Genomic DNA, 57,671 nt, shown 5'->3' with positions numbered 1-57,671 from the left:
TGCCTGCACCATTGGGGCCGAGAAGCCCGACAACTTCCTTGGGGTTGAGCTCAAGATTGATGCCACGCACGACCTCTTTGTGGCCGTAACGCTTGGAAAGATTTGCCGCCCGGAGTCCGTCGGCCATTTACTTCACCTTCAGGTTGTCAGGGGTCATGAATATCGCCTTGACGCGTTTCTCGCTGCCGCCGATGACCTCAGATCGGTTGTCCTTGATGTGAAAATTGATCACTTCTCCGGTCAGGCTGTTGGGCCCGTCCACCAAGAGAGGGCTTTGCTCCATCTTGAGGGTCTGCGTAACCACGAAATACGTCAGCTTTCCGCAAGACCCTTCGGTGGTGCCTTTTTTGGCCCGGACATTGCCCTGGGCGATAACGCGATCCACACTGTCAGCGGAAAATTTCTTATTCTCCTTGGAGGACAGGTAGGCAGAAATGTTGTCTGCCCACAGGGTCAACTCTCCATGCACCGCCACCACATTCCCCACAAAGGCAACGACTTTTCCGGACTCGTCATAGGTCATACGGTCAGAAGTTATCTTCACCGGTATGCGGCTGGGGTCGATCCCGACCTTGATGGGATCGGCGGGCGGCGTCGCTGCAACAGGGGCCTTGACCTCGCCTTCACCGCTGTCGGCGACAACGACTTTCGCTTCAGGAACCGCTGCGGATTCAACATTTGCTTCCGGTTCGGGCGTATTCGCCACGGCATCAGGAACAATTTTCAGGAACCGGGCATTGGCATAGCCGACAGCCTTGGTCAGATCTTGTTGGGTTTCATTGAGATTGAACACGGCAACCCAGCCGTCTTTGAGAAAATCCGCTTTGACGCGCTGCCCCTTGGCCAAGGTCAGAACGTGTTCGCCATCCTTGTTGGGCTGCGAACGCACGTTGAGATTCTGGGTGGCCTCTCGAATCTCGCCCCAATCCTGCGCCAAGCCAACTGCTGGAACCAGCAATAAGGTCAAAACGAGCAGACACACTGTTCTAGGAAAGTTCATCACAACGCCTTATTCCTTGTCATTTATAGAGGACTCCGCTCCAACCCTTCAGGGGCCAGCAAGGCCTCCACTCCGCCCGCAGCCACAAGCTGTCGTGTGATCAGGTCGATCTCCAAAGCCGTTGCCGTGATGGTCATGTCGGGACGACGAACGGTCACCCCTCCCTTGAGATACACCTTATCAATTGCACCGACATAATCAAGCTGTTGCGCGTCCAGGGCCAAATCACCGAATCGACCGCTCACCCCGTCCGACAGGGTAAGGTTGTCGTTGGCCTGATCGACTTCTCCCCGGTCCGCACGGACATAGACCTCCTGACGATCATCGCCGAAATAGGCCGTCAACTGCGGGTAGTCAACGCCGATAAGCCCTTTCTCCTGATTGTACTTGGCTGTTTTGGCAAGCAGTTTCCATGTCATGCTGCCCTGTTTCCCCTGCACGAGTTCAATATCCTCGGCAGACACGTCAGCTTCATCAAACAGCCTTTGACGCGATTTCGTCAATTCCTTTGAGGTTGATTCAGGGTCGACGATGGGATCGGAAAAGAAAATCGCTTTGATCCCTATGCCGAGCATGAGTCCAAAGACAAAAATCAAAACCAGTGTCAGAGCCGGGCGCCCTTTCATCTAGTCCACCCATTGCTTCAAGGCTTGTTTCTTGAGTCCGCGGGCCTCCAAGATAAAGACAATGGCCTCACGGACAGCACCATGCCCTCCACTTCGAGAGGAAACCCAGTCGGACACTTCCAGAACCTCGGGCACTGCATTGGGTACGCACATGGCAAGACCCGCGCGTTTCAATACGTCGAGATCAATCCAGTCGTCACCCATGAAGGCAGCCTCCGACGGATCGACGCCTACCTTGGAGCAGATATCCTCAAACAGAGGCCCCTTGTGGTGCTGGCCCGAATGATAATGAGTGATGCCCAGTTCCCTGACCCGGGTTTCCACCGGCTTCTGATCAAGCCCGGTGATCACCCCGATTTCAAGGCCCACAGCCTGGGCCATTTTGATGCCGAGGCCGTCCTGGACATGAAAACGCTTCATGGCGATACCGTTGTCGTCATAATACAGACCGCCGTCCGTCAGGACGCCGTCCACGTCAAGCACCAGCAGCTTGATGTTTTTCGCCAGCTCGGAGGCGTCAGCCACGATTGATCTCCCACAGTGCTTTCAAACGGATGAGCAAGGATTCGACCTTGTCGAGGGGCAAACTGTTCGGCCCGTCGCACAATGCGTTATCCGGGTCGGGGTGAACCTCCATAAAGACTCCGTCCGCTCCGGCGGCCACTGCGGCCGAGGCCAGAACAGGCACATATTCACGTTGTCCACCGGAAGCACCGCCGAGTCCGCCCGGCAACTGAACCGAATGGGTGGCATCCATGACCACGGGAACGCCAAAGGCTTGCATCTGGGGAATGGAACGCATGTCCACCACCAGATTATTGTATCCGTAGGTGGAACCTCGTTCGGTCAGCCACACCTGGTCATTGCCGGAGGCACGCACCTTATCCACGACGTTCTTCATATCCCACGGGGCCAGAAACTGGCCCTTCTTTACATTGACGATCCGCCCTGTCCCGGCGGCTGCCACAAGCAGGTCGGTCTGACGGCACAGGAAGGCGGGTATCTGCAGCACATCCGCCACCTCTGCGACCACTACGGCCTGTTCCGGGTGATGGATGTCCGTGATCACGGGAAGCCCGGTGGCTTTCTTGACCTCGCTCAGGATTTTCAGCCCTTCTTCCATGCCAGGGCCACGGAAACTGGTTACCGATGTCCGATTGGCCTTGTCGAAAGAACTTTTGTAAATAATGGGAATATTGAGCTTGGCGGACAGCCGCGCCAAAAACTCGGCTGTTTCGAGAGCTATTTCCCGACTTTCAATGGCACAGGGTCCAGCCAGAATGAACGGACCGGACTTACTGACTTCATACAGGTTTGCCATACCTACTTCTTGCCCTTTTCGTCCTTGGCAGCCTTGATAAAGTCCCTGAACAGCGGATGCGGGTTCATGGGATTGGACTTGAACTCCGGATGGAACTGACATCCCAGAAACCAGGGATGAACCTGATGCGGCAATTCCACAATCTCGACAAGAGAGTCGTCGGGAGCGGTGCCGGACAGAATCATGCCGTTTTCCTCGAATTGTGCAATATACTCGTTGTTGTATTCAAAGCGATGGCGATGGCGCTCATCAATGTTCACGGCCTTATAGGCAGCGTAGGCGATGGAATCTTTCTTGAGCTTACACGGATAAGCTCCAAGACGCATGGTGCCGCCCTTTTCTGATTCCTCACAGCGGGTTTCCGTCTTCTTGGTGCGGAAGTCGAACCATTCTTTCATCAGATATATGATGTTGTGGGGAGTGGTCTTGTCGAATTCCTCGGAATTGGCACCCTCCAGGCCGATCACATTGCGGGCAAATTCGATGCAGGCGCACTGCATGCCAAGGCAGATGCCGAAGAACGGCACCTTGTTTTCGCGGGCATACTTGATGGCCAGAATCTTACCCTCGACACCGCGGGAACCGAATCCTCCGGGAACAAGGATACCGTCCAGGCTCTTGAGCTTCTTCTCCACGTTGGCCGGAGTCACTTTCTCGGAATTCACGTATTCAAGCTCGACCTTGACTTCATTGGCCACGCCACCGTGCACCAACGCTTCGTGAAGACTCTTGTAAGCCTCGGTCAGATCAACATATTTGCCGATAACACCGATTTTGACGGACCCTTTGGGGTTCTTGAGCCTGTAATTGAGCTTTTCCCAGGGTTCGAGTTCGGCGTTCTTAGCGGGCAGTTTCAGGAGAATGGCGATCTTCTGGTCGACGCCTTCCTCATAAAATTTCAGGGGAACTTCGTAAATGGATTCGACATCCACACCGGTAAAAACGGCATCCTGGTCAACATCGCAGAAGAGCGCGATCTTCTGTTTGAGATCATTCGGCAGTTCCACCTCGGAACGGGCAATAATGATGTCGGGCTGAATGCCCACACTGCGAAGCTCCTTGACCGAGTGCTGGGTGGGCTTGGTCTTCAATTCGCCTGCGGCTTTGATGTAGGGAACCAGGGTCAGGTGGATGAACAGGACGTTCTCCTTGCCCAGGTCGTTCTTGAGCTGACGAATGGCTTCCAGGAAGGGCTGGCCTTCGATGTCACCAACGGTGCCGCCGATTTCGATCAGGGCCACATCCTCGCCGTTGGGCAGATTGATGACCGCTTCCTTGATGGCGTCCGTGATATGCGGGATTACCTGCACCGTACCGCCCAGGTAATCGCCACGGCGTTCTTTTTGAATAACCGAGTTGTAGATGGAGCCGGAGGTGTAGTTGTTTTGCTGGCTCAACGCAGTGCCGAGATACCGTTCATAGTGCCCCAGGTCGAGATCGGTTTCAGCACCGTCGTTGGTGACATACACTTCACCGTGCTGAAAGGGATTCATGGTGCCGGGGTCGACATTTATATAGGGATCAAGCTTCTGAATGGTCGCCTTGAGGCCGCGGGCCTGGAGAAGTGCCCCGATGGATGCCGCGGCCAGGCCTTTGCCCAGAGAAGAGAGAACACCACCGGTAATAAATATGAATTTGGTTTTCATATGCTCGAAAGCCCCTTAGTTATACTTAAATTACAATACGATATCATGATCGACATCATCTGTCGGCCATGTTGACTGTCATGCGTCGGGCACGTATGTTCCTGCCCAGCACGCGCTGCTCAGCAAATTTTGCAGGGTAATGCGACAAAGTCAATACGAAGAGGAGAATTTCATGGCCCGCGTCAACGCCCTTGTCATCACCGGATACGGCACCAACTGCGAAAAGGAATCAGCTTACGCCCTTGAGCAGGCAGGTGCGGATCACGCCGATATCATATATTTTTCCGATCTTGCAGCAGGCCATGTACGCATGGACGACTATAACTATCTGCTCTGTCCAGGCGGTTTTCTTGACGGCGACGATCTCGGAGCAGCCCAGGCAGCCGCGCTCCGTTGGCGCTGGTCCAACGATGCTGACGGCAAACCCGTGCTCGACCAGCTCAAGGGATTCTTCGACAAAGGCGGCATCATCCTGGGTATCTGCAACGGCTTTCAACTGCTATGCAAACTCGGCCTGCTCCCTGCCATCGGCGGCAAATATTTTGAACGCCAGGTCTCCTTATCCTACAATGACTCCGGCCGGTTCGAAGACCGCTGGGTCCGCCTGAAAACAAACCCGGCCTCTCCCTGCGTGTTCACCAAGGGCATCGATTGCCTGGATGTTCCCATCCGGCACGGCGAAGGCAAGATAATTCCCATGGATGCCGCCACATTTCAGGCACTTCAGGACGACAACCTGATCGCGGTCCAATACGTCGATCCAAAGTCCAATGAGCCGACCTTGGAATATCCTTACAATCCCAACGGTTCTCCTCTGGGCATCGCCGGATTGACCGATCCCTCGGGCCGCATCCTGGGCCTCATGCCCCACCCAGAGGCCTACAATCATCGCACCAATCATCCGTCCTGGACTCGCGGCACCGATCCGAACATCCCGCTCGGCCTGACCATGCTCGAAGCCGGGGTGCGCTATCTGAAGGCCCAATAGCCCCGTATCCATGGCTGCCCCAACTCCTCCGAAACCGCCTGCCGGAACCAGTTGGCGCTCCCTCATGGATGTGGCCTTTGAAGAGGCGTGCAAGGCGGCCAGGACAGACGAGGCACCCATAGGGGCAGCCTTGTTTGCCCCGGACGGATCGCTTATGGCTTCGGCCCACAACCGGCCCATCGCCCTGAACGATCCCACCGGACATGCCGAGATCTTATGCCTACGCAAAGCGGCCGAGATCACAGGGAATTACCGCCTGACCGGGAGCATCTTGGCGGTCACGCTCGAACCCTGCCTCATGTGTACCGGCGCGCTCATTCACGCTCGGATCGCAGGAGTGGTCTTTGCTGCCAGGGATGAACGGGCCGGAGCGTTGGTCACCAACCTTCAGGGGTGTTCCCTGCCCTTCACCAACCACCATATGTGGACGGTCGAGGGCGTTATGGCCGAAGAATGCCGAGGTCTGCTCAAGCGTTTTTTCCTTGAACGCAGAAAGTAGCGCCCTATCCCTTTACAAGCGGACAAACCGCCTTACCTTCTCGTTTCAACAAATATTTACATACTCAGGAGCTCTGATATGAAAATTGCTATTCCCACCCGCGACGGCAACATCGACGACCATTTCGGCCATTGCGACCACTACACCATCATGACCCTGGACGACGACAGGAACATCGTCGGCAAGGAACGGATGGATTCACCCGAAGGATGCGGCTGCAAATCCGACATCGCCCCGGTCCTGGCCGAAAAGGGCATTAAAGTCATGCTCGCCGGCAACATGGGCCAGGGCGCGCTGAACATCCTGAAAGGCGTGGGCATCGAAGTGGTCAGGGGCTGCTCCGGTCCCATCGACGAAGTTGCCGCCAAATGGCTTGCCGGTGAGCTTCAGGACAATCTCATCACTTGCGACCACCATGATTGCGACAATCACGACCACGACCACAGCCAACTGAAGCCGCTGTAAGAACACTTTCAAGGCAAGATAAAACGCATTCCGGCCCGCTGTCGGAAGGCGTTTTCATTCTATTGCCCATTAGTCAGAAGCACACCAGGGCCAAAAGGTGCTTGCCAGTTGCGCTCAGTCTGTTTATAAACCCTTTCCACATCGGCACTAGCCGCAAGCGGAGAGGTAGCGAAGTCCGGCCGTAACGCGCTCGACTCGAAATCGAGTTATGGGTTCATAGCCCATACGTGGGTTCGAATCCCACCCTCTCCGCCACGAATTGAAAAGCCCTGAGTATTTCTACTCAGGGCTTTTTGTGTTTATTCGAAATGGGTATTGTGCCCCCCCCAGATATGAAGAACTTATTCTTCCCCGTTGAGTTGTGGGAACACAACAGGCAACCGGCCAATACCGCGTCTTGGTCGGCGACAAGTGGCACATCGCGACACCGAGGTCGTGATTATTTCTACTGTTCCTCGGTCAGTTCAATAAGGCCAGGTTCAAGCTTATGCAGGAAACGGGTTGTGATGAATTCCTCACTTTCACGAATCAGACGCGCACGGCAAATGTATCTCAGTGTAAGCTTGACGCCGAACATTCCTACGGAAATATAGACCTTTGGAGTCAGCGTGTTAAAGTAGATCTTGTTTTTTTCGAATGTTCTCTTCACTTTTTCAAGATCAATGGAATTTGCTCTCGAGTATTCGTTGGCCACTTCCAGTAAAAGAATCTTTCCCTTTTCCCAATCACTCTTTCTGGTGACTGAAAAAGTCATCTCGTTCCATATGAAACCGGCACCACGAGTGGCATTGATTATTGGGAGCGTGTGGACAAGGGAATTGGGAATCTTAATCATCCTGCCGGTGCTGTGACCTGTAGACTGGTCTTGTCCTAGTTCAAGAAGGGTGAAATACAGAAGCCCTTTGTCAATGACATCACCGGCATGATCTCCCACTTGAACCCTGTCGCCAATTGCGAAAAGTTCACGCCAGAAAATCACGAAAGAACCCAGAAAATTCAAAATGATTTCCTTGGCTACGATGGTCAATGCGGCTGCAACGATAGTCAGGGCTGTCAACATCGGGCCGATTCCATCCAGCCATATGACGACCATGGCAATGCCAAAGAAAAAAACAGCCGTGTATTTGATGACATACTGGGATTCAGAGATCCGTTCTTTGTTCTTCTGTGAAATCGAAATGGCGATCTTTGCAAACACGGTTATGACAATTGCCAGGATCAGACTTGACAACACTTTGATTCCAAAAGGATTATTGAAGATATCTTCCATGCAAACTCCATGTACTCTTAAATTCACATACAGTATCGGTGCATATGGATGAGGAAACAAGTCTCATCCAGCACACGTTTGTCAGTACACAAACGGGAATAGCACCCCGCCAACTCTATTAAGCTACTCACTCATTTTCAACAGATACATAGTCATGTATTACTACAATTCTTGCCCATGAAGCAGATTGAACTGCAAAGACAAAGCAAAACGCCATTGCCTCCCGACGTCAACCGGATTATCAAACCGTCATGGACTCCTCTCCTTTCACGCAAAAAGTCATCCATGCCATCCGTTCCATACCCAGGGGCAAAGTAACGACTTATGGCACTATTGCAACCATGGCCGGCAATCGTCGCGCAGCACGCCAGGTTGCACGCATCCTGCACTCCTGCTCGCGCAAGGAAGAGCTTCCATGGCATAGGGTTGTCAACAGGGAAGGGAAAATATCCCTGGGACAACTCCAGGGATACGATCTGCAAAAATCGCTGCTCCTGGCAGAAGGAATTGAGTTTGATCATGCGGATCGATCCTCATGGACCGATTCCAATGGCCAATCTGACAAAGCCATTTCCGTCAACAAGAAAGCCGTTGCCAATACCTATTCGCTGTTTTATCAACGCCCATGCTCAGTAACAGGCCATTAGGCTTACTTTACGCCCTCCTGGCGGTGACCATCTGGTCCGGCAACTTCATCATTGCCAGCGGGTTTGTGGGCATCGTGCCACCGATCACTCTGGCCGCATTGCGCTGGACTACGGCGAGCTTGTTTTTGTTTCCTTTTGCGGCAAAATCCATGCGTCGGGACATGGCCGCCCTGCTCGAACACAAGTACTCCCTGCTTGCCGCTGCCTTCACGGGCGTCACAGTGTTCAATACGCTGGTTTACATCAGCGCCTGGACAACGGACACGGTGAATCTGGCCCTGCTGGCATCGATCACGCCAGTCTTTGTTGTCATCCTCGCCCGTATCTTTCTCAAGGAAACGATTTCCCCGCTTCGCACGGTCGGCCTATTGGTGGCCATCTGCGGCATGATGATAATCGCAACTAGAGGCAACATGGATGTCCTGCTCGGCTTGACTTTCCGTGCAGGCGATCTCTGGATGCTTTTTGCCGGATTCCTCTGGGCCATATATTCGATTCTGGTCAAGCGAAAGCCCGATACGATCAGCCGAAAATCCTATCTTGGCGCCATTTTCTTCCTGGGAGTCATTCCGCTCATACCGGCCGCTTTGATCGAACAACATTTTTATCCGGCCTGGTCCGTGACCCCGGCCATTGTCGGGGTTATGCTCTACATCGGAATCGGGGCATCCCTTATAGCCTTCATCCTCTGGAACTCCGCCATCATGCTCATCGGTCCCGGCACGTCCGCCCTGTTTCAGTATTTCATTCCGGTTTTCAGCGGCATAGGCGCCTACTTCCTGCTGGGACAGCCCATCACATGGGCTCATGCGGCTGGCTTTGTCCTCATTTTTTCAGGCGTGGCCATGGCCACCCGATCCAGGTGACAGTTCGTCGAAAACCATGGAGAGGGGTTGCTTTTTTACAACGTTTTACAATAGATTGAGCACCATGAAACAGATACTTTACTCCTTATGCATCATTGTTGTCCTGACTTCCCTTTCCGGTTGTTCCACCAAAATCCCTGTGATGGGAATGAAGGACGGCCGTTTTGCAGCCTGTACTGTGGACGATTGCGTCTCCTCCCAAACCGATGACGTGAAGTATAAAATCGATCCGATCAAGGCCACGGGCAGCCCCGAGATAGTCATGGTGGACCTCGCCAACTCAGTGGAGTCCATTTTTGGCGGCAAGGTCCTTGAGGCCGACGGCAACTACTTGCGGGCCGAATTCAAAAGCACCATCCTGAGAACCATGGACGACGCCGAATTTTTCTATGATGAACAGGCGGGAGTGATTCACGTTCTTTCCATGTCCCGTGGCGATACTTTCGATTTTGACAGTAACCGCGAGCGCATCGAAAAGTTGCGTACCTTTTTTGAGAAAAAGAACTGATCGACGACAAAAAAAAGACCGCACCCTGGTGCGGTCTTTTTTTTGTTCATGCCATGCACTGCCTATTTGGAAATCGCCTCGTTGGGGCAGGTTTCAATAGCTTCGTCAACACAAGCAGCATCCGAGTCAGGAGCAATAACCACAGCCTTCTCCCCGTCTGCATCCATTTCAAAAACATCCGGGCATATTTCGACGCATGATTCACAGCCGATGCATTCATCCGGATCAATGACAATACTCATAAGCTCAACCTCCTGAGATACTGCAATTTGTTAAAAAAAACGCCAATTCGTTTTTATCTATAACCTGTGAGCCATTTTAGTTGCAACTGTTTTTCCATCTTTATTTTCCGACATGGATTCTTCATTGAGATACTGGGATAAATACAGTACTCCACGGCAATGCTTGAATTAGTCGCCATTATTTCAATAGTACTAGTCGCCGCATTTCTCCAGGGACTGACCGGATTTGGCTTCGGACTCATCGCCCTGCCGCTTCTAGGACTTTTTCTGAACATCAAGACCTGCGTACCGCTCATGGTGCTGCTGGCTGTTCTCATCAGCCTGTACCTGAGCATACGCCTGCGCGACAGCATCCATCTGAAAAGCATCTTCACCCTGATGCTGGCCACCCTGCCCGGCATTCCCTTGGGAGTTTACGTGCTCAAGCATGTTTCAACCCAAACACTGTCCATAGGACTCGGCATCCTGATGATCCTGTTCACAAGCCACCAACTCTTATATAAACCAAAATCCCGACAACTCAAGCCCATCTTCACAGTCCTTGCCGGTCTCTTGTCCGGTTTTCTTGGAGGAAGCATCGGCGCAGGAGGGCCGCCGGTCATTATTTACACAGCCTTGCAACCCTGGTCCAAAGATCAGGTCAAAGCGACACTGGCCTGCTACTTCGCCATTTCGGGTCTCATCATCATCGCATCACACGCCATTTCCGGGATGATCACACATGAAGTCCTGCGTCTTTACTCCATGTCGCTTCCGGCGCTTGTTGCGGGCATTTATCTTGGCACCCTAGCCTACAAGCACATCTCAGACCATGGATACCGGAAACTCGCATTCATCCTCGTATTTTTGCTGGGCCTGATGATGATTTTCAAGAACATCTGACGGCCCGCTGTAACATCATGGGGCAAACCACGGGAACAAGCTGCCGCGTCCTTACGCCCCTCCTGTCTGGGTTTTAATAAAAACTACTGCAAATCAATATAGTTGCAATCTCTCGGTGAGTTTTCAAGGGGAAAGGATCTGAAAATTATCCGGTGCAATGTGAGTTTCTCTTTATATTCTATCTATCATCTGTAATAAATGGAGGGTCATACAACCTCTTTCCAACACAGACATATGTTTGAACTGCTAAAAAAAATATTCAAGAAAGATCAGTTGATACTCCTTGGCACCGGCGTCTCGGTCACCCTGATCATGATCTTTTTCTTCATCAGCAAACCTCAATTCCTTTATTTATTGGAATTGAAAATTTACGACCACTACCTGAAAGAATACCATCATCCGGCAGCCACACAAATCCCGGTGATCATCGATCTCGACGAAAAGAGCTTGGCCGAACTGGGGCAATGGCCCTGGCCGCGATACCGGGTCGCCATGCTTCTCAAATTTCTCACCGCTTACGGTGCCATAGCCGTGGCTTCGGATATCATCTTTGTCGAACCGGACAGAACGTCACCCAATATAATGGTAAAGGATCTGAAAAATGAGCTTCAGATCGATATCGGCTTTCAGGGACTGCCCAACGACTTGATGGACTATGACAAGCTCCTGGCCTTCAACCTCAAGGACGGCCCGTATGTTCTCGGCATCGACTTCCTCAATAACAGGAAAGGACATACAACCGCCATCGAGCGAGATGCCAGTTTCATAAAACCGGCCAAGGTAGCCATTCTCTCTCCCCCAGGCGCCATGTCACCCCATGACGCTCTTCCCAAAGCCGACCAGATGATTTGCCCCATTCCGATCCTGTCCAAGGCGGCACCGCAAACCGGTTTCATCACCATCTCGCCGGACCTGGATTCCGTATACCGCAGAGTCCCGCTGCTCTACAGCTACAATAATCAAATATATCCAAATCTTGCCCTTGCCACACTGATGCAGGCATCAGGCATGAGCAACATGGTCCTCAAGATGTCTTCCATCGGCGTGGAGTCACTCAAATTTAACGGCGTCGTCATTCCCACGGATGCCAACGGTCAGATGCTCATCAACTACAGGGGCGGAATGAAGACCTTTGAGTACATCAGTGCTTCCGACGTCCTGCGCCGAAAACTCCCAGCCGGCCATCTCGATGGGCGCATCGCCATCATCGGCACGTCTGCCTCGGGTCTGAAGGATATCCGAGCCACTCCGCTCGATCCGGGCTTCCCTGGAGTGGAAGCCCACGCCACCATAATCGACAACATTTTATCACAGCAACTGCTCTCTGTCCCGGACTGGGCCCCGGGCTTTGAATTCGTTTCCATGCTGATCTGCGGAATTCTCACCACGTTCCTGATAATGTGGGCCAGGGCCTCCTGGATCATTCTCCCCCTGATCGGGTGTGGATATGTCATGTGGCACGGCTCGGTCCTGCTCTTCGAAGAACAGAACTATTTCATTTCGCCTATGTACGCCTACCTCACGCTGGCTTTGACATTCACCACCCTGACCATCATCAAATTCTGGCGCGAGGAAATTGCAAAACGGTTCATCCACGGTGCATTCGCCCATTACCTGGCCCCGTCCGTCATCTCTCAGATCATGGAAAACCCTGACGCTCTTTCCCTGGAAGGCCAGGAAAAGGATATCACCATTCAGTTCTCGGACGTACGCAGCTTCACCTCCTTGTCCGAAAAACTGACACCGACACAGGTTACCGACCTGCTCCACGACTATTTGACGCCCATGACGCGAATCATCACCGAGCATGAAGGCACTCTGGACAAATTCATCGGCGATGCGGTCATGGCCTTCTGGAACGCTCCACTTGACGTTGAAGACCACCAGGAGAAATCACTTCAGGCCGCCCTTGCCCAGCAGGAGAAGCTCAAGGAACTCAATGTGGAATTCCTCGAAAAATACGGCTTCACCATTGCCGTGGGAATCGGCATTCACTCCGGTTCCGTTCGCGTCGGCAACATGGGATCGGCCGACCTCTTCGACTACACCCTGATCGGCGACAACGTGAATCTCGCTTCCCGTCTGGAGAGTCTGACCAAATATTACGGTCAGAAACTGATCGTGAGTCAAAACATCGTAGACGCCTGCGGCGACAAATACTATTTCCGCATCCTGGACAACGTCCGGGTCAAGGGCAAAGAACAACCGGTGAAAATTTACACAGCCTATACCCTTGAAGAAGCGGAATCGCGCAAGGATGAACTTGCGCTGTACGAAAAAGCCCATGACACCTACACGGAAATGGACTTCAAGGAAGCCAAAAAACTGTTCACGGAACTCAAGGAAGCCGACGTTGAACCGCTCCTCTATGATCTCTACATCGAACGGTGCGAACTCCTGAAAGACAATCCGCCCGAGTGTGGATGGGACTGTGTATTCACTCACAAAACAAAATAAAAAAAAGAGCCGCAACAATGCGGCTCTTCTCTCGACATACTGCGGAAATACGATTCAAGGATTGTTCATCATGGCTTCGATGAAGCTGTCCGGCCACAAGGCAGGGGAAGGATCTCCCTCCATGAGCTGTTCCTTGGCCTTGGCGTCCAATTCAAAACCGTTCTTGATGAAGCTTGTATAAAAGCCTGCCACATCAATATCGCCGATGAGGATGCACCCGGCCAGCACATTGTCCTTGAAAATGAGTTTCCGGTATACTGAATTCTCCCGATCAAGATGGACGGCGGTTTCGTATTCGTCGTCATCGGCCAGATTGGTCTCGCCCACGGAGATGGTCGGCAATCCGTAATATGTAATGGAGTTCATGGACATGCCACCCGTATAGGGGGTGTTCGCACCGGCCATGTTTAGCCCGGCATAACGGCCTTGGGTATAGGCATTGGGCCAGATGGGACGAACGGTATATTCTCCGGTGAGCAGGTCCTTGGCTTCGGCCACATCGCCTGCGGCAAAGATATCGTTATCACTGGTGACCATGTAGTCGTTCACACGAATGCCCTGTTCGGTGACCAGGCCTGCCTGTGCAGCCAGTCCCATGTTGGGGCGAACGCCGGCGGCCACAATGACAACATCAGCAGCCACCATGCCTTTATCCGTTTCCACACCTTTGATGGTGCCGTCCTCGTAACGGACTATCTGCTTGGTGGCGGTGCCCTGAAGAAACCTGATGCCGTTCTTTTCCAGATGATTGACAATCAGTTCTCCGGCTGTTTCATCGAAATAGGTACGCATGATACGCGAGCGAACCACGATAGTGGTGTCCACGCCTTTTTCGGCAAACCCTTCAGCGGCTTTGAGCGCGATAAGCCCCGCGCCGATGACCACTACCTTCTTGACTTTATCCACCAACTCCTTGAGGATTTCCGCATGAGCCACGGTGGTGAAATTATGCACGCCGGGTCCGTCGATGCCTGCCAGGTTGGGCTTGACCGGGGTTCCTCCTGTGGCCAGAAGCAACCTGTCGTAACTCACGGTGTCGCCACAATCCAGAGTCAGGATTTTCGCCTTGGTGTCAATGGACAACACCCTGGAACCCAAGCGTATTTCAACCTTGTTTTTCTCGTAGAATTCCTTGGGACGAAACGGAAGCGTATCGAATTTGATCTTGTCCGACAGATAGTAGGAAATAAGCGGACGGCCGTAGGTCGGCACAGCTTCATCGCTGATTACCATGATGTTTCCGTTCTTGTCGTGTTGGCGAATGCCTTCAATGGCTCCTATGGCCGAAACGCCATTTCCCACAATAACGTAATTCATGCAAAGCTCCTCTTCATCCAAATCAATTTGCATTGACAATAATGACAATTGCGAACAGTCAAAACCTGGCGGACAAATTTTTTACACATTTTTTAGTAAATAATCCATCAGAATAAATTCAAACACTCGTTTCAGACTAACACTGTGTAAAAATTGTAAAAGTGACTTTTTAAAAAATTTGCAAGATACGTGAAGAAGCGCTATTTAAGGCACCTCCAAAACACACCTGTAAACGAGATAATCCAATAGTGAACATAGACGGAAACAAAATACTGATAGCCAACAGAGGCGAAATTGCCGTTAGGATCATGGAAGCCTGCTCCGATCTGGGACTGTCTTTTGTCGCACTCTATACCGATGAAGATTCCCAGTCCGGTCACCTAGACGTCGCTCGCAGACTCGGAGGCGAGCAGTCTCTTTACCGGATCCACAATTACCTTGACGCCGGCGACATCCTGTCCGTGGCGGACGAGGCCGGCGCCACTGCCATTCACCCCGGATACGGCTTCTTTTCCGAGAACTATCGTTTTGCGAGACGAGTAGTTCAGAGGGACAGACCCATGACCTTCATCGGTCCATCCTGGGAAGTCATCCGCGACCTTGGCGACAAGATCAACACAAAACGAATTGCCAGATCACTCGGGGTTCCGACCGTTCCCGGTTCCGACCGGGCTATATATGATGAATTGGAAGCCGAAGCCATTGCCGAAAGCCTGTTCGAATTCCAGGCAAAGATGGGAGTCAAAAAACCCGTTGTCCTGGTCAAGGCTTCCGCTGGCGGCGGCGGAATGGGCATCGACGAATGCGAGGACATGGCCCGTTTCAGGCAGACCTATCGCCGCATTCGAAACTATTCACTGCGGACCTTCAATGACGAAGGCGTCCTCATTGAACAGCGCATGTTCGATTTCAACCACCTGGAAGTCCAGATCGCTTCTGACCGGTCGGGAACCAATCCGGTCCACTTCGGCACCCGGAACTGCTCTGTGCAGAGTCCCGGCCTGCAAAAACGAATCGAAGTGGCCCCCGGATTCTGGCCGGACGGCTTATCCTACGCCTTTGACGCACAGAAACTGATCGACGACATCACCGAATACTCCCTGTCCATAGCCAAGGAGATCAAGTACGACAATGTCGGCACCTGGGAATGGATCGTGGCTCCCAACGGCGATCCTTACCTGATGGAAGTCAACACCAGAATCCAAGTTGAAAACGGTGTTTCAGCCTGTATCGCCTCGGTAAAAGGCGACAGGAATGTCAACCTCGTTCGGGAACAGATCCGCATCGGCCTCGGAGAGCCGCTCGGCTACACGCAAAGCGATGTCTCCTTCGACGGTGTCAGCATCGAATACCGTCTCATAGCCGAGGACACGACAAACGGTTTTGCCCCCTGGGTTGGGAAAATCCAGGAACTCGGCTGGCCTGGCCGCGACTGGCTGACCCTGCACACCCATGTCCCGCTGGATCGAACGTACCAGATTCCCACTGAATACGACCCCAACCTGGCTTTGGCCATCATTTGGGGAAAGAACCTTGAAGAGGCCAAACAACGCGGCCTGGAATTCCTCAGGGATCTCACTCTCAACGGCGTCGACTCCAGCGGATCAGACATGAAGTCCAACATCCCCTTCCTCATCGCAAAAACTGAAAATCTGCTCGAATTTTAAGCATATGAATATCGAAAAAACATTGCAGACACTTCTGGCGCGGGTGAATTACGCCCGCGAAATCCTGGGCAACAAGTCCCGTCCCGAACTGGACGCTTTCGCCAAGGAAATCAATGAATTCCAGGAAATGAATGCAGATCTTTCAGAAGATCTGGCCATTCGAGCCCTAGAATCTCTCAACCACAGATTGACAACCATGGAAGCGGCCATAGACGCACAGCTCACCGCCATGGACAAAGTCCGCATTGTTCGCCACCCGCAACGGGCCAGCCTCAAGGACATTCTGGAAAACGTCTACGACAACTATACCGAGATCGGCGGTCAGGACGAACACTCCATCGATCCCGGGATGCTCATTGCCAGGGCCTACATCACCCGTCGCCGAGGCAAAAAGATCATCAACCAACCGGTCATGGTGGTCGGCCAGGAAAAGGGCCACGGCGAAGAGTTCCGCAACGGCGGTTCCATCAAGCCCTGGGGAAACAGCAAGGCGCTGAAATACATGAAAGTTGCTGCCCTTGAGCAGATCCCCATCCATGCCTATGTGAACACGCCCGGCTCCTATCCGGTCGAAGATTTCCCCGGTGCTGCCCAGCAGATTGCGGAAAACATCTATGAAATGGCCGGATTGACGGTTCCTATCATCGCAATCTTCTCCGAAGGCGGCTCGGGTGGAGCCGAGGCCATCGGCATGGCCGACAAGCGCCTCATGCTGTCCCATGGCTATTATTCAGTCATTTCTCCCGAAGGGGCCGCTGCCATCGAAGGCCGCATCCGGGGTTCTGAACGCGCCCCTGTCGAACTGATCGAATCCTGTGCCATTTCCCAGCGCATCACTGCTCAGGACAACCTGGCCAATGGGTATATCGATGAAATCATCGAGGAACCACCCCTTGGTGCACGTGCCGAGCATTTCGATTTTTATAAACGCGTCCGGGAACAGGTCATACGAGCCACGGACGAAGTCTCCCTTGGTGTGCGCGGAGTCCGTTTGTTCCGTGCCGTGGCTATGCGCCATTTCAAGAAAAACACCGACATCATCGTCCGGTGGTCCCTCAACGAAAAAGCCCGTGAACGATTGATCGCCAAGCGGTTCAAGAAATACCGCAAGATGGCGCAACATGCATATCAGGACAACCGGTCGTTGCTGGACAAACTCAGTGCAACCAGTTCCGGCATCGTCTCAAACAGCGCGAGCTTGATCCTTTACGGCCTGCTCAAACCGTTCAAGCAGCGGATTGAGCGGTTGGCAGAAGAAATGGCCGATGAAGTCCATGTCATCACTGCCAAAATCGATGCCTTTTTCCGGTCCTTCCTCAGAAAGATCGGCATACGGCCTCAGGGTGACAAGCAAAAGGAAATGGAACTGACAGGTCTTTCCCAAGCCGAACCAATCGCCCCCCCTACGCTCACGGACAGTGTTTATACAAGCCCCCAAGCATTCATTGACCGGGAGGTAACCTGCCCTCATGCCAGCAAGCGCGGCTGCCTGGATATATGGGCACGCGACCTGTTCACGGATTTCGCCGGGGTTTGTCCCAATTGCGGATACAACTTTCCCATGGAATACCAATGGTATCTCCACAATGTCTTTGATCAGAATTCCATCCGTGAATTCAATCGGGACATAGCTTCCGGCAATCCAACGAAATTCCCTAATTTCGACGAGCGCATTCAGGCCGCAAAAAAGAAAACCGGCCTGCAATCCAGTTGCCTGACCTTCAACGCCAGCCTGGAAGGATTGCGCGTCACCTGCGCCACGCTGGTGGCCAATTTTCGTGGAGGTTCAGTGGGCGCGGCCGAAGGCGAAAAATTCATTCGCGCCCTGGAACTGGCTCAGACAAAGCACCAGCCGTTTCTGGCCTATATCCATGGCACTGCCGGCATCCGCATTCAGGAGGGCGTCAACGGCCTCATCCAGATGCCCAGAGTCACCTTGGCCGTGCGCAAATACATCGAGGAAGGCGGTCTCTACATCGTTCTGTACGACACCAACTCTTATGCCGGTCCCGTTGCCTCCTTCCTCGGCTGCTCCCCCTATCAGTACGCCGTGCGTTCATCCAGACTCGGCTTTGCCGGTCCGGGTGTCATCAAGGAAACCACCGGCATCGAGATACCTCCGAACTACCACAACTCCTTCAAGGCCCTGTCCCGAGGCCATATTCAGGGAGTGTGGAGCCGCAAGGACATCCGCAAGAACCTGCATCAGGCTTTTCTCACTATCGGCGGTCGGAATCTCTATTACCGCTAACGGCCGGTTCTTATAGATACTCCATAAGGCAGCCCATGAGGGCTGCCTTTTTTTATCTGAAACATAAAATCTTAGACGATGTGACATCCTGGTAACAATTGTTTTGTACAGGCATGTACACACTCTTTAACTGTTTCCAGCAACGGTGAACAACATATGCTCCCGTATGCAAATCAGGTTCGACCATACCATGGCCAGCACTTGAAAGACCCCAACAGCATGTAAATGACAGGGGAATATCATGTACCTCGAACAACCGAACGACTTATTGCCCGCGTTTCGCGTCAAAACGATTGTCATCCAGGCGTTGATACTCATAACCATACGAGATTATGACAAACTCAAGGAAATGTACGGGCAAAGCTTCGTCGACCTCCTGGCAAAGGAACTCAAGGAATCCCTGACTTCAACTGCCGGATCGAACAACTCGCGCACTCCATGTCTTCTCTGCGTCGATCCAGGCAGGATCGCCATACTGGTTCCTCAGGACAGCAACCCCGCAGACATTGCCTATGGATACAAAATCCAAGGACAAAAAGACCTGGAAAGCACCATGCTACGCCATACTGGTCTGGGCATAGACCTCGGCATGGGTTTCGCCTCGATATCCACCCAGCAAGACGACGAAAACTGGGACAAAAACCTGAACAGAGCCTTCGAGGAGGCCAGGAGAATGGAAACCCGACCTCTGAATATGAACGAATTATCCATTACCGGCCGGTTCAACACCATTCTACTTGCTAATATGGTCACGGCACATTATCAGCCTATCCTCGATTTTCGCACAGACACCATTCTGGGTTGGGAAGCTCTGGCAAGGGGGCCCGAAGGTTCCGCGTTTCGTTCCCCGGTCATGCTTTTTCAAACAGCGGAACAACTGGGAAGGCTGTTCGCCCTGGAAAAACTGTGTCGAGAAGCCGCCATACGAAACGTGGGAGAACTCAAGAACGGTCAGAAACTCTTTCTCAACATCCATCCGAAGACCATGGCCGACCCGGCATTCTCACCGGGCCAAACCCTTGAACTCATGGAACAGTGCAACCTCACGCCCGACAATATAGTCTTTGAAATCACGGAACAGCACAGCGTCCAGGATTTCGACTTGTTCTACCGAACCCTGGCCCATTACCGCAGCCAGGGGTTTCAGATCGCCGTCGACGATGCCGGAGCTGGATATGCAGGGCTGACGCTCATCGCCGAGTTGCGGCCCGACTACATCAAGATCGACAAATCTCTTATCGTCGATATCCACAAAGATCCGGTGAAACGGGCACTGGTGGAGACCACGGCCACATTCGCTGACAAGATCGGCTCCAGAATCATCGGCGAAGGCATAGAGAGCAAGGAACAGGCTATCTGCCTGAAAGATATCGGCGTTCACTGTGGCCAGGGATTCTTCCTGGCACAGCCGGCCTGCCCGAAGCCCCTTGTCAGCGAAGCCTGCAGGGGACTCAAGACGGTGGGAGACATTTCCAACAATATTATTTGTTCACCGCCCGTTGGGGATCTGGCCCGGGCACCGCATGCCGTGGACATGTCCTGCCTGGTCTCCACGGCCCACGAGTTCTTCCGAAAAAACGACAAGTTCACCAATATCGTGGTGGTGAATGACAATGTTCCCGCAGGGCTTGTCATGGAATACCACCTCAACCGCCAGCTCTCCTCGCAATACGGCATAGCCCTGTACCACAAACGGTCCATCGTGACGACCATGGACGCCAGCCCGCTGATAGTGGATGTGGACATGCCCGTGGAACAGGCGGCCCGGACCGCCATGAAACGTGAGCATCTCAAGGCCTACGACGACATCATCGTAACGAAAAAAGGGCTGCTCTACGGCGTGGTCACGGTTCAGGACCTCCTCAACGTGCTGGCACACATCCAAGTGGAGATGGCCAAAGGCACCAACCCCCTGACCGGGCTGCCCGGCAACGTGGCCATCGAGCAGGAAGTGGAAACGCGCATCAAACAGAAAAGGACCTTCAGCATCATCTACGGCGACCTGGACCACTTCAAGGTGTACAACGACACCTATGGTTTCAAGAACGGCGACCGTATCATCAAGCTGGCAGCGGACATCATGTCCTGGGCCACAAAAAAGCACGCCCCTCAAGATGCCCGGCTATGCCACATCGGAGGCGACGACTTCGTGCTCATCACCCCGCCGGAGGCAGTCAACAGGATTTGCACATCCATCACCCGCTGCTTCGGGCGACTGGTCAAGCAGTGTTATTGTGACGATGACCGGCAACGGGGCTGGATAAAAGCCAAAGGCAGGGACGACAAGGAACGTGAATACCCATTGGTAACCATCTCCCTGGGCGTCATCGAAGTCTTTGGGTCGTGCTCGCTCATGGAAATCGGCGAAAGGGCCGCACACATCAAGAAATATGCGAAATCTATTCCCGGAAATTCCGTTGCCATAGACCGTAGACCGGCTATCGGCATGGATGAAGCCGATGGTTGTTAAAAGAAAAAGGCCGGAATTCCGGCCTTTTTCTTTTATCTGGTCAGCTTCCGGAACTTGAGCCGGTGCGGTCGGTCGGCTTCAGAGCCGAGCCGCTTCTTTCTGTCAACATCGTAATCACTGTAGTTGCCTTCAACCATGACGACCTTGGAGTCGCCCTCAAAGGCAATGATATGCGTTGCGACACGGTCCAGGAACCACCGATCATGGCTGATGACCAGAACGCAACCGGCAAAGTTCTCCAGTCCGTCTTCCAGGGCGCGCATGGTGTTCACGTCCAGATCGTTGGTCGGTTCGTCAAGCAGGAGCACGTTGGCACCGGATTTGAGCATCTGGGCCATATGTACCCGGTTGCGTTCACCGCCTGACAGGACATCAACCTTTTTCTGCTGGTCCTGCCCTGCGAAGTTGAATCGAGAGCAATATGCGCGGGCATTGATCTCACGATCGCCCAGCTTGATGAACTCCGCTCCGCCGCTGATGATTTCGTATACGGTCTTGCCGGGAGTCAGGGAACCGCGGTTCTGGTCTGCGTAAGCGAATTCAACCGTGGAACCGAGGGTCAGTGTTCCTGCATCCGGTTTTTCCTCACCCACGATCATTTTGCACAGGGTGGATTTACCGGCGCCGTTGGGACCGATGATGCCCACAATGGCGTTGGGCGGAATGATAAAATCAACATTCTCCATGAGCAACTTGTCTCCCATGGCCTTGGACACCCCTTCGGCAACGATGACCTGTTTGCCGAGATGCGGTCCCGGTGGGATGTAGATTTGCAGATCGTCGGCAAGACGCGCAGACTCGTGGCTGACCATGGATTCATAGGCGTTGATACGCGCCTTTGACTTGGCCCTCCGTCCCTTGGGAGACATGCGAATCCACTCCAACTCCCGTTGAAGGGTTTTCTGGCGTTCTTCCTCCTGCTTGCCCTCCTGGGCCAGCCGATTCTGCTTCTGATCGAGCCATGAGGAGTAATTGCCCTTCCAGGGAATGCCGCGGCCGCGGTCCAGTTCGAGAATCCAGCCGGCCACGTTGTCCAGGAAGTAGCGATCATGGGTGACGGCGATGACCGTGCCCGGAAAACTACCCAGGAACTGCTCCAGCCAGGCCACGGAATCCGCGTCCAGGTGGTTGGTGGGCTCATCAAGAAGGAGGATGTCCGGCGACTGGAGCAACAGTCGGCATAGGGCCACGCGACGCCGCTCACCACCGGAAATGACAGAAACCGGGGTGTCACCTGGGGGGCAACGCAGGGAATCCATGGCCATTTCGAGCTTGGAATCGATATCCCAGGCCCCTTTGGAATCCATGAGTTCCTGAACCTTGCCCTGTTTTTCGATGAGCGCGTCCATTTCGTCGGCTTCCATGGGTTCGGCGAATTTTTCGTTGATCGCATTGTATTCATTAATGATATCCATGATCTCGCCGACGCCCTCTTCGACAACCTCTCGAACGGTACGCTCGTCGTTCACCAGGGGTTCCTGTTCAAGGTACCCGATGGTGTATCCGTCCTTGACGTGAATCTCGCCTTCGAACGTGGTATCTTCACCCGCCAAAATCCTCAGAAGAGATGACTTGCCCGAGCCGTTCAGACCGAGGACGCCGATCTTGGCGCCGTAAAAATAGGATAGGGAAATGTTCTTCAACACCTCCCGCTGACCATGACGTTTGGTCACCTTATACATGGAATAGATAATCTTTTCCGATTCGTTGCTCATTGGTACCTCATTAAAAGTAATAACAGTGGACGCCGCCCTAGGTATACGACTGCAACACTGCTTTCAAGTCGTTTTTAGCGTATTCATGATCAGCCAGCCTGTTCCCGGTTTCAAAAACCGGGCGGTCATTGCGATACAGAACGCCCAAGGGGATACGCTCCCCGAATTCGTCGCTTCTGACCATGGCGGCCTCCCAATTCATGGGATCATGGTCCTCCAGGAAATAGGACCGCTCTTTATACCATGCGAACGTGTTGAGCTTGTTGAAGGAAACGCATGGCTGGAGGATGTCCACCAGGGAAAAACCCTTGTGGCCCATCGCCTCCTTTATCATTGTGACAAGATGTTCGGGTTCGCCGGAAAAAGCGCGCGCCACAAACCCGGCCTTCATGGCCACTGCCGTACTCACCGGGTTGAACCCTTCCGATTTCGAGCCGCCGGGCTGTGCCTTGGTCACATGACCTCTCGCGGTGGTCGGGCTGGCCTGGCCTTTGGTCAGGCCGTAAATCTGGTTGTTGTGAACCAGCAAGGTGATATCCAGATTGCGCCTGATAGCGGCCATAAAGTGGTTGCCGCCTTCACCATAGCTGCATCCGTCGCCCGAGACGCACAGCACCTTCATTTTCGGATTCGCCATTTTCATGCCCTGCGCCACGGGCAGGGAGCGTCCATGCAGCCCGTTGAACATGTTGCAGTGCATGTAATGCGGCAGCTTGGCTGCCTGCCCGATGCCGGAGGACACCAGAAGTTCATAGGGCTGTATATCCAGCTCGGAAAGCGCCTCCTTAAGACTTTTCAGAATGGAGAAATTGCCGCAACCAGGGCACCAGGACGTTTCAAAATCGCCGTATTCTTCAATGGAAATCATGGTCGTTCTCCCTGATGTCAGATGATGTCTTCCAGACCCTTGAGGACGTATTCAGCCGTCATGGGACGGCCATCGTAGCGCAGGATGCGATCCTGAACCAAAAAACCGGTCTCCCTGGCAATCAATTGGGCAAACTGTGCCGTGGCATTGCCTTCGACGCTGATCACCCTGTCCGCCCCCTCCAGGTGCTCCAGGAACTGTTCTTCCCGCAACGGGTATACCTGCTTGAAATGGAGGACAGCCAGACTCTTGGTCGTTTCAGCCAATTCCATGGCCTCAAGACAGGAACCAAGGGTCGTCCCCCAGCACAGCAGCACGACATCCGCGCCTTCTTCGCCGTAATAGTCCGGCCCTATAACCTCCTCGAACAGCCCGCTTTCCTTGCGCAATCGCTTGGAATTCTGCACCACCCGGTTTTGACCGTCCTCGGTGATTTTCCCTTTCTCGTCGTGCTCATGGGAATCCGCCCGAACCAATGCCTTGGAGAATCCGGGGACCAGTCGCGGCGAAATACCGTCTTCGGTCAGGGCATAACGCATGTAACCATCATCGGCATCAAGCAACGGACGGGCGGTTTCGGGCAAGCTGTCCAGATCAAAGACCTCCACGTCGCGATAGGAATCCGCCAGATACTGATCGGAAAGCACGAACATGGGCGTCTGAAAAGTCTCAGCCAGGTCGAACGCACGATGCGTGAGGTAAAAACAATCCTCGGGATCGGACGGAGCGAACACTGCACGGGGAAATTCACCATGCCCGGCATAGACCACGAGATTAAGGTCTGACTGCTCGGTCCTGGTAGCCATGCCCGTGGCCGGGCCGGGCCTCTGGACAACCACACAGACCAACGGAGTTTCCGACACCCCGGCCAGGCTCACCCCCTCCTCCATAAGGGCAAACCCGCCCCCGGAAGTGGTTACCATGGCCCTGGCCCCGGCATAGGATGCGCCCAGTGCCATATTCACGGCCGCGATCTCGTCCTCCACCTGCTCGTATTGCAAACCAAGCGAAGCACCTTTGGCTATGAGGCTCAAAGCCACCGAAGTGGCGGGCGACATGGGATAAAAGGAAACGAAATTGCAGCCTGCCGCCAGTGCGCCCAGGGCCACGGCTTCATTGCCGCTAAGCATCATTCTGCCATGACGATTCTCGGGCGCTGCCATGCAAGTGATATCGTATTTTTGGTCCGCAACCCAATTGAAGGATTTTCGCAGCACCTCAAGATTGCCCTGAAGGACTTCCTCGCCCTTTTTGGCAAAGGTTTCTTTCAACAGGGATTCCAGAATGGCCAGATCAAGACAAATAGCCCCGCCAAGCACGCCGAGAACAACGATGTTATAGAAAAGTGGTTTGGAGGCCAGGGCCTTGAAGGGAATGCGCAGGGCATTGAGGCCGGCGGAATCGAGATCATCGCCTGCCACCACAAGCCCTCCCGGTGCAAGCGCCCCGCTATGTTTTTTCAACGTCTCCTCATTGAGAGCCGCCAGGATATTGACGGGTTCACAAGGCCCTGAAATCGGTTTCGTGCCCACTCTGATGGCAAAGGTGTTGTGTCCGCCGCGCACGCGGGACATGTATTTCTGCGTCACCAGCATGTGATAGCCTGCCCTGGTGATTCCCTTGGAGAGTAACCGGCCGATGGTTGCCAGCCCCTGCCCGGCCGCACCGCCTATGACGATATTGATGCTCATGTCTGTCATGCCGTCCCCTGGTCGTTGTTACGTAAAAGGCCGGAAGAGAAATCCTCCTCCGGCCTGTTCAATGCGATTCTATGCGTTTGTCGGGGGCGTGAACACCCGAGTGCCGAGATCCCGGTCGAGCATGAACAGTCCGCCGCCGTCGCCGACGAGCTTCAGCTTGCCCACGGCGTCATTGACGGAATCCTCTTCCTCGACCTGCTCGGATATGAACCACTGGAGGAAAATACCCACAGCGTGGTTGCGTTCGTCCATGGCCAGATTGGCTATGTCGTTGATACGCGCGGTCACGCCCTTTTCGTGCTCCAGGGCCTCTTCAAAGGCTGCCAGCGGCGTTTCCCATCTATGCTCGGGAGCCTCGATGGTTCCCAGTTTGGCGTGGCCTCCGGCCTCGTTGATATAATTGAAGAACCTCATGGCGTGAAACATCTCTTCCTGGTACTGCGCGTACATCCAGGCTGAAAATCCGGCCAGCCCCACCTGAGAGAAATGAGAGGCCATGGAAAGGTAGATATGAGCGGAATAGATTTCCCAATTCATTTGAGCGTTGAGCGCATCTTCCAATTTTGCACTGAGCATGGTTGTCTCCTTGACGTTTGTGTTTCGTATGTATTCAGGCGGAGCTTCCTCGCACCCGAGGGTGTCGCAAGAGTAAATGATAATCATTAGAAACAAAAATACCAGTGGATAATCCACCATTTTTTCCATTGTTTTGCAACCGGAGACAGGTGACATCCAAGCCGGACGGTTCGATTATACGGGAAAAGCCCGCTAATGGAGCCGGTTTTCCGCGAAGATGGCGCGCAGGCGATGGGCCAGGTGGGTATGGCGATTGCCGGAAGTGGCATTGTTCAGACCGATCTGAAAAGCCCGGTCCGAACCGATGAGTACGGCCAGTTCACGGGCGCGGGTCAGGCCGGTATAGAGCAGGTTGCGCTGCAACAACATGAAGTGCTGGGTCACGATGGGCATGACCACGGCCGGATATTCGCTGCCCTGAGATTTGTGCACACTTACGGCATAGGCCAGCCCCAGTTCGTCCAATTCGCTTGATTCGAAATGGACATAATTACCGTCGAACTCGATGAAAAGCTCGTGATCCTCCGGGTCCACCTCAACTATCCAGCCAAGGTCGCCGTTGAACACTTCCTTGTCATAATTGTTCTTGAGCTGAATGACACGGTCACCCTCGCGAAAGGTGGCAAACTTGCGCTTGAGTTCGCGCACACCGGGTCTGGCCGGATTGAGCCTTTCCTGCAAGGCCACGTTCAGGGCCTGGGTGCCGACATCCCCCTTGTGCATGGGAGTGAGCACCTGAATATCCCGCATGGGATCATACCCATATCGTTGGGGAATGCGTTCGCAGACCGAATCCAGGATGAGCTTCTGCACCTTGGCCGAATCCTCCTGCGGTATCCAGAAGAAGTCGGCTTCGGGAGCCTGGCACGGATGCTGACGAGGAAACTGCCCGGAATTGATGCGGTGGGCATTGACCACGATAAAGCTTTCCTGGGCCTGACGAAAAATATGGGTCAGCACGGCGCACGGCACCCGTTCCGAATTGATCAAATCTCCCAGTACGTTGCCCGGTCCCACACTCGGAAGCTGGTTGACGTCACCCACAAGAATCAAACGGCAGGTATGCGGCAATGCTCGCAGAATGGCCACGAACAGTTGCGCGTCCACCATGGATGCCTCGTCCACCACCAGCACGTCGGCCTTGAGCTTCTGGTCCTCACAGTAATGAAAGCCACCGTCGGGCTGAAACTGGAGCATGCGGTGCACAGTCTTGGCCTGATGTCCGGTGGCCTCGGACATGCGCTTGGCCGCCCGGCCTGTCGGAGCGGCCTGAAGGATCTTCAAGCCCAACTCCTTGAGGGTCATCATGATCGCCTTGGTAATGGTGGTCTTACCAGTACCGGGGCCGCCGGTGATGATGAACACCTTGTTCGAGCAGGATTCAAACACTGCCTCGCGCTGTTCCGCCGAAAGCGTGAATCCGAGCTTCTCTTCCACCAGAGGCAGGGTCTTGTCGATCTTCTTGCGACTGACCGGGGTGGGATGATTGATGAGCTGGTAAAGCCGCTGGGTGATCTCGTTTTCAAAATGAAAGAAATACATGAGGTAAACGGCTTCGGAAATGCCCTGTTCCGACAAATCCTCTATACGGATGCGTTTTTTCTCCTCCAGCGAATACAGAGCGAGTTCAAGCTTGTCGAAATCCCCGGTATCGAGCATACGGGCCACATCTTCCAGCAATTTGGGCTTGGGCAGGAACAAGTGCCCATTGCGTTCGCAACCGGTCAGCATGGTATAGGCGATGGCCGCCTCCAACCGCTGGGCGCAGTCCGGTGCAAAGCCCAGCTTCATGGCCATCTGGTCAGCCGTCTTGAAACCCACCCCTCGTATCTCATAGGCGAGATCATAGGGGTTTTCCCGCAGCTTGCGTTCAGCCTGGGCACCGTAAAGATGGAATATCTTCCCGGCAAAGGTGGTGGGGACATGATGGGTCTGCAGAAAGACCAACAGATTCTTGATCTCCCTCTGGCGACTCCAGGACTCGATGATATCCGTGAGTTTTTTCTTGGAAATGCCCCGGATCTTCAGGAGCCGTTCCGGGTCGTCGTCAAGAATGTCCAGCACCTGAACACCGAATTCCTCCACCAGCAACGTGGCGGTTTTCTCGCCCACACCCTTGATGGAGGATTGCAGAAACCGGATGACTCCGTTCTCTGAAGCAGGACGGGCCTGCTCAAAGGTCTGGACCTCGAACTGACGGCCGAACTTGGGGTGCGTGATCCACTTGCCGTGCAGGTCCAGGGTCGCCCCTCCGGCCAGCTCCCCCAAAGTCCCCACAATGGTGGTCTGACCCGGCTCGTCCCTTATCCTGACCCTGGCGATGGTGTAGCCGTTTTCCTTGTTGTAATAGACAACGCCCTGGACTTCGACTCCGGACAGATACGCGAGCTTATCATCACTCATGAGCACTCTTCATGGTTACACTTTTTGCCGGTGAACCAGAGACTGCTTCAACGTCTCCTTGTCCATGAATTTGACTTCGCCCCCGATGGGGATGCCTTGAGCGAGGCGGCTTACACACACTCCGGGCAGCTCGGATTCCACAAGGTTCTTCACATAGGAAGCCGTGGCTTCAGCGTCCAGAGTGGCACCAAGGGCCAGTATCAGCTCGGAGATTTCACCCGAGGCCAATCTGCGCCGCAACCTGTCGATTTCCAGGTGTCCGGGGTCCACCCCGTCCAGGGGAGACAGCAATCCACCAAGGACAAGATATTTTCCCCGGTAGATGCCCATCTCCTCCATGGCCAGGAGCGCGTCCCATTCCGGCACCAGGCAGAGCTGATCGGAATCGCGCGACGGGTCTGAACAGATGGCGCACGGACTTGATTCAGCCAGACAGGCACAGTCGTCGCACAGGCAGAGTCGTTCACGAAGATCAATGATTGCCTGCCCGACCCCCCCCGCCTTTTCCCTCGGCATCTTGAGGAGCGTCAAGGCGATGCGAAGAGCGGACTTGGGCCCGATGCCGGGCAACCCGGAGAGCTGGTCGACCACTTCCTTGAGCGGTCCGGGAAGATTCTGCACAAAGGCTCCTAAAACATACCGGGAATGCTCATGCCCCCGGTAACGCCCTTCATGGCATCTTCCATCATCTCCTTGGACTTCTTGATGGCCTCGTTGGCAGCGGTCATGACCAGATCCTGGAGCATCTCCACATCACCCGCTTCCATGACGGACGGTTCGATGACCACTTCGGTCACTTCCTGACCGCCGGTGATCTTGATGGTGACCATGCCGCCGCCGCTGGACGCCTCGACCACCTGCGTCTTGAGGGCGTCCTGGGCCTCGGTCATTTTGCGCTGCATGATTTGGGCTTGCCGCATCATTTCGTTCATGCCTTTCATGACATACTCCTCGAATTATACTCTTCTTAATGTTTTCTGGGACTTACCGAAACCAATTGGGCACTGAAAGCATCCATGATCTTGTTCACGCCCGGATGGTTTTCAGCCTCTTCCATGAGTTGTCTGTCCGTTTTGGGAACGGCAATATCGCCTGTTTCCACACGAACCTCAACCGTTGGACCAAAAAATTCTTTTGTCAAAGAATCAAGAGCGGTTAGGGTCTGCTTTTCCGTCAATTGCGAACACAATGTCCTGGATTTGCAGGTGACCACCAACTCCTCGTCCTTTTGCTTGCCCTCGGCCAGATGCAGCATGGCCACCTTGACGCCCGACCGCCCGTTACGCTCCTCCACGAATGCGAGGAAACCGTCCCAGGTACGGGGCCCCGGAATGGACGCCTCGACTCTGGGCTGTGCAGGGGGCTCGGACATGGGCGGCGCGTCCGAAGGCGTTACTGGGTCAGGCTCCGGCTCCGGTTCAGACCGGGTCTGGACCGGGGTTTCCGGGCGTTGCGCCTGGGGAGACTGCACGGGCTGCCGGGGTGCCGGCCTGTTCATTTCCTGTCGCGGAGGCTGCGGCGCAGTCTGTGGTGATGAGAATTGCTGCCCGCTGCGGGGCATTCCCCCGGACACGGAACCTGGACCGCCCTGCATTGCCCCACCCGGTCCGGCCATGGGGGGCTTGGGCATGGAACCGGGCGACCTCGGGGTCATGGATTCCAGGTTGATCAGGTCCGGCAGACTGGTCAGGTTGAGCAACAACAGCTCCAGGGCCAGGGCCGGTTCCAGGCTGGTCATGACCTTGCGCTGGCCGTCCAGAGTCATCTGCCAGCAGGCATGGATATGCGCAGGCTCGAACCGCCCCGCCCAATCCATCCAGGTGACGGCCTCTTCGCCGGAAAAACCGAGCAGGGGCAAAGCCTCTTCACCCGCCTGCCTGAGCAGGAACATGTTTCGCCAGCAGTTGGTCAGCTCGCGCAGGAAAAATCCGAGATCAAGACCCTGGTCAAGGACCTGGCGAAGCACATGACCGACGGCCACGAGATTGCGCGCGTGCATGGCCTCCATGAGACCGAAAAAGACATCCTGACCTGCCAGGCCGAGAAAACCGCGGACATCCGCTTCCTTGAGCACATCCTCACCCATGGCCAGGGCCTGGCCGAGCAGGGACATGGAATCGCGCACACTGCCCGCACCGCGCTTGGCAATGATCTGAAGCGCACCCGCTTCATAGCGCAAGTTTTCAAGATTCATTATCTTTTCAAGGTGCGTCACCAGTTCCGCCTGAGGCAGCATCTTGAAGGTGTAATGCTGGCACCGGCTGACGATGGTGGCCGGGAATTTGTGATGCTCGGTGGTCGCCATGATAAAGGTAGCCCGAGGCGGCGGCTCTTCCAGGGTCTTGAGAAGCGCGTTGAACGCTTCCTTGGTGAGCATGTGCGCCTCGTCAATGATAAAGACCTTGTAACGGCACTCGAGCGGTGCGTAACCGATATCCTCCTTCAACCTGCGGGCATCGTCGATGCCGCGGTTGGATGCACCGTCTATCTCGATGACATCCACGGCCACGCCTGCGGTGATCTGCTTGCAGTTGGAGCACTGGTTGCAGGGTTCCCCCGTAGGCGCGTTGACGCAGTTGAGCGCCTTGGCAAAGATGCGGGCAATGGTGGTCTTGCCCACGCCACGGGTACCTGAAAAAAGATAGGCGGGCGCAATCTTGTCCTGAGCGGCTGCCCGCGAAAGGATGGATTTGACGGCCTGTTGCCCAGCTACTTCTTCAAAAGTCTGGGGACGATACTTGGCAGTGAGATTGGATGTACTCATTTGTGTGCCTGGAGCTATGGCGCGGAAATAATAATCGCCTGAAAAAACAAAGTAAAAAAAGGGAAAGCCGACATTCCGCGCCGGATTTCCCCTTACTTACCAGATGATGAACCGGTTTTCTAGACTTTCTATCAAACCTGATAGCGATGGAGCCAATGTTCGTAGTCCGGATTTTCGCCCTTGACGATCTTGAAGTATTCGGTCTGGAGCATCTTGGCCACGGGCCCGGCCTTGCCGTCGCCGATCTCGCGACGGTCTATGGAACTGACAGGGGTCAGTTCCGCGGCGGTGCCGGTAAAGAACACTTCGTCGGCAACGTAGAGCATGTCGCGGGTGAGCGGCTCCTCACGCACCTCGTAGCCAAGGTCATTGGCCAGGGTAATGATGGAGTTACGGGTCAGACCACCGAGAACGCCGTCGGCATGAGGAGTATAGATGACATCGTCCACAACCATGAAGATGTTCTCGCCCGAACCTTCCGACACGTGGCCCGTGGTGTCGAGCAGGACTGCTTCGTGATACCCGTCGGACACGGCTTCCATTTTGGCGAGCACTGAATTGACGTAGTTGCCGCACGCCTTGGACTTGGTCATCATGACATTGACATGGTGGCGATTGAAAGAGCTGGTCTTGATGGCAATGCCTTTTTCCAATGCCTCATCGCCGAGATACGCACCCCAGGGCCAGGTGGCGATAATGGTCCGGATCGGATTGTCGCCCGGATGGACGCCCATGACGCCTTCACCGATGAAGACCAGGGGACGGACATAGGCACCGGCCAGCTTGTTGCGCTTGAGGGTCTCTACAGCGGCCTCGGTCAATTCCTGAGCGGTATACGGCACCTTTATTCCCAGAATCTTGGCGGAGTTGACCAGACGGATCATGTGCTCTTCCAGGCGGAAAACCTCGGAGGAGCCATCTGCGCATTCATAAGCGCGAATGCCTTCGAACACGCCTGCTCCGTAATGCAGCGTATGCGTCAGGACGTGGACATTGGCCTCGTCCCAGGGAACCTGCTCGCCATCAAACCATATGGTTTCTGATTTCTGGACCATGAACTGTCTCCTTAGAAAAATATTACGGCATTGAACCGTGTTTATTATCAATGAAAAAAAGAACGCTAAGAAAAACTGACAGTCAGGTCAAGACGGAACCGATACTTTACCCGCCGACATCAATGTGTGGCATACAAGTCCGCTTATTTTCATTTTGACAGTGAAGACGGTGCAGAGTAAGAAATTTTGCTTGTACCACTATATTTATTGAGGAGTTTTACCGCCATGTCCAAGTTTGCGAGAGTCGATCGTTTGCCTCCCTACGTATTCGCCCAAGTCAACGAACTCAAGATGAAGCTGCGCCACGCGGGTGCGGACATCATCGACCTGGGCATGGGCAACCCTGATGTGCCCACCCCGAAGTGCATTCTCGACAAGCTGACCGAAGCGGCATACAAGCCCGGCAACTCCAAATATTCGGCATCCAAGGGGATCAAGGGCCTGCGTCACGCCATTCGCAACTGGTACTCCCGCCGTTACAATGTCTCGCTTGACCACGACAAGGAGATCTGCGTAACCATGGGCGCCAAGGAAGGGCTTGCCCATCTGGGACTGGCCATGCTCTCCCCCGGCGACGTGGTTCTGGCACCGGACCCGGCCTACCCCATCCACCCCTACGCCTCCATCATCGCAGGGGCGGACGTGCGCCGGGTTCCCATCGGACCGGGACAGGATTTCTTCGAAAACCTGGAAACTGCGGTCAAGCACACCTGGCCCAAACCCAAGCTCCTGATCATCAACTTTCCGCACAACCCGACCACCCAGTGCGTGGATCTGAACTTTTTCCAGCGTATCGTGGATTTCGCCAAGGAAAACGAACTGTACGTCATTCACGATCTCGCCTATGCGGATTTCGTATTCGACGGATATGTAGCCCCGAGCTTCCTGCAGGCCGAAGGAGCCAAGGATGTGGGCGTGGAATTCTTCTCCATGACCAAGAGTTATTCCATGGCCGGGATGCGCGTCGGTTTTTGCGTGGGCAACCCGGAGATGGTCAACGCCCTTACCCGCATCAAGAGCTACCTGGATTACGGCATCTATCAGCCCATCCAGATTGCAGCCGCCTGCGCTCTGAACGGCGACCTCGAAGCCAACCCCAAATTTACCCAGGACGATATGGATTGTGCCGTCAAGGAGATCATGGCAGTCTATCAGGACCGCCGCGACGCCCTGTGCGAAGGATTGAATCGCATCGGCTGGGAGGTCACCCCTCCCAAGGCGACCATGTTCCTGTGGGCAGCTATTCCTGAAGAATTCAAGAAGATGGGTTCCGTCGAATTCTCCAAAATGCTCCTGCAGGAAGCTGAAGTTGCAGTTTCTCCCGGCCTCGGTTTCGGTCAGTACGGCGATGACCACGTTCGTTTCAGTTTCGTGGAAAACCGCCACCGCACCAACCAGGCTGTTCGCAATCTGCGAAAATTTTTCGCCAAGGGGTAAGCATGGACGTTATCAAACTCGGCCTTGGCGGTTTCGGAACTGTCGGTTCCGGCCTGGCCAAGATTCTCAAGATGAATGCCGCCCGCATTGAAAAGCGGCTCGGCAAAAGGATCGAGATATCCTCGATTCTGGTTCGCGATCTGAAAAAGAAACGGGCCGTAAATCCCGGATCGGACGTAACCTTCACCGACGACCTGAACGTGCTGGTCAATGATCCGAACGTCGACATAGTGGTCGAACTCATGGGCGGCCTGGATACTGCCAGAGAGTTGATGCTCAAGGCTTTTGCCGCAGGCAAACATGTGGTCACGGCCAACAAGCACCTCCTGGCCGAACACGGTCTGGAGCTGTTCGAGGCTGCCCATAAGAACTCGGTGGGATTGATGTTCGAGGCAAGCTGTGCCGGTGGCATCCCCATTGTCCAGACTCTCAAGGAGAGCCTGGCCGGGGACGAGATCATCAACATGCTCGGCATCATGAACGGCACGGCCAACTACATCCTATCCGAAATGACCACCAAGGGAGTGGATTTTCAAAAAGCCCTGGCCGATGCTCAGGACCTTGGCTACGCCGAAGCGGACCCGACCTTCGACATCGAAGGATTCGACACCGCGCACAAGCTCTGCGTACTGATACGCATGGCCTACGGCATGGACTATCCTCTGGCCGAGATTCCCATCCAGGGCATTACCAGCGTAACGCCCATGGACATCGAATTCGCCCGCGAGTTCGGATACCGCATCAAGCTGCTGGCCCATGTGATGGACGTGAACGGCAGACTCGAAGCGGGTGTGCACCCTGCTCTGGTTCCCTACACGTATCTCTTGGCCCGCGTGGGCGGCAACTACAATGCCGTTCGCCTGGAGGGCAATGCTGTGGGTCCGATCATGCTGCATGGTCAGGGCGCCGGAGACCTGCCCACGGGCAGCGCCGTGCTGGCCGACATCATGAACCTGATCCGCAAGATGGACTCCGACTCATTCGACAATACCGGCTTCACCAACCAGCCGATCTCCAGGGCGACCATACTCCCCCCGGAAGAGTCCGAATCAAAATACTACTTCCGCTTCACCGTGGCCGACCGCACGGGCGTCATGGCCTCCATCACCCGGTCCATGGCCGACCACGGCATATCCATTGCTCAGGCCGTACAAAAGGGCGAAGCCGGAGCCGAAGGCGTACCCATGGTCATCATCACCCATGAGACGGCCGCAAAGGACGTGGACGCCATGATCACCGAGGTGGATGCCATGGACTTTTCCGTGGAACCCTGCGTTAAATTCAGAATCCTCTAGCGCTAAGATTATATATGAAACTTCTCTACCTTATTGCGGACGGTATGGGTGGCTGGCCCCTGGACGAACTGGGCGGCAAGACCACAATGGAGGCCGCTATAACACCGAACATGGACGAACTCGCCAAGACCGGCGTTGTGGGCCGGGCGCAGACCGTGCCCGAGGGCATGGCGCCGGGTTCGGACGTGGCCAACATGTCGCTTCTGGGCTTTGACCCGGCCATCTACCATACCGGACGCGGCCCCATCGAAGCGGCCGCCCAAGGGCTTGAGCTCGGGCCTGACGACCTTGTCTGGCGGCTCAATCTGGTCACGGTCTCCAAGCTGACCATCGACGGGTACATGCGTGACTATTCGTCCGGCCATATCTCCACCGAGGTGTCCAAACCCTTGGTTCAGGCGTTGCAGAACAAACTCGGCAACGACATATACACCTTCTATCCGGGTATTCAGTATCGCCACCTTCTGGTGCAAAAGGAAGGTGCGCTCACCGACGACGCCGGATTGCACATCAATCCGCCCCACGACATCACGGACAAGCCCATCAAACTCGATCTGCGCACCTATTCGAAGAGTCCTCTTTTATGGGATCTCGTATTTGAAGCCAAGGAACTGCTGGAGGATCGCCAACTCAACACGTCGAGAGCCAATTCCATCTGGCCTTGGGGTCAGGGCCGTCCACTCAATCTGCCGAACTTCAAAGAGACATTCGGCATGCGCGGTGCCGTCATCTCCGCAGTGGATCTGATCAAGGGACTCGGTTTTGCCTCGGGCATGGACGTTATTGACGTGGAAGGAGCAACCGGCCTCCTCGACACGAATTATCAGGGCAAGGTGGACGCTGCCCTGAAGTTCCTCGAAAACAACGACTTTGCCTTCATCCATCTGGAAGGCCCCGACGAATGCGGCCACGGCGGCAACGCCAGGGACAAGGTGGAGGCCATCAGCCGGTTCGACGCCCGGGTGGTCGCCCCCCTGCGAAAAGCCCTCAAGGACGAGGAGGTCGCCTGGATCATCACTTGCGACCATTTCACACCCATCGTGGAAAAGACCCACACCATGGACGCCGTGCCGTTCATCCTCAACGGCCCCGGATGTGCGCCTTCGGGTGTGAACGGTTTCAGTGAAAAGACCGCAGACAGCACCGGCCTGAGGCTCGATAAAGGCTATGAACTGCTTTCCCATGCCATTGATCGGTTCGGTATGAAGTAATGGCCGTCAAATCTGATTTTCCCGAATACGACACATGGTATTCGCATTATATTTCGTACGGCGAGACCGATGCCATGCGTGTGCTTTATCATGCAGAATACCTTCATCTTTTCGAACGTTCTCGCAGCCAGTTCATCCGGGAAAGCGGATTGAGCTACCGTGAGGCCGAAGAGCGCGGCATCATGTTGCCCGTCCGCGAAGCCCAATGCCGCTACCGAACGCCGGCCCGTTACGACGACCACATTTTCGTGCGAACCGGCATCGCCAAATGGGGCCGGGCCTCCATCGAATTCGTCTATGAAATCTGGAATGACGATAAAACCATCCTGCACGCCACAGGCACGACCAGTCACGCCTGTGTCAACCACAACGGCAAACCTGTTCCCATCCCTGACTGGCTCAAAGAACTATTCAATTAACACCTCGGAATTCAATCCATATTTTTTTCTTTTTTTATTCAAACATCTGTTTACATCCCATCATCCCTCTGGATAGAATCCGCTCATGCGAATCGATATACACGCCCATGCATTCAATCCCAAGATAGCCCATAAGGTTCTTGTTCAGCTGGAAGACCACTACGGAATAACTCCCGTAGGCACCGGAAAGGCGGACGATCTCGTGGCGCGCCTGGACAAGGCGGGCCTGGAAAAGGCCGTGGTCCTGACAGCAGCGACCTCGCCGGATCAGGTCATACCCGCCAACAATTGGGCCATCGAACTCAAGGAAAGCAATCAGCGGTTCATCCCATTCGGCACCCTGCACCCTGATTTCGACCGTAACGCCGAGGAACTGGACCGACTGGAAGCAAACGGTATCAAAGGGCTTAAATTCCACCCTGATTTTCAAGGATACCGCATGGATGATCAAAAGCTCTATGCTGTAATGGAATTGGTCAAGGACCGATTTGTCTGCATGTTTCACGTCGGTGACACCTTGCCGCCCGACGAAAACCCGTCCTGCCCGAAGAAAATGGCCGCCCTGCGCAAGGCCTTTCCCGGGCCTCCCATGATTGCGGCCCACATGGGCGGATACAAGCATTGGGAATATGCAATTGAGCATCTGGCCGGAACCGATGTTTACGTCGACTGTTCCAGTGTCATGGACTTTGTGGACGACGCCATGCTCTCCAGGCTGTTCAAGGCGTTCTCGCCTGAACGTATTCTTTTCGGCAGCGACTATCCCCTATTTGACGCAGCCTCCGAAATCGAACAGATTTCCCGGCGTCTCAACCTGAACGCCGAGGAACTCGAAGCGCTCCTTAACAGGGCCGGAATCTTGTTCGACTAGATTATTCATGTCGCTCACAGCAAATAAAGGGTTGATTACTGCCGTCTTTGACAGGTAAGTTTATATAACTCTTGCAATCCAGCATTGGAGACGTTGAATGAATAGATTTTTCCTGATACTCACCGCCGCGGCCCTCCCCTTCATATTGGCTGCCTGTATGGGAGCTAAATATAAAATCACCACCCATACAGGTGAAACCTACATATCCACCGAGAATCCGCAGTACAATGTCGAAGCGGACACCTATGTTTTCCAGGATGAAGAAGGCAAGGAAATCATGCTCAAAAAGCAGGAAATCCAATTCATCAAGGAACAATAACTCCGACATGGGAAAAGCCCCTTCACGATCAACGTGAAGGGGCTTTTCATTCGAGTACGAACTGCTTATCCCAGGTCCGGGACCGCTCCGTTTTCCTCGCGGGTCCCGCTGCCGGAAGCCAATTTGCGTTCCAGGGCATTGAAGAAACGAGAGAATCCAAAGGTCAGGGTCAGGTATATGCAGCCCACCCCCACCAGGAAGGGCACATAGGTATAGTACCTCGCGCCAAGCACCTTGGCGGTGAACATGAGTTCGCCCACGCCGATGGTGGAGATAAGCGACGAATCCTTGAGGAGAACGACAAGCTCGTTGCCAAGCGGCGGGATCATGCGTTTGAGGGCCTGGGGCAGGATCACGTACACCATGGCCTGGATATGGGACAGTCCCGAACTGCGCGAGGCTTCCATCTGCCCCTTGTCGATGGACTGGATGCCCGCGCGGATGATCTCGGCATTGTACGCCCCGCTGTTGATGCCGAGCGCAATGATACCCGTAAGCAACGGATCGGGAGTAAAGCCCTCGCCGGTTGCCAACATGTAGAGTTGCGGAAAGCCAAGATAGAAAAAAATGATCTGCAACAGCATCGGGGTGCCCCGAATAACCTGAATATAGATGTCGGCGAGTACGCGTATCTGCAGACGTCGACTTATACGCCCTGTCCCGGCCAGTATCCCCAGGACAAGGCCCATGACCAAGGCGCCCACGGTGACCTGCAGCGTAACCAGGGTTCCGTCCAGAAACATGTCATAGTGTTTGAAGATCAGTGAGAAATCCATAGCCTACTCCTCGAAGGGGCAGGGAGAACGGTCTCCCTGCCCAATTTCAATCAACTACAGATTCCACTTCTTGACGATGGCGGCATAGGTATCATCCTGCTTCAGTTCCTCTAACGCCTTATTCAAAGCGTCCAGCAGGGCATCATTCCCCTTGCGGGAGATCATGGCGAATTCCTCAAAGGACAACGGGGCTCCGGCGCGCTTGAATGTGCCGTCCTTGACGAACTCGTCGGCAACGGAGATGTCCGCGATGACCGCATCGGCAGCCTTGTTTCTCAGCATCATGAAAGCGATGTTGTAGCTTTCCGGCTTGACCACTTCAGCGCCTTCGACCTTGTCGGCCTCCTGCTCTCCGGTGGTGCCAAGCTGAACTGCGATTTTCTTGCCGTTCAGATTTTCAACCGATTTGATATCGGAGTCATTGCGCACGACGATGACCTGACCACTGGCGATATAGGGCGAAGAAAAACTCACCTGTTCGGCACGTTCGGGAGTAATGCTGAAACCGGATATGCCCATGTCCACCTGGCCGCTCTGCACGGCAGTAACGATGGCGGCGAAGTCCATGGTCACCCACTGGATTTTCACGCCCATTTTTTTGGCAATGGCGTTCAGGAGATCGATATCGAAGCCGACGCGCTCACCACCGTCGCCAATGGACTCGAAAGGCGGATAGTCGGGGCTGTTGCCTACGGTGATGACGCCAGCAGTCTTGATCTTTTCCAGGGTGGTTCCGGCATGAACGGCGGTGAATGCGCCCATCGCCAGTATCAGGACGAATGCCAAAAGAAAATTAAACTTGTTGAACTTCATATCAAATCCCCTCTAAAACTGTGATTGGTTATCCGGTTCAAATGACCGGGAAATACAAGTCTTGAATGCAGATTAATCAATAATACCGGCCATGAGAGGACCGATCTTCCTGACAGCCCCCCTATCGGCAGTGGAAAGGATGTCCAGGATCTGCCCGCGATAAATTACCGCAATCCGATCAGCCAGTTGCAGAGCTTCATTCAGGTCACCGGTAACCAGCAGGACGCCCGCCATGGAACGCGCCTGAAGCAACCGGTTCCAGACCTCTTCCGTGGCCGAAACATCCAGCCCCTGCGTGGGTTGCTCCGCAACAATGAGCTTGGGTTCACGGAATAATTCACGAGCCAGAACGGCCTTTTGCAGGTTGCCGCCGGAAAGTTGCCAGGCAAGCGCGTGGATACGGCCCGGTCTGATGTCGAATTTCTCAATGAGTTTCACCGTATCCCTGGCCGCCTGCTTCTTGTTGAGCCACATCCCCTTGGCAAATCCCTTGCGCGTGGTCAAAAGCAGGTTGTCCACCAAGTTCTGATTCGGCAGCGTGGCCAGGCCGAGCCGGTCTTCGGGGATATAGCACATGGAACGGTTCCAGGTGGATTCCGCAAAGAACTGACGCCAGGGCTTGCCCATGATGAATACCGTATCCAGGGGTGGCTTGGACAGTCCGGTGACAGCCTCAACCAGAGCCTTCTGACCGTTGCCGGCCACACCAACCAAAGCCACGATTTCTCCCTGGTATACCTCCAGGTCAACCTCGGTCAGCCCAAGTCCGGTAAGATTCCTGACCTCAAGTACCCGATTGCCGATCTCGACAGGTTCGCGATTGACCTCGAGCAGCACTTCCTTGCCCACCATGCGCGAGGCAAGATCGGACTTGGATTCGATGGAATCAGGGTCAAGCTCCCCTTCGATGCGTCCCCGGCGCAAAATGGCGATTTCGTCTGCCAGGGCAATGACCTCTTCCAGCTTGTGGCTGATGAAGATAATTGACTTGCCCTCTTCGGTCATGCGCCATAACGCCTCGAACAGATTCCCGGTCTCCTCCGGGGTGAGGACCGCGGTGGGTTCATCGAATATCAGGATACGGCTTTCACGATACAAAAGCTTCAAGATCTCGACCAGTTGCCGTTCGCCCATGGAAAGATCACATATACGTGCGCCGGGATCGATATCAAGACCATACTTGACGGCCAAGGTTCCTACGCGTTCTGTCATCTCTTTAGGATTTATGAAAAATTTCCCTTCCTGGCCAAGAAGGACATTCTCAGCCACGGTCATGGAGTCCACCAACATGAAATGCTGATAGACCATGCCGATACCAGCAGCAATGGCATCTTTGGAGGAAGAAAACCTGACCGGCTTTCCATCGACCTCTATGGTGCCCTCGTCCGGCTTGTAGCGGCCCGCCAACATGGACATCATTGTGGATTTACCGGCACCGTTCTCGCCGAGCAGCGCCTTGATGCGGCCCGGATAGACATCCAGCGTGATGGAATCATTGGCAAGAACCTTGCCGAACCTCTTGGTCACTCCCTTCAGACTGACCACGGGCTGTACGCCTTCAGGAATGGACCTGCTCCGGATGGGACGAACGAACTTCAAATCACTCATGCCCTATCCTTCCGGCTCTATATTCGTGCCGAGTGCTGCCGGAGCATCGATGCGGCGCCCACGCCAGGCGGATAAAATCAGCACAAGGATGGTCAACAGATAGGGCAACATGAGCAGAAGAGAAGACGGCAGGTTGGTGCCGATGGCCTGGAGCCTGAGCTGAAAGGCCATGACGCCCCCGAAGAGATATGCTCCCACCACGGCCCTGCCCGGTCTCCAAAAGGCAAAAATGACCAAGGCCACGGCAATCCAACCACGCCCGCCGGACAGACCGCTGGTCCACAAATGGGTGTAAGCCAAGGAAAGATATGCCCCGCCCAATCCCATGAGGAAACCACCGGAAAGGACGGCAAAATAGCGCAGCAAGAGCGGCTTGAGGCCTGCCGCCGCAGCGGCAGCAGGCATTTCTCCCGTTGCAGCAACATGCAAACCAAGACTGGTCCGCTTGAAGAAAAACCAAAACAGGAACGGTATCACGAAGGAGATGTAGACCAGCATGTCATGTTTGAAGAACACTTCACCCAGCACCGGAATCTGTGAGAGCAGGGGAAAAATGAACGGATTGAAACCCGGTGCGGACAGCCCGACATAGGAAACGCCGAGATAATGGGTCAGACCGCCGCCGAGAATCGTCAGGGCAAGACCGGACACGACCTGGTTACCCAGGCAGGTGATGCAGACAAAACCGTGCAGGGAGGCGAAGACCATACCCGCCGTACCGCCTGCCAAAAAGCCGAGCCACGGGGAACCTGTCGTATAACTTACCCAGAATGCGGCCAGGGCGGCCACGGACATGATGCCCTCCACGCCGAGGTTGAGCACCCCGCCCTTCTCGGTCATCATCTCACCCAGCGTAGCGTAGAGAATCGGTGTTCCCGACTGCACCGTGGCAGCGAACAGCGGTATCAGGAATTCCCACATGCGCCTAATCCTGCCTTGTCTTTCGTTCCAGTTTGTAGGTCAGGAAGAACTGCCCGGCGAGAACGGTCAGGAGAATCATGCCCTCCATGATCACGCCGAATGCGGCTGGAATCTGCAATTCGAGCTGCATGTTCTCGACTCCTACACGCAATGCGGCCAGGAGGAAGGCGGCAAAGGCGATATTGAGAGGCTCCAGGCGGGCCAACCAGGCCACGACAATAGCGGTATACCCGTAGCCGACCATGAGGCTCGGCTGGAGACGATTGAGGATGGCCGAAGTTTCGACGCAACCGGCCCATCCGGCAAACCCGCCTGACATGCACATGACCAGTATGACCAATCTGCCATAACGGATTTTGGCGTACCGGGCCACGCGCGCTCCCTCGCCGCTGGCCTGCAGTTCGAAGCCCAACCGGGTGAATCGCATGAACCCCCAAAGGCCAACCCCCACGACGAGACAGAACAACAATCCCCAGTGAACGCGGCTGGAGCCGATGAACGGAATAACCGCGCCGGAAGTGAATTCTGGCGTCATGGGGAATCCGTGGCTGGCAGGGTCTTTCCAAATACCGAAAACCAGGTAATCGAGTAACAGGATGGCCACATAGTTGAGCATCAGCGTTGAGATGATCTCGTTGACGCGCAACTTGAGCTTGAGAAACGCGGGGATAAACGCCCATGCTCCGCCCAGCAGGAAGGCCATGGTGAACATGATCGGCAGCAGGATAAAGCCCGGCAGATCGGGAAACTGCAAGGCCATCCACGTGGCGCCGATGGCACCCAGAGCAAACTGTCCCTCCGCGCCGATGTTCCATATCTGCATGCGGAAGGCCACAGCCACCCCAAGAGAGCAGAGGAAAAGCGGAATGGACTTGAGCAGCACCCCTTCAAGGGCCCACAGGTTGCCGAAACTCCCCTGCCACAGAACGTTGAGCCCGAAGAGTGCGTCCTTTCCCTGCCAGGCCAGGAGCAGAGAGCTCACTAAAAGGGAAAAGAGCAGGGCGCCCAGGAATACAACCAGGGCGCCCCACTTCCAGGGTTCATCTCTTTTTCTTATTTTCAGCACGTATTCAAGTTAGTTGACGTTGCCGACAACGCCTTCGACAAACCAATTCATTCCGAGCAGATCACCATCGGAGGGGACAACGCCCTCTGCAATCATGACTTCGCCCGTCTGATTCTTGACCGGACCCGTGAAAATGGAATCCTTGCCGGCCACGAGTTCAGCCCGTTTGGCATTGACGAGAGTCTTGACGTCTTCGGGAACCATCGGGCCCATGGGGGCGATGTCCACGACGCCGTCCTGCATGGACCACCACACGGATTGGTCGCCCTGCCAGGAGCCGTCACGGACCTGTTCAACGGTCTTGACGTACACGGGACCCCAATTCCAGATGGCGGAGGTCAGGTGCGCCTTGGGAGCGAAGGAGGTCATGTCGGAGTTATAGCCCACGCTGTAAACGCCAGCTTCCTGTGCGGCTTCCTGCGGCGCCGGGGAATCCTGATGCTGAGCAATGACGTCGCAACCTGCATCAAGCAGGGACTTGGCAGCATCCTTTTCCAACGCCGGGTCATACCATGTCTTGGTCCAGACAACGCGGACTTCGGCATTCGGGTTCATCTCGCGGACGCCCCTGGTGTAGGCATTGATGCCCCGAATAACTTCAGGAATGGGGAAAGCGGCTACATATCCGAGCTTGTTGGTCTTGGTCATGGCGCCGGCCACCAGGCCGGTCAGGTAACGGGCCTGATAGATGCGACCGAAATAGTTGCTCACGTTGGCCGCTTTCTTGAAACCGGAGCAATGCATGAATTTGGCATCGGGAAATTCTTTGGCCACCTTCAGGGTCGGGTCCATGTAACCGAAGCTGGTGGTGAAGATGATATCAAAACCCTTGCGGGCCATGTTGCGGATAACGCGCTCGGAATCAGCGCCTTCGGGAACGGCTTCGACAAAGGAAGTCGTGGCGTAGTCCAGCGCTTCCACAGCCTGACGGCCCAGGTCATGGGCATAGGAATAACCTGCATCGCCGACCGGAGACACGTAAACGAAACCGGCCTTGATCACCTTGGGCTCTTCAGTGGGAGCAACGGCCTCTTCAACCTTTGCAGGCTCTTCGGCCTTTTTTTCCTGCGGGGCCTCGCCGCAAGCGAAAAGGGACAGCATCAGCATCATGCAGACAGCCGATACACCAAACATTTTCAACATTTTTTTCATGGGGTCCTCTCCGTTAGCTATTAAATATCCCAATTCCATATCTCAGCACACGTTTTCGGGCAAGAGCCCATTCTCCATGGAACAAACAACATACTGCAATATAAAATAAATTTTAAAGCAAGCTATTCAGTAATCTTGACAATGGGTTCCACAAACTGAGAAGCGGAATCCCAAGGGAACAAAATCCAGGTGTCCTGGCTGACTTCGGTTATATATGTCTCCACCATGGGGCGGCCTTCGGGCTTTGCATAAACCGTGGCAAAATGCGCTTTGGAAACCATGTCGCGGGCGATTTTTGCGGTCCTGCCCGTATCCACGAGGTCGTCTATGAGCAGCCAGCCATCGCCGTCGGAATCCACCTGCTTGAGTATTTTGGCATCACCTTGATTCTTCCAATCATAGGAAGAAAGGCAGATGGTATCGATAAGGTGAATATCCAACTCGCGGGCTATGATAGCCGCAGGGACCAAACCGCCGCGGGTGATAGCCAGGATGCCCTTCCACGGCCCCTTTTCCATCAACCGCCAGGACAAGGCCCGGCAATCGCGATGCAGCTGCTCCCATGAAACCGGAAACATTTTCTGGTATCTGTTCTTGTCACCCATTCGGAAATATCTCCTTGCAACGATGTTCGAATGACGGGCTACCTACCCGTGTCCGCCCAATTAATCAAGGGTGCAGGCCCTGCCCTTGTAATCGAAGATGAAGCTCAACGTCTTGCGGACCCTGTCCGAAAACAACTTGGATGACAGAACCTTGCCCGCCACCCGCTTGTTGATCTCGCCCACGGTGGGATATGGCTGAATGGCCGAGGCCAGGGTGGAAAGCCCGACCTTGCCGTTCAACGCAGCCACCCATTGTCCTATCAGTTCACCGGCATGGATACCCGCAATCTGTACCCCGAGCGGTTTTTCCCTTCGGTCGAGAACGAGTTTTATCCTGCCGTTCACCCCACCCTCGGCCCGTGCCCGGTCATTGTCACCGAACGCCTCTTCCCAGACCACACACTCGATGCCCGCCGCCTTGGCGCGCTTTTCGTTCATGCCCACGCTGGCCAGTTCGGGTTCTGTGTAGGTGCACCAGGGCAGCCAGGTGTAGTCAACCTTACGCGGCAGACGAAAGACCGCGTTGGAAATGACGATCCCGCCCTCATACCCGGCAGCATGGGTAAACTGATACCTGCCGAGCACGTCGCCGGCCGCAAAAATATGTTTTTGGCTGGTCCGCAGCCTGGCGTCGACCTTGACCCCGCGCCGGTCATATTCCACCCCACAGTTTTCCAGCTTGAGACCGTTTGTTCTCGGCCTGCGCCCAGTGGCCACAAGTATTTTTTCCGCCTGGATCACATGGGTTTCGCCATCGCGCTCATATTCGACTTCGACCCCGCCAGGCACCCTGCGCACCATTGAGGTATTGGCGCATAGAGCCAGATCCACTCCTTCTTCTTGGAAAACATCCTGGATTACCTGCGCCATATCTGCATCCTCTGCAGAAAGAAGCTGGCAATTGCGCTGGAGTATATGCACCTTGGAGCCGAGACGGTTGAAGGCCTGGGCCATTTCGCACCCGATTGGCCCTCCGCCGAGCACGACAAGGGAAGACGGCAGATCTTTCAGGCTGAACATATCTTCATTGGTCAGGTAATCCACGTCCACCAATCCGGGAATCGAGGGCAATGCCGGTTCGGAGCCAGTGGCCAGAACCCAGAATTTCGCGGAAATGCGTGTGCCCGAGCAATTGACCACGTGGTCGTCCTCGAACTGGGCCTCCCCGAACAATATCTTGACTCCCAGTCCGCAAAACCGCTCCTCGGAATCATGCACCTGAATGGCGTCGATGACCTCTTTGATGCGCAGGTTGACTTTGGCCATGTCCACGGGCGGCAGGATCACTTCCGGCAAACCGTACCGGGTGCACTGCCGCATTTCATGATATATGGCCGCGGACCGGATCAGCGTCTTGCTGGGCACGCATCCCGTATGAAGACAATCACCGCCAAGCTGTGAAGCACGTTCGATAAGCACGGTCTTCACCCCCAATTGGGCTGCCCCGGAGGCCACGGTCAACCCGGCTGCGCCCCCGCCGATGACCCCTATGTCATAATCGAATTCAGCCATTGGCGCGCCTCTTTGCCTGGTACCACCCGAGTATTTTCTTCACCGCCAGGGGAAACAACCCGAGAACAACGAATGAAATGATCAGGCTCGGCGACAACAATCCCGACAGGGAGTCGAGTTGCCCCAACTCCTTGCCCGCATTCACATACACCACCGTGGCCGGAAGCATACCCAACTGCGAGACCCAAACGTAAGTGAAAAGCCGCATGGACGTCAGGCCCAGGACGGCATTGATGATGAAAAACGGAAAGACCGGGATCAAGCGCAAAGTGAAGAGGTAAAACGCACCGTCCTCCCTGATGCCACGGTTGATGGGTTCCAGCCTGCCTCCATACTTCCGCTGCACGAAATCCCGCAGGACATAGCGGGATACAAGAAAGGCCAGGGCGGCACCAGCCGTACTGGCAAAAGAGACCACAACGACTCCGACCGTCAGGCCGAACAGTGCGCCCCCGGCCAGGGTGAGCACCGCTGCCGCAGGCAGGACCAACGCAGTGACAACGACATATATCATGAAATAGGCACCCAGCATCAAGAGGGCATGATCATCGTATAGAAGCTGAAAACGTTCGCGGGAGGCCTTGAGATAGTCGAGAGAAAGATACTGACCTAAATCAAAAATGAAATAGAAAACTATCAATACGGCAATGACGGACATGAGCAGCAGTTTCCTGATCAACCCCGCCTTCATTCGTCTCCTCCCAGATTATTCAGGAGTTGCGCGCCATAGAATGCCGCCCCGAACAGACCGCTCTCCTCATTGCCATTGAGTTTGACCGGTACCGAGTGAAGAAAATCGGCATACACATGCGAATTATGGAATTCATTCATGAATTCAGGAACATTCACAAACATCGGATTTTTGGAAGCGACCCCCCCGGCTATGAAAAAGCCACCAAGCGACATCAGACCAAGTGCCCAATTGCGACAGGCCCGGCCATAAAAACGGGCATACCATTTCGTTGTTTCGCTCTCGGGAGTGATCCTCGCGGATATTTCCCTTGGAGTCAGATCCTCGCCGGTCAGGAATTTGTGCACCAGATGAAGCCCGAGCCCGGTAACGACAGAGTCCCCTTCCGGCCAGTTGCGCCCGCTCTCGATACGGTTGAATTCAGCATATTCGGCCTCATCTCTGCCGATGAAAGGAAACGCCATGTGGCCTCCCTCGGAAGGCAGAGCCGTCCAGTTGTCCCCGACCTTGAGCAACGCGGAGTACCCCAGTCCGGTTCCGGCACCGATCACGCCGATGGTCTCACCGTCCACACCCTCCCCTTCCTGGATCACCAAAGCGTTTTCCACGGCGGAAGTGCGGCAGGCAAAGGCCTGGGCTGAAAAATCATTGATAAGGCAGACGGCTTTCGTACCGAAATTTACCTCCCGGATATCGATACCCCAAGGAGCGTTGGGCAGGTATGGGCAGACCTTCCCTCCTATAACGGCACCGGCAGGAGCCAATACGGCCGCGTCGAACCCTCCGGGATGCGCACTGAAATCGCTCTCCCACAACTGCTCAAGCAATTGCGGAAATGTGGCCGCCCCGTGAGTCTCAAGCCAGATGGAATCCACCATCGCCAACCCTGCATCATGTGACTCGAACAGAGCAAATCGGCTGTTGGTGCCGCCGATATCAGCAGCCAAAATCTTTGCCATATGGATCGCGCCTCCCTGATGGCGGAGACTATCACAAACCCATAAAAAAAAAAGGAGCCATATGGCTCCTTTTTCAGCTGTATCGATTGGTCCGGGCTAAGCCGCTTCAGTGGCCTTTTCCATAACGCCCCCCTGGGCCATGTCGGCCAATTCCACGGGTTGCGTCTTCTTCTGCACATACTTGCGCGTGATTCTACGCAGGGTTTCGGTCTTGCCCTCACGCTCGGAGGGGGTCAGGAAAGAGGCCAATTTACGCTCCAGCTTATAGGAATTCTGTTCCTTGCTGATGGCGACAATGCCCTCCATGACCAATTTCTGATTCAACAATTCGGCCCTGGTGGAGAAATTGATGTTCTCGGCAATGGGAGAAAAAATGAGATGTGAAAGCACCAGACCATAGAGCGTGGAGATGAAGGCCACCGGAATATTCTTGAGGATGACGGCAGTATCATTGATCCCCATGAGCAGGCCGATCAGACCGATGACGGAACCGGCAACACCAAAGGCAGGCGCCGTGCGGGCCAAAGTCAGGAAAAAACGCTCGCTCTGCTGGCGACGCAGGTTGAAGAAAGCCATTTCCGCATTCAGGCACTCGCGGATTTCCTCTTCCTTGTAATTGTCCACCAACAGAATGAGTCCGTTTTTCATGAAGGAACTCGTGGCCTTGTTGGCTGACCTCTCCAAAGAAAGCACCCCGTCCACCTTGGACTTCACCGAGAGATCAAGGAGCGTGTTGACAATTTCCTCGGCCGTTGACTGGCCGTTGGAATAGGCGTTCCTGGCAACCCTGAAGGCGTTTTTCACATGCTTGACCGGATAACTGATAAGCATGGCCGCGGTCAGGCCGGACACAACCACCAGAAAAGCGGCTAGGTTAAAGTATGCACCGGCAGCTCCGGTCAGCAAAAAACTGCACATGAATATGATGAGACTGACGGCCACACCAATATAATTCTTTCTGTTCATGAGACTTCCTCCAATCGATCAGCTGTTGTTGGCAATGACTATTTCAACCCGCCTGTTCAGGGCTTGGTTGGCTTCTGAAGTATCGGGCAATTCCGGCTGATAGGCTCCCCGTCCGGTGATTACCAGTCGCTTCGGGGCAATATTGAATCGGGTAATGAGTTGTTCCGCCACATTGGCCGCACGTTCGGATGACAAGATAAAACTCTGCGCCCCCTCGGATTCGCTTTGATCGGCAAACCCGATAACGTGCACAAGGCCGAGGCTCAGCCGAACAACTTCTGCGATCTCATCCAGATACTGGGCGGAATCCGGCTTGAGTTCGCCTGACTGCTCATCAAAAAACAAATCCCCTCTCAAGGTGATGCGAACCTGACCCGGAGACTCCCGGACCACGGTGATGCCGTTGGCACGGGAACGATACAGGACCTCCTTCTCGGCCATGCGAACCACATCCTTGGAACCACCAGGTTCGGCCCGACTGGCGATCTGTCCAATCAGCCCTATAAGTGGATCAAGAGAACTTACAGACTGGGCCTTTTCCGCAGACTGATGGCTGAAGAGGACTTTCACGTCCTGCTGGCTGCTGGCATAAATGAAAAGCACCACAAACAACACGAACATGACCATCATCAGATCGGACCAAGGCACGGCCCAGTCGTTCATGCCATGCGACGATGACGAGCCTTCCATTTGATGAAAGGAAGTGAAATCCTGGGTGAATCTTTTTTCTATTTTCTGCATGGTCTCTCCTGCGCTTCCGCGCGCACGATATGTAGCAATAAACCTGCCAGAAACATAATCGCTTGAAATACAATAAAAAGTTACAAATCAAATCAAGCTGTAAACCATACGGACTTCAGAACGACAAAAAAACGTCAGTGGGCCGCCGTTGACTCCCCGATGAATATGAGAGAGATTTACTGCATGAAAAAACATGGCCCTTTCCAGTCTCTCAGTCCCATTATCCTGGCATCCGGTTCTCCCAGACGCCGGGAACTGCTCTCCGATCTCGGACTCGCCTTCGAAGTGCACCCGAGCATCCTGGACGAGCCCATGCCCGAACAGGACGAATCCCCGCTGGACTACGCCCTGCGCATGGCAGAAATAAAAACACGGGATGTGGCTCAACGTTTCAAGGAAAAGACCGTGATCGGCGCGGACACCATCGTGGTTCACAAGCATCGCATCATGGGCAAGCCGGAGAGCAAGCTCGACGCTCTGGAGATGCTGACCGCCCTATCCGGCGAGACGCATCAGGTGGTGACGGGATTCTGCCTGATCCTGCCCGACGGCTCCACGGTGTCAGAAGCCGTGAGCACGGATGTGGACATGCGCCTCTCCACTGAAGCGGAACTCATGGGATACATCGAAACAGGAGAACCCATGGACAAGGCCGGAGCCTATGCCATCCAGGGCATCGGCACCTTCCTGGTGACCGGCATCCGGGGTTCTTACACCAACGTGGTCGGACTGCCTGTGGCCCGTGTTCTAGAAGTTTTAGTCTCTTGGGGAGTTGTCGTTCCAAGGCAGGGCTGAAAAATCAGATGAAGTCCCCACCAAGGGACTGCCAGAGTTCATTACCACAGACAGTTACGATAAACATGTTCGAACAGCCTTCGATGCCGGATGCTGGTACTTCTCTGTAGGCACCTGCCGCCTCTTCCTTGCGCGCTTGCTCCGAAACTTGACGTCATCTCACCCTTCCCTTGGATTTTTGGTTGACATCGCAACAATATCTCGGCACATTGGTTGCGAAGTCAACTTAAAAAAAGGAACGCTGGACATGCATTTACAAGGACGACAAACCACGGGTCGCTTCATTGCTCTACTCCACAGAATGTCCAGTCTTTATTTAGGACAGGAGTTGCCTTCCGTAAAGATCGGTACAGGGCAATACATTTTTCTGGCTGAACTCTTTGATGAAGATGGTTTGAGCCAAGAAGAGCTGACGAAAAGGGTTTTTGTGGACAAGGCCAACACCGCCAGGGCGTTGAAAAAGCTTGAAGATGTGGGTTATGTACGAAGGATGCCGGACAAAAACGATGGAAGGATTAAACGTGTTTTTTTGCAGCCTTCGGCACGGGCAATTGAAAAAGAATTCTGGAATATCATCACGCTGTGGAGTGAAATAATATGCCACGAAATGCCGCAGGAAAGGCAGGACTCGGTGATAAGAGATCTACAGACAATGGCTGAAAATGCAGCCAACCATCTACAGCGATATTGAATCGACAAAGGAGGCGTGATCATCATGGATAATTCTTTCAAGATCCTTTCGTTTAATGGAAGTCATCGATCTGAAGAGGGATTCACCGACATTGTACTGAGCAGTTTTTTACAAGGCGCTATGTCTGCAAATGCGCAATGTGAAGTGCTGTATCCGTCCAAACAAAAAATCGCCACCTGTTCAGGCTGCGGGAAATGTATGTTCGAGACTCCAGGAGTGTGTAACTATACTGATGACATGACGTCTGTTATCGCAAAGATGGAACAAACTGATTTTCTTGTTTTTGCGAGCCCTGTTTATTTTGACTCCATGTCAAGCAACCTGAAGAAACTGATTGAGCGGTTAAGAGTGACGTTAGGGGCACATTTTGAGTTTAGAATTGGCAGAACATACCATGTGAAAAGAAATAAAAAAGAACAAAAAGTCGTACTGATTTTTACTTCCGGCAATCCTGAAGAAGAATCATTTATTACAATCAGTAGAATTTTTCATCGAATTATTGACAACATGGGATGGCAACTTGCTGGAGAACTGCATTTTCCAGCATCGCATCTTCTCGTGACCGACCCTGATCTTCTGCTCAATCAAATGAAGGCAGTCGCCATGTGCGGGGCCGAAATGGCTACACATGGAGCAATCAGAAAAGAATCACTGGAAGCCGCAAACAAGAAATACGTCAACGATCCGGAAGCCATCCTTGAGCAGATGACACAGACCATCCTCAGAATACGGAAGGACAGGGCAAGCGGAGTATGTTGACCATGGATATCAAAATGCGCCATTATAAACGTGACCGTTCATACTACAGGGACGGGGCTCACTATGTCTGCGGCGTACGCGGCTCCTACACCAATGTTGCCCCTGGCCCGGGTGCTTGAATGCCTGCTGAAATGGGGAGTGGTGTCATCGCATGAGCAATCAGCTTAACCTGACAACAGTCTTCGCAAGCTTTTACGCATGGGAAGCGCATCTCGCCCAGCATGCGCTGGAGAAGAACGGCATTGAATCATACATCATCGATGCTGGCATGGTGAGCGCAAACTGGATGTACGCCAATGCTGTGGGAGGGGTAAAACTGAGAGTGGCCGACCGTGACGCCGATCGGGCCAGGGCAATTCTTGCAACTACCTCTGTTCCGAAGCGGCAGCCTGCAGGCGAACACCCGAAAGATCCCGATGAGAGCCACACCGCCAAAGGCAACTCCCTATGGCGTTGCCTGTATGCCATCGGAACGTTTTTTCTGCTGGGCGTGCCTCTTCTCTTCCGACCAAGGAAATGATGTCAGGAGTGCGGGAGAGCCTCTAGGGAGAACAAACCGACCGCCGAATCTCCATCTTCGATACGACCGTTCTCTCCGTACAAACCGTCAAAGAATGATTTATTTTCTGATCCATCGCACCGACACAGAGTGTCATGGCGGGCAACCACGCTAAGAATTGATCCGTTTTCCGAGAATCGACAGGCTGTATTCCTTGCCGTCCATTTCCGCGATGTCGTTCAATCTTCCCCATTCTTCAAACCCGAACGACTTGAAAAGCCTGATGCTGGGTTCATTATGCGAAAAAATATAGCCAAGAAGCGTTTTGATGTTCAACCCCTGGGTCATGTCCATCGCTTCCTGCACCAACTTTTTCCCAAGCCCCTGCCCCCTGTACTCCGAATCGATATAAATACTGATTTCCGCAGTATGGTCGTATGCAGGGCGCCCGTAAAACGATTCAAAACTCACCCAAGCTGCAATCCGATCTCCGGTTTCATGAACTAATATTGGTCGTTTATCCGGAGTATGCCTTTGAAACCATTCCAATTTCGAATCGACACTGACTTCTTTTGTGTCAGCAGTCGCCAAGCGGGTCGCTACCGTCGAATTGTAGATGGATACGATCTCGGGAAGATCCTGTACCGTCGCCTGTCTCATGTTTTTACCTTCCATTGATTCCGTGACTTCTTGTAAAAAAACCGACCTTCCGAACAAACTTGGTCACAAGCGACGGAAATATCTGCGACCATATCCTTAGTCAAGTATCACTGACAGATTGAAAAGACTGTAAATGATGACCGGGAGATAGCATCGGTTTTCTCCCCGCTCCATTATTACAAATTACAGCTTCAAACGCCTGCCTACTATACGCAACCACGTAACAAGCCGTTAGCTCTATACCTGGCAACATCGCTGATTCCCTGTGAGGGGAGCCTTCACTAAAAAAGAGCGCACGGACATGAGCAGGCCTCCCCTGACAAATGCACCGTCTGAATTCGAGATGCAATCACAGCGAGTTAGGCTGAACCCCTGAACCATGCCGGAACTGACAACAAGACAATGCCCGGGATTACCATAGATGCTTCCACTTATCCCGCCACCAAACGAGTGATAATATAAATATTTCATTTTATTACAGCAAGTCTTTCATGACGCATGAACAGATGTTAATATGTACATCATGATTTACATTCCAACCCTATTAGGAGAAACACGATGAACGTAAGCGCTCGCAATCTGATCCCCGGAAAAATTAAAAAAATCAATGTTGGCATGGTCAACGCCGAAGTTGTTGTTGAAGCTGCGCCCGGCGTGGAGATCGTTTCGGTAATCACCAAGGATTCTGTAGAAAGACTGGGACTTAAGGAAGGCTCCGATGTCAAGGCAATGGTCAAGGCCACCAGCGTTATGATCGTTACTGACTAACACAGCCTAGCCTCATAACGCCCGAAACTGTATCCAAACGGAGGGGGAATCGTTTCTTGAAACGGCTCCCCCTTTATCCATGCGTAAACAGCCAGGCAATCGAACAACCACGTCAGAACCGCAAGGCCTTAAGGCTGTGATGTCCAACATGACAACAAAAAGCCCTGCAACGGATGATTGGGATTGCCTGTATCACCGGATACCATTATTCATGGAGAAAAAGTATCGCAAACCGGATTGGACCAATGCTTTCAAATACACCGCTCGACAAATTCGCCACCGGCCTGGCAACCCTCGGCCCCATCGGCCATTTCCCCAAAGCTCCAGGAACCTGGGGTTCCCTGGCCGCCATTGTTGCCTCCCCATGGTTGTTTCTGCCCTTCACGCTGTGGGGACGCGCGGCAGTATTGGCAGCCATTCTCGCCATAGGAGTATGGGTCTGTTCCCGAGCCGAACATGTCTTGGGTGAAAAGGATCCCGGATGTGTCATCATTGACGAACTCTTCGGACAATGGCTCGCCCTGCTTTTCTTTTCGGCCATGCCCATCTGGTACCTGGGAATCGCATTTGGACTCTTCCGCTTCTTCGACATCGTCAAGCCCTGGCCCGTAAAATGGGCTGAAACGGCATTTCCGGGAGGACTCGGCGTCATGCTCGATGACGGCGTGGCCGGACTGTATGCCCTCGGCGGAATCCACCTTTTCCACACAGTGTTCTCCATGTAAAAAAAACGCCGCCCCGACAGGGACGGCGTTTTTCAATTTACATACAATTTCAGTTATTTCACAACAAATTCAGCACGGCGATTCTTGGCCCAGGCGCTTTCGTTGTGCGCAGGATCGACCGGGTATTCCTCGCCAAAACTGACGATCTTCATCCGCTCGGGATCAACGCCGAGAATGACCAGATGCTCGTAAGATGCACGTGCACGACGTTCACCCAAAGCAAGGTTGTACTCTTCGGTTCCTCGTTCGTCACAATGACCTTCGATGACCACATTGACGTCCGTAAATTTGCGCAGGATATTGGCCTTGAGAGCCAAAATGGAACGAGACTCTTCATTCAGTTCATACGAATTAAAAGCAAAATGAAGTGTAACGCTGGTCAATTCTTCCACCGCTTCGGCCTTGGCACGAGCCTCAGCTTCAGCAGCCAGGGCATCCTCGTCAACAGCCGTATCCTGCTGGGGCGGGGTCCACTGGGTATCATCGTTCACTTCAACCTTGGCATCAGACGGGGCAGTTGAAGTTGTTTTCTTTGCACAACCGGTAAAGACCAGAAGAGACAAGGCCAACAGGGCCACAATACAGACATACCATTTGATTCTCATGCTCACTCCTTGGTAAAGCCGTTGCCCGGCCATTATTTCCAACTACTTACAGAATCACCAGGTTATCCTACATTATAGGATGCACCTTTTCCCAATAAAAAATCAAGTCCATTTGTATGACATTTTACCATTGCAAAGATGTGTCCCATGCCGGGGCAAACGCACCTCCTTTCCCTGTGGAGATTATACGCGGTGTATCACCATGCCTTGTCGTTAGATACAACTTATATTCACCGGACCGACTGGATGCAAAAGCCACAAAGTAACCGTCAGGTCCAAAAGCGGGATATTCATCATTCCCCGGACCGAACGTCAGTTGTTTTTCCCTACCAGTCCCCAGATCATGCAAGTAAATCCGGTGTCCATCAGACGTTTGATGCGTGTAAGCCACAAATCGGCCATCAGGACTGATGCACGGGTGAGTGTTATACTTACCGGTGGTGGTCACACGTCGTATCTCTCCGGTTTTCATATCCTTCAGGTAAATATGGGGATTCCCCGCACGGCCCGAAGTGAAAACCATCTTGCTGCCGGTCCTGTCAAAACTTGGTGAGACATCAATATATGGACCACTGATCAACGTCTTTCCAGCCTTGTATGACTTGCTCAATTCATAGATATTAGTAGCCCCGTTAATATTGAGCGCGGCATAAAGAGTGTCATCAGGGCCATAAACCGGACTGATGATGGTATTCCCCAGACCTTTGTAATATCTATTTATTTTTTTTGTTTCACTGTCATATATACCGAGCTCGTGCCGATTTTTTGCAATATGGGTGAAAGCAATCTGCTTGCCATCGCCCGACCAGGCCGGACTCAAGTTGAAGCCCCCGAGCTGCGTGATACGGGTCAGGCCTCTGCCCTGAGGCAACACTGTGAATATTTCCTTGCTCTTACCATCCTGTTTTACAAAGACGATAGGGGAATCAAAGAACCCTTTCTTGCCAGTCAGCGCTTCGAGAAACGAAGAACAGAAACGATCGGCCACCTGCGGAAGATTGGCGTGAACGTCACGATAGGATTTGCCCACCACTCTTCTTCCGCTATAGGTTTCGAACACGCGGCCCTCAATATACTGTCCATTCCACCCGGTGGTCATGCACAGATCCACCCGAGCAAGCTGGAAAGGCTTGAAATCGATATCCGCCCCCATGACGCCTTTACTGGGATCTCCGCCCAGAAGTTTGGTCACAGGAACGATCTTCAAGAACGGAATGTAACTCAAGTCGTTGACCACCAATTCCTCGAAGGCCTTGGCTGCGGCCTCGGGCAAGGGTGCTCCCTTGAGCCCCTTGGGGGGTAACAAGACGATGTTCACCATGCGCTGTCCCGGACCATGAATATCCACGGTCAATGGGCCCTGTGCGATAGACAATGAAGTCATGAGACAAACACAGACACAACAGGTAAAAAGGGTCAATATTCGTTTCATACAATTTACTCAGAGAGTTCCTGGCTGTTGAAATTGAGACGAATTACGCGATCACGCGGTGATCTCGGTTTTTCGACATATTCAGTTTCTTTGATTGCCCGAAGGGCTGAATTGTCAAATTCAGGATTATTTGACGACCCAATGACCTTCGAGGACATAATTTTCCCATCGGCTTCCAGCTTGATTTCAATGGAAACCACCAAATTAGCCTCCCCGGCAAAAGCCGGATAACGCCAGTTCTTCTTAATGGCAGCGCCGACTATAAGAGCATACACTTCCGAAAGCCCCGATCCGGAACCTCCAACTGTGCCGCCTTCTTTACCACCCTCTTCGCCACCAGACTGACCGCCATGAGCATAAACCTGATCGCCTTCCCTCTTTTTGATTGCGGCCAGTTCGGAAGCCAGAGCATTATTCTTTGTCTGGTCCTGTTTCTTGGCCTGCGCCTTGGCTGCGGCCATGCCTTCAGCCAGAAGCTGTTCGGCGGTCTTCTCCGGTTTGGGTTTGGGTTTCGGTTCAGGCTTGGGCTCAGGCTTGGGTTCGGGTTTTTTTTCTTCCGCCTTCTTTACCACACTCTTCTTTTCAACCTTCTTAGGGCTGATTTCCTTGACCTGAGGTTCAGGTTTGGCCTCAACCACCGGCGTGGGGGCAACTTCAACTGCTGGTTCAGGTTTGGCCTCGACCACCGGTACTTCGGCAGTTTCAGACGGAGCCTTGGCCTGCGCCTTGACCTGAACCGGCGGTCCGGGCGGAGGCGGAGCCAAAGACACAAGATCAACCATGTATACAGGCCGATCCATGTTCACCCGTACATCCACTCCACTTACGCCATAGAGCGCAAACACGCCCAAAGCGACGTGAAAGCAAAGTGATAAGACGAAACCGAGTTCCTGGCGCATAGGCTACACTGTATCTAAAAAATTACTTGTTTTTTTCAAGCTTTGGCTGTTCCGCAACAATGCCCAGCCTGTCGATGCCGGCGGCCTTGATCTCGCCCATGACCTGAACCACCGTGCCGTAAGGCACCTCCTTGTCAGCGCGCAGGAAAAGCTGCTTTTTCTGTTTGGATACCAACCGCTTGAGGTGCTCTTCCAGTTCGTCCAGGCCCACCTGGTATTCGTCAAGGAACAGGGTGCCGTCCTTTTTCACGCTGAGCACCAGATGCTCGGAAT

The 57,671-nt window shown here is 54.0% G+C and carries 58 protein-coding genes and 1 tRNA gene (1 of these 59 running past the window's edge); 24 read left to right on the top strand and 35 right to left on the bottom strand.

The window, feature by feature from the left end; genetic code table 11:
* The 6 genes from lptB to DWB63_RS03905 all read right to left on the bottom strand — a co-directional run.
* A protein-coding gene (gene lptB / locus DWB63_RS03930; protein WP_128327511.1) for an LPS export ABC transporter ATP-binding protein crosses the window boundary here: on the bottom strand, positions 1-127 show its 5' end (the start). It extends 599 nt beyond the left edge of the window; only the first 127 of its 726 coding nucleotides appear in the window; the start codon lies at positions 125-127; its stop codon lies beyond the left edge, outside the window.
* On the bottom strand, positions 128-937 hold the full coding sequence (locus tag DWB63_RS03925; RefSeq protein WP_241648610.1) for an LptA/OstA family protein: 810 nt from the start codon (positions 935-937) through the stop codon (positions 128-130). It abuts the gene before it with no gap.
* 86 nt (positions 938-1,023) lie between these two features.
* Positions 1,024-1,626, bottom strand: a complete 603-nt coding sequence (gene lptC / locus DWB63_RS03920) for an LPS export ABC transporter periplasmic protein LptC (RefSeq protein ID WP_128327509.1) — start codon at positions 1,624-1,626, stop codon at positions 1,024-1,026.
* Entirely contained in the window at positions 1,627-2,151 is a 525-nt protein-coding gene (locus DWB63_RS03915) for an HAD-IIIA family hydrolase (RefSeq protein ID WP_128327508.1), read from the bottom strand.
* Positions 2,144-2,947 carry a 3-deoxy-8-phosphooctulonate synthase gene (gene kdsA, locus DWB63_RS03910; RefSeq protein WP_128327507.1) on the bottom strand — a complete coding sequence of 268 codons (804 nt, stop codon included), beginning with the start codon at positions 2,945-2,947 and terminating at the stop codon, positions 2,144-2,146. The genes DWB63_RS03915 and kdsA overlap by 8 nt, the downstream gene beginning before the upstream one ends.
* A 2-nt stretch (positions 2,948-2,949) precedes the next feature.
* Complete coding sequence (locus DWB63_RS03905) at positions 2,950-4,593, bottom strand: CTP synthase (RefSeq protein WP_128327506.1); 1,644 nt, start codon at positions 4,591-4,593, stop codon at positions 2,950-2,952.
* A gap of 172 nt (positions 4,594-4,765) precedes the next feature.
* On the opposite strand from DWB63_RS03905, the gene DWB63_RS03900 reads away from it, so the two are divergent.
* From DWB63_RS03900 to DWB63_RS03885, 4 genes are all read left to right on the top strand, one after another.
* Positions 4,766-5,581, top strand: coding sequence for a phosphoribosylformylglycinamidine synthase subunit PurQ (locus DWB63_RS03900; protein WP_128327505.1), 816 nt, complete (start codon positions 4,766-4,768; stop codon positions 5,579-5,581).
* A 10-nt stretch (positions 5,582-5,591) separates the two neighbouring features.
* Entirely contained in the window at positions 5,592-6,080 is a 489-nt protein-coding gene (locus DWB63_RS03895) for a nucleoside deaminase (protein WP_241648607.1), read from the top strand.
* A gap of 78 nt (positions 6,081-6,158) precedes the next feature.
* A complete protein-coding gene (locus DWB63_RS03890; RefSeq protein WP_128327504.1) occupies positions 6,159-6,545 on the top strand; it encodes a NifB/NifX family molybdenum-iron cluster-binding protein in 387 nt (128 codons plus the stop codon).
* A gap of 159 nt (positions 6,546-6,704) precedes the next feature.
* A tRNA-Ser gene (locus DWB63_RS03885) sits at positions 6,705-6,800 on the top strand.
* 190 nt (positions 6,801-6,990) lie between these two features.
* Here the strand turns inward: DWB63_RS03885 and DWB63_RS03880 are convergent.
* Positions 6,991-7,815, bottom strand: coding sequence for a mechanosensitive ion channel domain-containing protein (locus DWB63_RS03880; protein ID WP_128327503.1), 825 nt, complete (start codon positions 7,813-7,815; stop codon positions 6,991-6,993).
* Positions 7,816-8,066: 251 nt separating this feature from the next.
* On the opposite strand from DWB63_RS03880, the gene DWB63_RS03875 reads away from it, so the two are divergent.
* The 3 genes from DWB63_RS03875 to DWB63_RS03865 all read left to right on the top strand — a co-directional run bounded on the left by DWB63_RS03875 (position 8,067) and on the right by DWB63_RS03865 (position 9,836).
* A complete protein-coding gene (locus tag DWB63_RS03875; protein ID WP_128327502.1) occupies positions 8,067-8,462 on the top strand; it encodes a methylated-DNA--[protein]-cysteine S-methyltransferase in 396 nt (131 codons plus the stop codon).
* Positions 8,441-9,328 carry a DMT family transporter gene (locus tag DWB63_RS03870; protein ID WP_128327501.1) on the top strand — a complete coding sequence of 296 codons (888 nt, stop codon included), beginning with the start codon at positions 8,441-8,443 and terminating at the stop codon, positions 9,326-9,328. The genes DWB63_RS03875 and DWB63_RS03870 overlap by 22 nt, the downstream gene beginning before the upstream one ends.
* A gap of 64 nt (positions 9,329-9,392) precedes the next feature.
* On the top strand, positions 9,393-9,836 hold the full coding sequence (locus tag DWB63_RS03865; protein ID WP_164879781.1) for a DUF1499 domain-containing protein: 444 nt from the start codon (positions 9,393-9,395) through the stop codon (positions 9,834-9,836).
* A gap of 62 nt (positions 9,837-9,898) precedes the next feature.
* On the opposite strand, the gene DWB63_RS03860 is transcribed toward DWB63_RS03865, so the two are convergent.
* Complete coding sequence (locus DWB63_RS03860) at positions 9,899-10,078, bottom strand: ferredoxin (RefSeq protein WP_128327499.1); 180 nt, start codon at positions 10,076-10,078, stop codon at positions 9,899-9,901.
* 159 nt (positions 10,079-10,237) lie between these two features.
* On the opposite strand from DWB63_RS03860, the gene DWB63_RS03855 reads away from it, so the two are divergent.
* On the top strand, positions 10,238-10,960 hold the full coding sequence (locus tag DWB63_RS03855; protein WP_128327498.1) for a sulfite exporter TauE/SafE family protein: 723 nt from the start codon (positions 10,238-10,240) through the stop codon (positions 10,958-10,960).
* Positions 10,961-11,194: 234 nt separating this feature from the next.
* Positions 11,195-13,417, top strand: coding sequence for an adenylate/guanylate cyclase domain-containing protein (locus tag DWB63_RS03850; protein WP_128327497.1), 2,223 nt, complete (start codon positions 11,195-11,197; stop codon positions 13,415-13,417).
* 54 nt (positions 13,418-13,471) lie between these two features.
* Here DWB63_RS03850 and DWB63_RS03845 read toward each other — a convergent pair whose 3' ends face one another.
* Positions 13,472-14,734, bottom strand: a complete 1,263-nt coding sequence (locus DWB63_RS03845; RefSeq protein WP_128327496.1) for an FAD-dependent oxidoreductase — start codon at positions 14,732-14,734, stop codon at positions 13,472-13,474.
* A 248-nt stretch (positions 14,735-14,982) separates the two neighbouring features.
* Between DWB63_RS03845 and DWB63_RS03840 the strand changes: the two genes are divergently transcribed.
* The 3 genes from DWB63_RS03840 to DWB63_RS03830 all read left to right on the top strand — a co-directional run bounded on the left by DWB63_RS03840 (position 14,983) and on the right by DWB63_RS03830 (position 21,122).
* Positions 14,983-16,401 (top strand): biotin carboxylase N-terminal domain-containing protein, encoded by a 1,419-nt coding sequence (locus tag DWB63_RS03840; protein ID WP_128327495.1) that lies wholly within the window; start codon positions 14,983-14,985, stop codon positions 16,399-16,401.
* Positions 16,402-16,405: 4 nt separating this feature from the next.
* Positions 16,406-18,652, top strand: coding sequence for a carboxyl transferase domain-containing protein (locus DWB63_RS03835; RefSeq protein WP_128327494.1), 2,247 nt, complete (start codon positions 16,406-16,408; stop codon positions 18,650-18,652).
* 241 nt (positions 18,653-18,893) lie between these two features.
* Entirely contained in the window at positions 18,894-21,122 is a 2,229-nt protein-coding gene (locus DWB63_RS03830) for a bifunctional diguanylate cyclase/phosphodiesterase (protein ID WP_128327493.1), read from the top strand.
* A gap of 32 nt (positions 21,123-21,154) precedes the next feature.
* Here the strand turns inward: DWB63_RS03830 and ettA are convergent, their stop codons facing one another.
* From ettA to DWB63_RS03785, 9 genes are all read right to left on the bottom strand, one after another.
* Positions 21,155-22,837, bottom strand: a complete 1,683-nt coding sequence (gene ettA, locus DWB63_RS03825) for an energy-dependent translational throttle protein EttA (RefSeq protein ID WP_128327492.1) — start codon at positions 22,835-22,837, stop codon at positions 21,155-21,157.
* A gap of 37 nt (positions 22,838-22,874) precedes the next feature.
* Complete coding sequence (locus tag DWB63_RS03820) at positions 22,875-23,705, bottom strand: 2-oxoacid:ferredoxin oxidoreductase subunit beta (protein WP_128327491.1); 831 nt, start codon at positions 23,703-23,705, stop codon at positions 22,875-22,877.
* A gap of 17 nt (positions 23,706-23,722) precedes the next feature.
* Positions 23,723-25,405: a 2-oxoacid:acceptor oxidoreductase subunit alpha gene (locus DWB63_RS03815; RefSeq protein ID WP_128327490.1), complete on the bottom strand. Its 1,683-nt coding sequence runs from the start codon at positions 25,403-25,405 to the stop codon at positions 23,723-23,725.
* A gap of 69 nt (positions 25,406-25,474) precedes the next feature.
* Positions 25,475-25,981 carry a ferritin gene (locus DWB63_RS03810; RefSeq protein ID WP_128327489.1) on the bottom strand — a complete coding sequence of 169 codons (507 nt, stop codon included), beginning with the start codon at positions 25,979-25,981 and terminating at the stop codon, positions 25,475-25,477.
* 192 nt (positions 25,982-26,173) lie between these two features.
* The gene (locus tag DWB63_RS03805; RefSeq protein WP_128327488.1) at positions 26,174-28,384 is read right to left on the bottom strand and encodes an ATP-dependent RecD-like DNA helicase; all 2,211 of its coding nucleotides are present in this window, start codon (positions 28,382-28,384) and stop codon (positions 26,174-26,176) included.
* A 15-nt stretch (positions 28,385-28,399) separates the two neighbouring features.
* Positions 28,400-29,005 (bottom strand): recombination mediator RecR, encoded by a 606-nt coding sequence (recR, locus tag DWB63_RS03800; RefSeq protein ID WP_128327487.1) that lies wholly within the window; start codon positions 29,003-29,005, stop codon positions 28,400-28,402.
* A gap of 8 nt (positions 29,006-29,013) precedes the next feature.
* The gene (locus DWB63_RS03795; protein ID WP_128327486.1) at positions 29,014-29,325 is read right to left on the bottom strand and encodes a YbaB/EbfC family nucleoid-associated protein; all 312 of its coding nucleotides are present in this window, start codon (positions 29,323-29,325) and stop codon (positions 29,014-29,016) included.
* 26 nt (positions 29,326-29,351) lie between these two features.
* Complete coding sequence (gene dnaX / locus DWB63_RS03790) at positions 29,352-31,148, bottom strand: DNA polymerase III subunit gamma/tau (protein ID WP_128327485.1); 1,797 nt, start codon at positions 31,146-31,148, stop codon at positions 29,352-29,354.
* Between the two features lie 131 nt (positions 31,149-31,279).
* The gene (locus tag DWB63_RS03785) at positions 31,280-32,203 is read right to left on the bottom strand and encodes a branched-chain amino acid transaminase (protein ID WP_128327484.1); all 924 of its coding nucleotides are present in this window, start codon (positions 32,201-32,203) and stop codon (positions 31,280-31,282) included.
* Between the two features lie 225 nt (positions 32,204-32,428).
* On the opposite strand from DWB63_RS03785, the gene DWB63_RS03780 reads away from it, so the two are divergent.
* From DWB63_RS03780 to DWB63_RS03755, 6 genes are all read left to right on the top strand, one after another.
* Positions 32,429-33,640, top strand: a complete 1,212-nt coding sequence (locus tag DWB63_RS03780; protein WP_128327483.1) for an aminotransferase class I/II-fold pyridoxal phosphate-dependent enzyme — start codon at positions 32,429-32,431, stop codon at positions 33,638-33,640.
* Positions 33,641-33,642: 2 nt separating this feature from the next.
* Positions 33,643-34,935: a homoserine dehydrogenase gene (locus DWB63_RS03775; protein WP_128327482.1), complete on the top strand. Its 1,293-nt coding sequence runs from the start codon at positions 33,643-33,645 to the stop codon at positions 34,933-34,935.
* Between the two features lie 14 nt (positions 34,936-34,949).
* On the top strand, positions 34,950-36,146 hold the full coding sequence (locus DWB63_RS03770) for a cofactor-independent phosphoglycerate mutase (RefSeq protein WP_128327481.1): 1,197 nt from the start codon (positions 34,950-34,952) through the stop codon (positions 36,144-36,146).
* Positions 36,146-36,565 (top strand): thioesterase family protein, encoded by a 420-nt coding sequence (locus DWB63_RS03765; RefSeq protein WP_128327480.1) that lies wholly within the window; start codon positions 36,146-36,148, stop codon positions 36,563-36,565. The genes DWB63_RS03770 and DWB63_RS03765 overlap by 1 nt, the downstream gene beginning before the upstream one ends.
* Positions 36,566-36,650: 85 nt before the next feature.
* Positions 36,651-37,436 carry an amidohydrolase family protein gene (locus tag DWB63_RS03760; protein ID WP_128327479.1) on the top strand — a complete coding sequence of 262 codons (786 nt, stop codon included), beginning with the start codon at positions 36,651-36,653 and terminating at the stop codon, positions 37,434-37,436.
* A gap of 97 nt (positions 37,437-37,533) precedes the next feature.
* A complete protein-coding gene (locus tag DWB63_RS03755; protein WP_128327478.1) occupies positions 37,534-37,755 on the top strand; it encodes a YgdI/YgdR family lipoprotein in 222 nt (73 codons plus the stop codon).
* Between the two features lie 65 nt (positions 37,756-37,820).
* Here DWB63_RS03755 and DWB63_RS03750 read toward each other — a convergent pair whose 3' ends face one another.
* The 12 genes from DWB63_RS03750 to DWB63_RS03695 all read right to left on the bottom strand — a co-directional run bounded on the left by DWB63_RS03750 (position 37,821) and on the right by DWB63_RS03695 (position 49,565).
* Positions 37,821-38,531: an amino acid ABC transporter permease gene (locus DWB63_RS03750; RefSeq protein WP_128327477.1), complete on the bottom strand. Its 711-nt coding sequence runs from the start codon at positions 38,529-38,531 to the stop codon at positions 37,821-37,823.
* 54 nt (positions 38,532-38,585) lie between these two features.
* Positions 38,586-39,344 carry a basic amino acid ABC transporter substrate-binding protein gene (locus tag DWB63_RS03745; protein ID WP_128327476.1) on the bottom strand — a complete coding sequence of 253 codons (759 nt, stop codon included), beginning with the start codon at positions 39,342-39,344 and terminating at the stop codon, positions 38,586-38,588.
* A gap of 72 nt (positions 39,345-39,416) precedes the next feature.
* On the bottom strand, positions 39,417-40,952 hold the full coding sequence (locus DWB63_RS03740) for an ABC transporter ATP-binding protein (RefSeq protein ID WP_128327475.1): 1,536 nt from the start codon (positions 40,950-40,952) through the stop codon (positions 39,417-39,419).
* Between the two features lie 3 nt (positions 40,953-40,955).
* Positions 40,956-41,873 (bottom strand): ABC transporter permease, encoded by a 918-nt coding sequence (locus DWB63_RS03735; RefSeq protein ID WP_128327474.1) that lies wholly within the window; start codon positions 41,871-41,873, stop codon positions 40,956-40,958.
* Between the two features lie 4 nt (positions 41,874-41,877).
* Complete coding sequence (locus DWB63_RS03730) at positions 41,878-42,939, bottom strand: ABC transporter permease (protein ID WP_128327473.1); 1,062 nt, start codon at positions 42,937-42,939, stop codon at positions 41,878-41,880.
* Between the two features lie 9 nt (positions 42,940-42,948).
* Positions 42,949-44,049 carry a BMP family ABC transporter substrate-binding protein gene (locus DWB63_RS03725; protein ID WP_241648605.1) on the bottom strand — a complete coding sequence of 367 codons (1,101 nt, stop codon included), beginning with the start codon at positions 44,047-44,049 and terminating at the stop codon, positions 42,949-42,951.
* Positions 44,050-44,213: 164 nt separating this feature from the next.
* Positions 44,214-44,696, bottom strand: coding sequence for a xanthine phosphoribosyltransferase (gene gpt, locus DWB63_RS03720; RefSeq protein WP_128327471.1), 483 nt, complete (start codon positions 44,694-44,696; stop codon positions 44,214-44,216).
* Positions 44,697-44,756: 60 nt separating this feature from the next.
* On the bottom strand, positions 44,757-46,208 hold the full coding sequence (locus tag DWB63_RS03715; protein ID WP_128327470.1) for an FAD-dependent oxidoreductase: 1,452 nt from the start codon (positions 46,206-46,208) through the stop codon (positions 44,757-44,759).
* Positions 46,201-46,899, bottom strand: a complete 699-nt coding sequence (locus tag DWB63_RS03710; RefSeq protein WP_128327469.1) for a TVP38/TMEM64 family protein — start codon at positions 46,897-46,899, stop codon at positions 46,201-46,203. Before DWB63_RS03710 ends, DWB63_RS03715 begins: the two co-directional genes overlap by 8 nt.
* Complete coding sequence (locus DWB63_RS03705) at positions 46,896-47,858, bottom strand: glucokinase (RefSeq protein WP_128327468.1); 963 nt, start codon at positions 47,856-47,858, stop codon at positions 46,896-46,898. Before DWB63_RS03705 ends, DWB63_RS03710 begins: the two co-directional genes overlap by 4 nt.
* A 96-nt stretch (positions 47,859-47,954) precedes the next feature.
* A complete protein-coding gene (locus DWB63_RS03700) occupies positions 47,955-48,824 on the bottom strand; it encodes a MotA/TolQ/ExbB proton channel family protein (protein WP_128327467.1) in 870 nt (289 codons plus the stop codon).
* An 18-nt stretch (positions 48,825-48,842) separates the two neighbouring features.
* Complete coding sequence (locus tag DWB63_RS03695; RefSeq protein WP_128327466.1) at positions 48,843-49,565, bottom strand: OmpA family protein; 723 nt, start codon at positions 49,563-49,565, stop codon at positions 48,843-48,845.
* A 183-nt stretch (positions 49,566-49,748) separates the two neighbouring features.
* Here DWB63_RS03695 and DWB63_RS03690 point away from each other — a divergent pair, with 183 nt between their 5' ends.
* The 4 genes from DWB63_RS03690 to DWB63_RS03675 all read left to right on the top strand — a co-directional run bounded on the left by DWB63_RS03690 (position 49,749) and on the right by DWB63_RS03675 (position 52,330).
* Complete coding sequence (locus DWB63_RS03690; protein ID WP_128327465.1) at positions 49,749-50,360, top strand: Maf family protein; 612 nt, start codon at positions 49,749-49,751, stop codon at positions 50,358-50,360.
* Positions 50,338-51,051, top strand: a complete 714-nt coding sequence (locus DWB63_RS17420) for a MarR family winged helix-turn-helix transcriptional regulator (protein ID WP_206613130.1) — start codon at positions 50,338-50,340, stop codon at positions 51,049-51,051. The genes DWB63_RS03690 and DWB63_RS17420 overlap by 23 nt, the downstream gene beginning before the upstream one ends.
* 24 nt (positions 51,052-51,075) lie before the next feature.
* Complete coding sequence (locus tag DWB63_RS03680; protein WP_128327463.1) at positions 51,076-51,810, top strand: flavodoxin family protein; 735 nt, start codon at positions 51,076-51,078, stop codon at positions 51,808-51,810.
* A gap of 151 nt (positions 51,811-51,961) precedes the next feature.
* Positions 51,962-52,330: a DUF2007 domain-containing protein gene (locus DWB63_RS03675; protein WP_128327462.1), complete on the top strand. Its 369-nt coding sequence runs from the start codon at positions 51,962-51,964 to the stop codon at positions 52,328-52,330.
* Between the two features lie 150 nt (positions 52,331-52,480).
* Here DWB63_RS03675 and DWB63_RS03670 read toward each other — a convergent pair whose 3' ends face one another.
* A complete protein-coding gene (locus DWB63_RS03670) occupies positions 52,481-52,984 on the bottom strand; it encodes a GNAT family N-acetyltransferase (RefSeq protein ID WP_241648604.1) in 504 nt (167 codons plus the stop codon).
* A 543-nt stretch (positions 52,985-53,527) separates the two neighbouring features.
* Between DWB63_RS03670 and DWB63_RS03665 the strand changes: the two genes are divergently transcribed.
* Positions 53,528-53,737 carry a TOBE domain-containing protein gene (locus tag DWB63_RS03665; RefSeq protein ID WP_128327461.1) on the top strand — a complete coding sequence of 70 codons (210 nt, stop codon included), beginning with the start codon at positions 53,528-53,530 and terminating at the stop codon, positions 53,735-53,737.
* A gap of 245 nt (positions 53,738-53,982) precedes the next feature.
* Complete coding sequence (locus tag DWB63_RS03660; protein ID WP_128327460.1) at positions 53,983-54,462, top strand: phosphatidylglycerophosphatase A; 480 nt, start codon at positions 53,983-53,985, stop codon at positions 54,460-54,462.
* Positions 54,463-54,515: 53 nt separating this feature from the next.
* Here the strand turns inward: DWB63_RS03660 and pal are convergent, their stop codons facing one another.
* The 4 genes from pal to DWB63_RS03640 all read right to left on the bottom strand — a co-directional run.
* Positions 54,516-55,067, bottom strand: a complete 552-nt coding sequence (gene pal / locus DWB63_RS03655; protein WP_128327459.1) for a peptidoglycan-associated lipoprotein Pal — start codon at positions 55,065-55,067, stop codon at positions 54,516-54,518.
* A 124-nt stretch (positions 55,068-55,191) separates the two neighbouring features.
* Positions 55,192-56,451, bottom strand: coding sequence for a protein tolB (locus DWB63_RS03650; protein ID WP_347231959.1), 1,260 nt, complete (start codon positions 56,449-56,451; stop codon positions 55,192-55,194).
* A gap of 53 nt (positions 56,452-56,504) precedes the next feature.
* Positions 56,505-57,398 carry a TonB family protein gene (locus tag DWB63_RS03645; protein ID WP_128327457.1) on the bottom strand — a complete coding sequence of 298 codons (894 nt, stop codon included), beginning with the start codon at positions 57,396-57,398 and terminating at the stop codon, positions 56,505-56,507.
* A gap of 22 nt (positions 57,399-57,420) precedes the next feature.
* The coding region (locus tag DWB63_RS03640; protein WP_164879780.1) for a biopolymer transporter ExbD at positions 57,421-57,671 on the bottom strand (251 nt) is incomplete at its 5' end.

This window comes from Pseudodesulfovibrio sp. S3 (assembly GCF_004025585.1).
Classification (GTDB): domain Bacteria; phylum Desulfobacterota; class Desulfovibrionia; order Desulfovibrionales; family Desulfovibrionaceae; genus Pseudodesulfovibrio.
The sequence above is the reverse complement of the archived record's forward strand: the minus strand, read 5'-3'. Positions and strand labels throughout refer to the sequence as shown.

Coding starts and splice junctions, on each gene's coding strand:
- DWB63_RS03755 (WP_128327478.1), top strand. CDS start 37,534: ATGAATAGATTTTTCCTGATACTCACCGCCGCGGCCCTCCCCTTCATA.
- DWB63_RS03650 (WP_347231959.1), bottom strand. CDS start 56,451: ATGACTTCATTGTCTATCGCACAGGGCCCATTGACCGTGGATATTCAT.
- DWB63_RS03880 (WP_128327503.1), bottom strand. CDS start 7,815: ATGGAAGATATCTTCAATAATCCTTTTGGAATCAAAGTGTTGTCAAGT.
- DWB63_RS03850 (WP_128327497.1), top strand. CDS start 11,195: ATGTTTGAACTGCTAAAAAAAATATTCAAGAAAGATCAGTTGATACTC.
- ettA (WP_128327492.1), bottom strand. CDS start 22,837: ATGAGCAACGAATCGGAAAAGATTATCTATTCCATGTATAAGGTGACC.
- dnaX (WP_128327485.1), bottom strand. CDS start 31,148: ATGAGTACATCCAATCTCACTGCCAAGTATCGTCCCCAGACTTTTGAA.
- DWB63_RS03695 (WP_128327466.1), bottom strand. CDS start 49,565: ATGCAGAAAATAGAAAAAAGATTCACCCAGGATTTCACTTCCTTTCAT.
- DWB63_RS03820 (WP_128327491.1), bottom strand. CDS start 23,705: ATGATTTCCATTGAAGAATACGGCGATTTTGAAACGTCCTGGTGCCCT.
- DWB63_RS03775 (WP_128327482.1), top strand. CDS start 33,643: ATGGACGTTATCAAACTCGGCCTTGGCGGTTTCGGAACTGTCGGTTCC.
- DWB63_RS03785 (WP_128327484.1), bottom strand. CDS start 32,203: ATGGTCCAGAAATCAGAAACCATATGGTTTGATGGCGAGCAGGTTCCC.
- DWB63_RS03700 (WP_128327467.1), bottom strand. CDS start 48,824: ATGAACAGAAAGAATTATATTGGTGTGGCCGTCAGTCTCATCATATTC.
- DWB63_RS03860 (WP_128327499.1), bottom strand. CDS start 10,078: ATGAGTATTGTCATTGATCCGGATGAATGCATCGGCTGTGAATCATGC.
- DWB63_RS03845 (WP_128327496.1), bottom strand. CDS start 14,734: ATGAATTACGTTATTGTGGGAAATGGCGTTTCGGCCATAGGAGCCATT.
- DWB63_RS03815 (WP_128327490.1), bottom strand. CDS start 25,405: ATGACAGACATGAGCATCAATATCGTCATAGGCGGTGCGGCCGGGCAG.
- DWB63_RS03810 (WP_128327489.1), bottom strand. CDS start 25,981: ATGCTCAGTGCAAAATTGGAAGATGCGCTCAACGCTCAAATGAATTGG.
- DWB63_RS03670 (WP_241648604.1), bottom strand. CDS start 52,984: ATGGAAGGTAAAAACATGAGACAGGCGACGGTACAGGATCTTCCCGAG.
- DWB63_RS03725 (WP_241648605.1), bottom strand. CDS start 44,049: ATGATGCTGATGCTGTCCCTTTTCGCTTGCGGCGAGGCCCCGCAGGAA.
- DWB63_RS03705 (WP_128327468.1), bottom strand. CDS start 47,858: ATGGCAAAGATTTTGGCTGCTGATATCGGCGGCACCAACAGCCGATTT.
- gpt (WP_128327471.1), bottom strand. CDS start 44,696: ATGGGTGACAAGAACAGATACCAGAAAATGTTTCCGGTTTCATGGGAG.
- DWB63_RS03890 (WP_128327504.1), top strand. CDS start 6,159: ATGAAAATTGCTATTCCCACCCGCGACGGCAACATCGACGACCATTTC.
- lptC (WP_128327509.1), bottom strand. CDS start 1,626: ATGAAAGGGCGCCCGGCTCTGACACTGGTTTTGATTTTTGTCTTTGGA.
- DWB63_RS03855 (WP_128327498.1), top strand. CDS start 10,238: ATGCTTGAATTAGTCGCCATTATTTCAATAGTACTAGTCGCCGCATTT.
- DWB63_RS03665 (WP_128327461.1), top strand. CDS start 53,528: ATGAACGTAAGCGCTCGCAATCTGATCCCCGGAAAAATTAAAAAAATC.
- DWB63_RS03865 (WP_164879781.1), top strand. CDS start 9,393: ATGAAACAGATACTTTACTCCTTATGCATCATTGTTGTCCTGACTTCC.
- DWB63_RS03760 (WP_128327479.1), top strand. CDS start 36,651: ATGCGAATCGATATACACGCCCATGCATTCAATCCCAAGATAGCCCAT.
- DWB63_RS03900 (WP_128327505.1), top strand. CDS start 4,766: ATGGCCCGCGTCAACGCCCTTGTCATCACCGGATACGGCACCAACTGC.
- DWB63_RS03875 (WP_128327502.1), top strand. CDS start 8,067: ATGGACTCCTCTCCTTTCACGCAAAAAGTCATCCATGCCATCCGTTCC.
- kdsA (WP_128327507.1), bottom strand. CDS start 2,947: ATGGCAAACCTGTATGAAGTCAGTAAGTCCGGTCCGTTCATTCTGGCT.
- pal (WP_128327459.1), bottom strand. CDS start 55,067: ATGAGAATCAAATGGTATGTCTGTATTGTGGCCCTGTTGGCCTTGTCT.
- DWB63_RS03770 (WP_128327481.1), top strand. CDS start 34,950: ATGAAACTTCTCTACCTTATTGCGGACGGTATGGGTGGCTGGCCCCTG.
- DWB63_RS03750 (WP_128327477.1), bottom strand. CDS start 38,531: ATGGATTTCTCACTGATCTTCAAACACTATGACATGTTTCTGGACGGA.
- DWB63_RS03765 (WP_128327480.1), top strand. CDS start 36,146: ATGGCCGTCAAATCTGATTTTCCCGAATACGACACATGGTATTCGCAT.
- DWB63_RS03805 (WP_128327488.1), bottom strand. CDS start 28,384: ATGAGTGATGATAAGCTCGCGTATCTGTCCGGAGTCGAAGTCCAGGGC.
- DWB63_RS03740 (WP_128327475.1), bottom strand. CDS start 40,952: ATGAGTGATTTGAAGTTCGTTCGTCCCATCCGGAGCAGGTCCATTCCT.
- DWB63_RS03870 (WP_128327501.1), top strand. CDS start 8,441: ATGCTCAGTAACAGGCCATTAGGCTTACTTTACGCCCTCCTGGCGGTG.
- DWB63_RS03895 (WP_241648607.1), top strand. CDS start 5,592: ATGGCTGCCCCAACTCCTCCGAAACCGCCTGCCGGAACCAGTTGGCGC.
- DWB63_RS03715 (WP_128327470.1), bottom strand. CDS start 46,208: ATGGCTGAATTCGATTATGACATAGGGGTCATCGGCGGGGGCGCAGCC.
- DWB63_RS03745 (WP_128327476.1), bottom strand. CDS start 39,344: ATGAAGTTCAACAAGTTTAATTTTCTTTTGGCATTCGTCCTGATACTG.
- DWB63_RS03660 (WP_128327460.1), top strand. CDS start 53,983: ATGCTTTCAAATACACCGCTCGACAAATTCGCCACCGGCCTGGCAACC.
- DWB63_RS03690 (WP_128327465.1), top strand. CDS start 49,749: ATGAAAAAACATGGCCCTTTCCAGTCTCTCAGTCCCATTATCCTGGCA.
- DWB63_RS03735 (WP_128327474.1), bottom strand. CDS start 41,873: ATGTGGGAATTCCTGATACCGCTGTTCGCTGCCACGGTGCAGTCGGGA.
- DWB63_RS03675 (WP_128327462.1), top strand. CDS start 51,962: ATGAGCAATCAGCTTAACCTGACAACAGTCTTCGCAAGCTTTTACGCA.
- DWB63_RS03780 (WP_128327483.1), top strand. CDS start 32,429: ATGTCCAAGTTTGCGAGAGTCGATCGTTTGCCTCCCTACGTATTCGCC.
- DWB63_RS03905 (WP_128327506.1), bottom strand. CDS start 4,593: ATGAAAACCAAATTCATATTTATTACCGGTGGTGTTCTCTCTTCTCTG.
- DWB63_RS03710 (WP_128327469.1), bottom strand. CDS start 46,899: ATGAAGGCGGGGTTGATCAGGAAACTGCTGCTCATGTCCGTCATTGCC.
- DWB63_RS03680 (WP_128327463.1), top strand. CDS start 51,076: ATGGATAATTCTTTCAAGATCCTTTCGTTTAATGGAAGTCATCGATCT.
- DWB63_RS03830 (WP_128327493.1), top strand. CDS start 18,894: ATGTACCTCGAACAACCGAACGACTTATTGCCCGCGTTTCGCGTCAAA.
- DWB63_RS03645 (WP_128327457.1), bottom strand. CDS start 57,398: ATGCGCCAGGAACTCGGTTTCGTCTTATCACTTTGCTTTCACGTCGCT.
- DWB63_RS03835 (WP_128327494.1), top strand. CDS start 16,406: ATGAATATCGAAAAAACATTGCAGACACTTCTGGCGCGGGTGAATTAC.
- DWB63_RS03795 (WP_128327486.1), bottom strand. CDS start 29,325: ATGAAAGGCATGAACGAAATGATGCGGCAAGCCCAAATCATGCAGCGC.